The organism is Larkinella bovis (assembly GCF_042655385.1).
GTDB classification, from domain to species: domain Bacteria; phylum Bacteroidota; class Bacteroidia; order Cytophagales; family Spirosomataceae; genus Larkinella; species Larkinella bovis.
Map to the genome: position 1 here is coordinate 115,344 of NZ_JBHSMA010000011.1, position 56,829 is coordinate 172,172.

The 56,829-nt window shown below is 51.5% G+C and carries 42 protein-coding genes, 1 rRNA gene and 1 riboswitch (1 of these 44 cut by a window edge); of the genes, 24 read left to right on the forward strand and 19 right to left on the reverse strand.

Translation table 11 applies throughout. The features are described from left to right. The 5 genes from panB to ACFPMF_RS23345 form a co-directional block, all read right to left on the reverse strand. Window positions 1-377, reverse strand: the start of a protein-coding gene (panB, locus tag ACFPMF_RS23325) for a 3-methyl-2-oxobutanoate hydroxymethyltransferase (RefSeq protein ID WP_379849634.1). 442 nt of this gene lie to the left of the window's left edge; 377 of the gene's 819 nt are visible here — the first part of the coding sequence; the start codon lies at window positions 375-377; the stop codon falls past the left edge of the window. Between the two features lie 130 nt (window positions 378-507). Further along, entirely contained in the window at window positions 508-1,902 is a 1,395-nt protein-coding gene (locus tag ACFPMF_RS23330; protein WP_379849636.1) for a murein hydrolase activator EnvC family protein, read from the reverse strand. A 64-nt stretch (window positions 1,903-1,966) separates the two neighbouring features. Continuing rightward, window positions 1,967-2,821, reverse strand: a complete 855-nt coding sequence (gene lolB1, locus ACFPMF_RS23335) for a lipoprotein insertase outer membrane protein LolB1 (protein ID WP_379849638.1) — start codon at window positions 2,819-2,821, stop codon at window positions 1,967-1,969. Continuing rightward, window positions 2,814-4,562, reverse strand: coding sequence for a tetratricopeptide repeat protein (locus ACFPMF_RS23340; RefSeq protein WP_379849715.1), 1,749 nt, complete (start codon window positions 4,560-4,562; stop codon window positions 2,814-2,816). The genes lolB1 and ACFPMF_RS23340 overlap by 8 nt, the downstream gene beginning before the upstream one ends. Before the next feature lie 305 nt (window positions 4,563-4,867). Beyond that, complete coding sequence (locus tag ACFPMF_RS23345; protein WP_379849640.1) at window positions 4,868-5,512, reverse strand: RNA-binding domain-containing protein; 645 nt, start codon at window positions 5,510-5,512, stop codon at window positions 4,868-4,870. A 201-nt stretch (window positions 5,513-5,713) separates the two neighbouring features. Here ACFPMF_RS23345 and ACFPMF_RS23350 point away from each other — a divergent pair, with 201 nt between their 5' ends. Beyond that, window positions 5,714-6,160 (forward strand): sterol desaturase family protein, encoded by a 447-nt coding sequence (locus ACFPMF_RS23350; protein ID WP_379849642.1) that lies wholly within the window; start codon window positions 5,714-5,716, stop codon window positions 6,158-6,160. An 80-nt stretch (window positions 6,161-6,240) separates the two neighbouring features. Here the strand turns inward: ACFPMF_RS23350 and ACFPMF_RS23355 are convergent, their stop codons facing one another. Beyond that, window positions 6,241-6,462: a DUF2795 domain-containing protein gene (locus tag ACFPMF_RS23355; protein ID WP_009284883.1), complete on the reverse strand. Its 222-nt coding sequence runs from the start codon at window positions 6,460-6,462 to the stop codon at window positions 6,241-6,243. A gap of 195 nt (window positions 6,463-6,657) precedes the next feature. On the opposite strand from ACFPMF_RS23355, the gene ACFPMF_RS23360 reads away from it, so the two are divergent. Next, on the forward strand, window positions 6,658-7,389 hold the full coding sequence (locus tag ACFPMF_RS23360; protein WP_379849644.1) for a copper homeostasis protein CutC: 732 nt from the start codon (window positions 6,658-6,660) through the stop codon (window positions 7,387-7,389). A 79-nt stretch (window positions 7,390-7,468) separates the two neighbouring features. On the opposite strand, the gene ACFPMF_RS23365 is transcribed toward ACFPMF_RS23360, so the two are convergent. The 4 genes from ACFPMF_RS23365 to purU all read right to left on the reverse strand — a co-directional run bounded on the left by ACFPMF_RS23365 (window position 7,469) and on the right by purU (window position 14,101). Beyond that, complete coding sequence (locus ACFPMF_RS23365; protein WP_379849646.1) at window positions 7,469-9,133, reverse strand: sodium/sugar symporter; 1,665 nt, start codon at window positions 9,131-9,133, stop codon at window positions 7,469-7,471. Window positions 9,134-9,266: 133 nt separating this feature from the next. Next, entirely contained in the window at window positions 9,267-10,349 is a 1,083-nt protein-coding gene (locus ACFPMF_RS23370) for a DUF4421 domain-containing protein (protein ID WP_379849648.1), read from the reverse strand. Then, window positions 10,346-13,174: an AsmA family protein gene (locus ACFPMF_RS23375; RefSeq protein ID WP_379849650.1), complete on the reverse strand. Its 2,829-nt coding sequence runs from the start codon at window positions 13,172-13,174 to the stop codon at window positions 10,346-10,348. Before ACFPMF_RS23375 ends, ACFPMF_RS23370 begins: the two co-directional genes overlap by 4 nt. An 87-nt stretch (window positions 13,175-13,261) precedes the next feature. Then, window positions 13,262-14,101 carry a formyltetrahydrofolate deformylase gene (gene purU / locus ACFPMF_RS23380; protein WP_379849652.1) on the reverse strand — a complete coding sequence of 280 codons (840 nt, stop codon included), beginning with the start codon at window positions 14,099-14,101 and terminating at the stop codon, window positions 13,262-13,264. 103 nt (window positions 14,102-14,204) lie between these two features. On the opposite strand from purU, the gene ACFPMF_RS23385 reads away from it, so the two are divergent. Further along, entirely contained in the window at window positions 14,205-16,025 is a 1,821-nt protein-coding gene (locus tag ACFPMF_RS23385) for a glycosyltransferase (RefSeq protein WP_379849654.1), read from the forward strand. Between the two features lie 84 nt (window positions 16,026-16,109). On the opposite strand, the gene ACFPMF_RS23390 is transcribed toward ACFPMF_RS23385, so the two are convergent. Continuing rightward, window positions 16,110-17,480 (reverse strand): DUF349 domain-containing protein, encoded by a 1,371-nt coding sequence (locus ACFPMF_RS23390; RefSeq protein ID WP_379849656.1) that lies wholly within the window; start codon window positions 17,478-17,480, stop codon window positions 16,110-16,112. A 71-nt stretch (window positions 17,481-17,551) separates the two neighbouring features. On the opposite strand from ACFPMF_RS23390, the gene ettA reads away from it, so the two are divergent. Together ettA and ACFPMF_RS23400 are read left to right on the forward strand one after the other, a co-directional pair. Next, a complete protein-coding gene (ettA, locus tag ACFPMF_RS23395; RefSeq protein WP_379849658.1) occupies window positions 17,552-19,219 on the forward strand; it encodes an energy-dependent translational throttle protein EttA in 1,668 nt (555 codons plus the stop codon). A gap of 69 nt (window positions 19,220-19,288) precedes the next feature. Then, a complete protein-coding gene (locus ACFPMF_RS23400) occupies window positions 19,289-20,107 on the forward strand; it encodes an aminotransferase class IV (RefSeq protein WP_379849660.1) in 819 nt (272 codons plus the stop codon). 11 nt (window positions 20,108-20,118) lie between these two features. On the opposite strand, the gene ACFPMF_RS23405 is transcribed toward ACFPMF_RS23400, so the two are convergent. Continuing rightward, a complete protein-coding gene (locus ACFPMF_RS23405; RefSeq protein ID WP_379849662.1) occupies window positions 20,119-20,673 on the reverse strand; it encodes a KdsC family phosphatase in 555 nt (184 codons plus the stop codon). A 105-nt stretch (window positions 20,674-20,778) separates the two neighbouring features. Here ACFPMF_RS23405 and ACFPMF_RS23410 point away from each other — a divergent pair, with 105 nt between their 5' ends. Further along, a complete protein-coding gene (locus tag ACFPMF_RS23410) occupies window positions 20,779-21,990 on the forward strand; it encodes an AGE family epimerase/isomerase (RefSeq protein ID WP_379849664.1) in 1,212 nt (403 codons plus the stop codon). Between the two features lie 6 nt (window positions 21,991-21,996). Here ACFPMF_RS23410 and ACFPMF_RS23415 read toward each other — a convergent pair whose 3' ends face one another. The 3 genes from ACFPMF_RS23415 to lpdA all read right to left on the reverse strand — a co-directional run bounded on the left by ACFPMF_RS23415 (window position 21,997) and on the right by lpdA (window position 26,555). After that, window positions 21,997-22,791, reverse strand: coding sequence for a Rossmann-like and DUF2520 domain-containing protein (locus ACFPMF_RS23415; RefSeq protein ID WP_379849666.1), 795 nt, complete (start codon window positions 22,789-22,791; stop codon window positions 21,997-21,999). 470 nt (window positions 22,792-23,261) lie between these two features. Next, window positions 23,262-24,947, reverse strand: coding sequence for a hypothetical protein (locus ACFPMF_RS23420; protein ID WP_379849668.1), 1,686 nt, complete (start codon window positions 24,945-24,947; stop codon window positions 23,262-23,264). A 207-nt stretch (window positions 24,948-25,154) separates the two neighbouring features. After that, entirely contained in the window at window positions 25,155-26,555 is a 1,401-nt protein-coding gene (gene lpdA, locus ACFPMF_RS23425) for a dihydrolipoyl dehydrogenase (RefSeq protein WP_379849670.1), read from the reverse strand. A 182-nt stretch (window positions 26,556-26,737) separates the two neighbouring features. On the opposite strand from lpdA, the gene ACFPMF_RS23430 reads away from it, so the two are divergent. The 3 genes from ACFPMF_RS23430 to ACFPMF_RS23440 all read left to right on the forward strand — a co-directional run bounded on the left by ACFPMF_RS23430 (window position 26,738) and on the right by ACFPMF_RS23440 (window position 29,613). Beyond that, a complete protein-coding gene (locus ACFPMF_RS23430) occupies window positions 26,738-27,595 on the forward strand; it encodes an RpnC/YadD family protein (protein ID WP_379849672.1) in 858 nt (285 codons plus the stop codon). A gap of 122 nt (window positions 27,596-27,717) precedes the next feature. After that, window positions 27,718-28,795 (forward strand): peptide chain release factor 2 gene (gene prfB, locus ACFPMF_RS23435; RefSeq protein ID WP_379849674.1). Its coding sequence is split into 2 segments (ribosomal slippage): window positions 27,718-27,777 and window positions 27,779-28,795, totalling 1,077 coding nucleotides; the frame shifts between segments, so codons are not numbered across the junction. A 59-nt stretch (window positions 28,796-28,854) separates the two neighbouring features. Next, window positions 28,855-29,613 (forward strand): alpha/beta hydrolase, encoded by a 759-nt coding sequence (locus tag ACFPMF_RS23440; RefSeq protein WP_379849676.1) that lies wholly within the window; start codon window positions 28,855-28,857, stop codon window positions 29,611-29,613. Here the strand turns inward: ACFPMF_RS23440 and ACFPMF_RS23445 are convergent. Beyond that, entirely contained in the window at window positions 29,610-30,287 is a 678-nt protein-coding gene (locus ACFPMF_RS23445; RefSeq protein ID WP_379849678.1) for a TVP38/TMEM64 family protein, read from the reverse strand. The genes ACFPMF_RS23440 and ACFPMF_RS23445 overlap by 4 nt on opposite strands. 66 nt (window positions 30,288-30,353) lie before the next feature. Between ACFPMF_RS23445 and ACFPMF_RS23450 the strand changes: the two genes are divergently transcribed. Continuing rightward, entirely contained in the window at window positions 30,354-31,493 is a 1,140-nt protein-coding gene (locus ACFPMF_RS23450; RefSeq protein WP_379849680.1) for a cystathionine gamma-synthase, read from the forward strand. 87 nt (window positions 31,494-31,580) lie between these two features. On the opposite strand, the gene ACFPMF_RS23455 is transcribed toward ACFPMF_RS23450, so the two are convergent. Beyond that, a complete protein-coding gene (locus ACFPMF_RS23455; RefSeq protein WP_379849682.1) occupies window positions 31,581-33,977 on the reverse strand; it encodes a TonB-dependent receptor in 2,397 nt (798 codons plus the stop codon). A gap of 77 nt (window positions 33,978-34,054) precedes the next feature. Beyond that, window positions 34,055-34,152: riboswitch (TPP riboswitch) on the reverse strand. 155 nt (window positions 34,153-34,307) lie between these two features. On the opposite strand from ACFPMF_RS23455, the gene ACFPMF_RS23460 reads away from it, so the two are divergent. From ACFPMF_RS23460 to ACFPMF_RS23485, 6 genes are all read left to right on the forward strand, one after another. Beyond that, window positions 34,308-35,249 carry a ring-cleaving dioxygenase gene (locus ACFPMF_RS23460; protein WP_379849684.1) on the forward strand — a complete coding sequence of 314 codons (942 nt, stop codon included), beginning with the start codon at window positions 34,308-34,310 and terminating at the stop codon, window positions 35,247-35,249. Window positions 35,250-35,306: 57 nt separating this feature from the next. Continuing rightward, a complete protein-coding gene (locus ACFPMF_RS23465; protein WP_379849686.1) occupies window positions 35,307-35,972 on the forward strand; it encodes an alpha/beta hydrolase in 666 nt (221 codons plus the stop codon). A gap of 14 nt (window positions 35,973-35,986) precedes the next feature. After that, window positions 35,987-36,283, forward strand: a complete 297-nt coding sequence (locus tag ACFPMF_RS23470) for a muconolactone Delta-isomerase family protein (RefSeq protein ID WP_379849688.1) — start codon at window positions 35,987-35,989, stop codon at window positions 36,281-36,283. A 32-nt stretch (window positions 36,284-36,315) separates the two neighbouring features. Next, window positions 36,316-36,753, forward strand: coding sequence for a barstar family protein (locus tag ACFPMF_RS23475; RefSeq protein WP_379849690.1), 438 nt, complete (start codon window positions 36,316-36,318; stop codon window positions 36,751-36,753). A 93-nt stretch (window positions 36,754-36,846) separates the two neighbouring features. Beyond that, entirely contained in the window at window positions 36,847-40,200 is a 3,354-nt protein-coding gene (gene mfd, locus ACFPMF_RS23480) for a transcription-repair coupling factor (RefSeq protein WP_379849692.1), read from the forward strand. A gap of 90 nt (window positions 40,201-40,290) precedes the next feature. Beyond that, complete coding sequence (locus ACFPMF_RS23485) at window positions 40,291-41,556, forward strand: SUMF1/EgtB/PvdO family nonheme iron enzyme (protein WP_379849694.1); 1,266 nt, start codon at window positions 40,291-40,293, stop codon at window positions 41,554-41,556. Between the two features lie 37 nt (window positions 41,557-41,593). Here ACFPMF_RS23485 and ACFPMF_RS23490 read toward each other — a convergent pair whose 3' ends face one another. Next, entirely contained in the window at window positions 41,594-42,310 is a 717-nt protein-coding gene (locus ACFPMF_RS23490) for a ComF family protein (RefSeq protein ID WP_379849696.1), read from the reverse strand. A 134-nt stretch (window positions 42,311-42,444) separates the two neighbouring features. Here ACFPMF_RS23490 and ACFPMF_RS23495 point away from each other — a divergent pair, with 134 nt between their 5' ends. The 6 genes from ACFPMF_RS23495 to ACFPMF_RS23520 all read left to right on the forward strand — a co-directional run bounded on the left by ACFPMF_RS23495 (window position 42,445) and on the right by ACFPMF_RS23520 (window position 53,329). Beyond that, complete coding sequence (locus tag ACFPMF_RS23495; protein ID WP_379849698.1) at window positions 42,445-42,831, forward strand: hypothetical protein; 387 nt, start codon at window positions 42,445-42,447, stop codon at window positions 42,829-42,831. A gap of 108 nt (window positions 42,832-42,939) precedes the next feature. Further along, window positions 42,940-46,464, forward strand: coding sequence for a DUF4175 family protein (locus ACFPMF_RS23500; protein ID WP_379849700.1), 3,525 nt, complete (start codon window positions 42,940-42,942; stop codon window positions 46,462-46,464). A 181-nt stretch (window positions 46,465-46,645) separates the two neighbouring features. Next, complete coding sequence (gene mnmG / locus ACFPMF_RS23505) at window positions 46,646-48,508, forward strand: tRNA uridine-5-carboxymethylaminomethyl(34) synthesis enzyme MnmG (RefSeq protein ID WP_379849702.1); 1,863 nt, start codon at window positions 46,646-46,648, stop codon at window positions 48,506-48,508. Between the two features lie 62 nt (window positions 48,509-48,570). After that, window positions 48,571-49,401 carry a class I SAM-dependent methyltransferase gene (locus ACFPMF_RS23510; RefSeq protein ID WP_379849704.1) on the forward strand — a complete coding sequence of 277 codons (831 nt, stop codon included), beginning with the start codon at window positions 48,571-48,573 and terminating at the stop codon, window positions 49,399-49,401. Between the two features lie 57 nt (window positions 49,402-49,458). After that, window positions 49,459-51,066 carry an Ig-like domain-containing domain gene (locus ACFPMF_RS23515; protein WP_379849706.1) on the forward strand — a complete coding sequence of 536 codons (1,608 nt, stop codon included), beginning with the start codon at window positions 49,459-49,461 and terminating at the stop codon, window positions 51,064-51,066. A gap of 454 nt (window positions 51,067-51,520) precedes the next feature. Further along, on the forward strand, window positions 51,521-53,329 hold the full coding sequence (locus ACFPMF_RS23520; protein WP_379849708.1) for a tetratricopeptide repeat protein: 1,809 nt from the start codon (window positions 51,521-51,523) through the stop codon (window positions 53,327-53,329). Between the two features lie 34 nt (window positions 53,330-53,363). Here ACFPMF_RS23520 and thrC read toward each other — a convergent pair whose 3' ends face one another. Continuing rightward, window positions 53,364-54,668: a threonine synthase gene (thrC, locus tag ACFPMF_RS23525; protein ID WP_379849709.1), complete on the reverse strand. Its 1,305-nt coding sequence runs from the start codon at window positions 54,666-54,668 to the stop codon at window positions 53,364-53,366. Between the two features lie 158 nt (window positions 54,669-54,826). Here thrC and pruA point away from each other — a divergent pair, with 158 nt between their 5' ends. Together pruA and ACFPMF_RS23535 are read left to right on the forward strand one after the other, a co-directional pair. After that, window positions 54,827-56,458 carry an L-glutamate gamma-semialdehyde dehydrogenase gene (pruA, locus tag ACFPMF_RS23530; protein ID WP_379849711.1) on the forward strand — a complete coding sequence of 544 codons (1,632 nt, stop codon included), beginning with the start codon at window positions 54,827-54,829 and terminating at the stop codon, window positions 56,456-56,458. Between the two features lie 248 nt (window positions 56,459-56,706). Next, window positions 56,707-56,829, forward strand: a 16S ribosomal RNA gene (locus ACFPMF_RS23535); the annotation flags it as partial.

Here is a 56,829-nt window from a genome sequence, read left to right on the forward strand (position 1 = left end):
AGACCACCTTCCATTTTCACGGAATGAGCCCCCGATTCTTTCATGATCCGGATGGCCGACCGCAGCGCTTCCGACGAATTTCCCTGGTATGAGCCAAACGGCAGATCGACCACCACCAGGGCCCGTTTGACCGCCCGGACGACCGACGTGGCGTGGTAAATCATCTGATCCAGCGTAATGGGCAGGGTTGTTTCGTGGCCCGCCATGACGTTCGAAGCCGAATCACCCACCAGAATAACTTCTACACCAGCCGCATCGACCAGCCGGGCCAGTGAATAATCATAGGCGGTTAAGGCCGAAATTTTTTCCCCCTTGCTCTTCAGTTCCTGAATAACATGGGTCGTAATCCGTTTGATGTCGGGGTTATGAACAGACATTTGTTACGTAACTGTTTTGGGCAATTGTGAGCAGAATACACCGGCAATCTACTGCGAATTGTACGGAATAGAACCAAGATGGGCGCAAAATGATTCGGTAAACCGCCGATGGTCGGGGATTCGGTGGAAATTAACGGTCCAGAAGCCAGGATTCAGGGTTCAAACGGTTCGTGCTTTTCCAGACCTGAAACTGAACTTCGGCCACCCCATCTTTGTCGGTAGCCACGATACCGATGGGCTCCCGGGCTTTCAGGCGCTGCCCGACCTGCACCGACACACTCTTCAATTTAGCGTAAACCGTATAATAATCACCATGTTGCACTGCGACAATGTTGTGCATTCCGGTCACGTAAGTTGTATACTGCACCACGCCATCGTACACCGCCCGGACCACTTCGCCGGGACTGGTCTGAATATCAATTCCGGGATTATCCTGCATGACCCCTTTCAAAACCGGGTGCGGTTTTACCCCGTAATGATCCGAAATAAAACCACGGGCAACCGGCCAGGGCAGGCGGTTGCGGGAGGCCGCAAAGGAAGACGCCAGTGCGGCTTCTTCGTCATTCAATAAGGTATTCCGGCGCTCATCCGGTTTACGGGCTGCGCGTTCGGCCGCTTCGGGAGCAGTTTCGGTGGTTTTCGGTTCAGCGGTTTTGGCATCGGCCGTTTCGGCCTTGTTTCCTTCCGCTTCTTCCGCATTGGCTTTTTCGGCCTTGGCGGCCGCAGCCGCTGCGGCTCTTTCGCGCGCAATTCGCTCGCGTTCCGCCTTTTCACGGGCGATTCGGGCCAGCCGTTCGCGCTCCTGACGCTCCCGGATTTCCCGGCGAATCATTTCGGTGATGGCCGATTCCAGGCGATTGACGGCTTTCCGGCTTTCGGCCAGTTCGGTACGAAGATCCTGTTCTTTTTCGCTCAGTTCCTGCGCTACCCGGTTTTTCTCGTCCTTCAGCCCTTCCAGCCGCTTCGACTCGTTAACCTGCACAGCCAGCGTCCCCTGTTGCTGTTTCTTTTTGACCTCGACAGCCTGTTGTTTGGTCAGCATTTCCTGCCGCACTTTTTCCATCTGTCTTACCTGGCCTTTGCGGGCTTCGGAATATTGCTGGAGGTATTTATACCGCGCGACCAACTGATTGAAGCTTTCGGCCGAGAACAAAAACCCAAGCGGATTGACCTGCTGCCGGCGTTTATCGGCTGCGTAAATCATCTCACCGTATTCTTTTTTAAGCTTTTCGAGATCTTTCTGCAACTGACCGGAGGTCCGGCGCAATTCCTGAATTTCACTCGTCATCAACTTCACATCCTCGGTGAGGAGGTTAATTTGCTTGGACTGGGCGGCAATTTCCTGATTGAGCGCTTTCAACTGGCCTAACGTGGCCTGTTTCTGCGACGAGGTCTTTTTCAGGATGGTCCGGATCTGAGAGACTTTCTCGATATTTTGTTTTTTCTCTTTTTCCAATTGCTGCCGCGTCCGTTGCTGGGCCAAAGCGGTTTCGCCCGCCAGCCAGCAAACGGGTAGCAGTAGCATCAAAGCCTTCCAATGGGGCACCCAAACCGCGCTGTACTTCATAAACATCTTGCAATACCGGATTTTACAGTCTCCGCTGGAATCTCGCCGGAATCGTGAACGGAAAGCCCGGATTTTTTTCGGTAAGCTCTACTTTAGTGTGTCGAATTCGTAAAACGGTCTGGTACGGCTGGCCGTCGTTTTTGGATTTGTAATCGACCGTGACCAAGCTGGTGTACGGAAACAGGAAATTATTCAAAACCGTAAAGTCTTCGTAATCCAGCGTCAGCGAATTTTTGGTTGGCTGCTCCACCACCAGCAGTTTTTTCAACTTCCGGTTTTCCTCACCAATGTAGTTATCAACCAGCACTTTACCTTCGTGCTGCCGCAGAAGCAGGTAATCTTTCTCGTTCTTGACCCGTTGTGCGGGCTCCTGTGGCAACGGCAGGTTGCCAATCAGCAGTGACTGAATCAGGCCGAAATTCAGGTTAAAATTAAACCGCTGGCTGAGTGTCGGATAATCATAGACCGAATATTCACGGTGAATCCGGTCCATAATGACCACGGAATCTTTCGTAATCAGTGCCCGAGCCACTTCAACACCCACCCCCGAAACCGATAACCAGATCAGACTGTCTTTGTCGATCCGCAGATTGACATTGGCGTTGTTGATATCCTGCTCCTTACTCTTGAACGAAACTTTTGATTTCGCCGTCAGGTAGTCAAAATCGACCTGATCAACGGTGGAATTCGCGTCGATGGAAGGCAGTGCCGGGGGCGCAGTGGCCACACTGTCGGCAGGACTGGCGGGCTGGGGCTGGACGGAAACGGTATCTGCCGGGGGAGAGGGCGGAGCGTTGCGGAACATTTTCTGCCGACGACACCCTTCCGAGGTCATCAGCACGACGACACATACCAGTCCGATAAAGTATTTACTCATAAATTTTTCCGGTGGCTATTTTCTTATCCAACCGTTCGGTCGTTTCACCTTTTTGTTTTGCTTTTTTCCACTGTTCAATGGCCCTGTCGTGTTCGCCCAACTGGTACAACACATCGCCATAATGCTCAATGATCGTCCCACTCACGTTCTTATCGGCTTGCAACGCTTTTTCAAGGTACTGCCGGGCTTTTGCATAGTCTTTCATGACATACAGCACCCAGGCGTAGGTATCAAGGTACGTGGCATTGTTCTGGTTTTTTTCCACCAGTCGTTCCGACATTTGCAGGGCCAGCGGGAGTTTTTCTTTCCGGAGGGATAAAAAATAGCTGTAGTTATTCAGCACGTGGTCGTTATCCGGATCGGTTTTCAACACTTCTTCGTACGCTTCGTCCGACTTCTGGTGGTCGCCCATGCCATTGTATACATCGCCCAGCTGCGCCGTGACACTCTTCATCAGTTCGGCATTGGCCGACGAGAGCCGACGGCTTTCTTCGTAGGCCTCTACGGCTTCTTTGTAGCGTTTTTTGAAGTAATTGGCTGATCCGTTGAAAGCCCAGAGTACGCCCTGATTCGGAAACAGTTCCAGGGCCTGTTCCGAATGCACCAGCATGCTGTCCATCTGGTTTAATTCACCGTCGAGTTGCAGGATGGCGCCCCAGATCTCGTACGTTGCTTTATCCAGCCGGGCTGCTTTGACGTAATAATCGCGGGCTTCGGCTTTTTTCCCCTGCTGTACCAGCAAGTCGGCATAAATCGCCTGCGAGCGGGCGTCTTTGGGGTGAGCCGTCGCCAGTTCTTTCGCTAGCCGGACAGCATTCTGCTTCGCTTTCTCATCAGTGCCGACCATGCCGAGGTAGCTCGACAGAATCCGGGCTTTGATGTCGGCCTCCAGGTTTGGATTCGAAAAGACTTTATCCAGCTCCTGACTGCATTTTTCCAGATTGCCCTGTTTCCGGTACAGGTCGGCCAGCATGACGTGGGCCTGGGGCAAGTCCGTATTGACTTTTAACGCCCGCTGGAGCCAGTCAACGGCCTGGTCGTTGCGATCGTTGGCAATCAGCAATTCGGCACCTTCCAGCAGATAATCGGTTTCACCCGGTTCCGACGCCACCAGTTTTTCGGCCTCCTGAATCGCTTTTTCGACCTTGTTCTGCTTGAGGTAAATGCGCTGTTTCTGCCGGATAATTTCTTCGTTCATTCCGGTCGCCTTCTCCACGCGGTCGTACATGTCGAGGGCTTTGTCCGGTTTTTCGTCGAACAGGTAAATAGCTGCCAGTTCAACCCCGTATTCGATGTTTTCGGGGCTTTTTTTGATCAGTTCTTCGTACAGGTTTTCGGCATCGGCAAAGCGTTTCTGCTTGACAAACAATTCGGCCAGTTGCAGAACGTAATATTTATTTTCACCTTTATTGAGTTGAACGGCTTTTTGCGCGTAGGGGAGGGCTTCTTCAACTTTTCCCTGCTTCATCAGGGCCGTGGCCGTCGCATACTGAGCCGCCGGATTTTCGGGATGCAGTTGAATTACTTTCTGGAACTGGGCGATGGCTTTCGACGGTTCGTCCATCATCATGAACTTCATGCCTTCCGTAAACAAGGATTCTTCAACGCCCCGTCCGCCTTCTTTCGGTTTCTGTTCCTTGGTTTTGCGTTGTGCCTGAGCGGGTGCGAGCCAGCACACCATCAGGCAGCCGATACCGGCAACCAGCCATTTCCGCCAATTGGGTTTTACCAGATCGTGCATCTGCTCATTCGAGTTAAAATGAATCGAATCATTGTGATCAGCCGCTCGGGCTCTTTTGTTCAAACGCGTTTGGCACGGTCTCTATTGCAGCGATGGCTTACCGTTGATCACACTATACAAAGGTAGTGGAAAACATCGGATTAGCCATCCGATGACGACCCGTTGATCGGGGGAGAGATGGTCAGAGCTAAGAGCAGGGCTCTTTTGTACCGGGAAGTAAACACTGTTTCGCAACCCAACGCCGGTCCTGATGGATCAACCGGTAGCCGGGTGTGACGCGGTTTTGATTCGGAAGCAAAACGTTTTTAGCCCGGTCGGGTCGTGAAACGATCCCCCACTTCATCGGGATGTACCTGGAGAACGTTGGCCAGCACCAGCAACACCAGGGTCCGGGAAGCCATTCGGCGCGGAATCCGGGCAATAGTGGCGAACAAATCAACCGTAATGCTCTGGTTACGCGCCAGGTGTTGCATCAGGGCTTGTTCTTTCTCGCCGTACGTAAACCGAATGTTCCGGTCGGCGGTTTCACCCTTCAGAATCTCCCGCACCTCCTTACTGGCCTGCATGGCCTTGTCGTCAACCCGGATGTAAGCCCGGTGCAGGTCGTTGAGCGGATCATCGACGTAGTGCGGTTTTCGGTCGCTTTCCGGCACGGTGATCACCAGCACTTCCCGGTCGTTGGCCAGGGCCACGCGTTCCATGGTGTAATCAATGGCCGGTTTGCAATACCGTTCGATGGCGCGTTCCAGCAAATATTCGTCTTCGTCAATATGTTTCAGTCCCTGGATACTTTTGTCGTCACCGATGCCGATCAGCAGCTTCCCGCCTTCGGTGTTGGCAAATGCCACAATCTCGCGAATGATTCGCTCGGGGTGATTGGACTTTAATTTGAATTCGAGATGCGTTCCCTCACCCTGTCTGACCAGTTCCTTGAGCGCCCTGTAGTCCATCAGTCTATCGGCTGTATCTGTGTCAGGAAGGTTGTAAATCTTCCCTTGCTTTTAAATATAAACGTTTTTACCAATACGAACCAAAGGTTGTCTTAACTATTTTACCGACAAATCCGCTATTTTAGCCGGTGGTTCTCCCTCGTAACTATTTACGGTTATGGATCGTTTATCCTTTGGCTGTACTGACTTTATAACGAAAAAATGCTGGAAAACGTTGTCATCGCGCTCCTTACCCTGGTTGGTATGGAAGGCGTAGCCTGGTGGACACATAAATACATTATGCACGGTTTTATGTGGCGCTGGCACCATTCGCATCACAATCACCATGCCGGTTTTCTGGAACGCAACGACTGGTTCAGCGTGGTCTTTAGTCTGCTGGCAATCGGCATGGTGATGACGGGATTTGAAGTTCCGTCCCTCTGGTTTCTGGCACCAGTGGGAATTGGCGTGACGATATACGGTATTTTTTACTTTGTTTTCCACGATATTATCGTGCACCGGCGGTTCAAAATCCGGTTTACAGCCCGCCATCCGTACCTGAAACGAATCATCCGGGCGCACTATATTCACCACAAAGTTCACAAACGGGAAGGAGCCGAAGCGTTCGGTTTTCTATTCGCTCCGAAGAAATACCAGAAGACACCCTAATTGGCGCAGAAACACCAAAACCCATAAAGCACAACCCCATAGGCTGTATCTTTATGGGTTACTTAACCGGTGAAAAGGGGTTAATACTCGTCTTCGTTGAAGAAGAAGTCGTCCTTGGTTGGGTAATCAGGCCATATTTCCTCGATACTTTCGTAGGGCTGACCGTCGTCTTCCAACTCCTGCAGGTTTTCGACTACTTCTAACGGAGCGCCTGAGCGGATCGAGTAATCGATCAACTCATCTTTGGTTGCCGGCCAGGGGGCATCTTCCAAATAAGATGCCAGTTCGAGTGTCCAATACATAGGCGTTGCAGCTAATAAAAGGGTAACTGTTCGTCGTAAATTGTGCAAAAGTAAAAAAATATGAATATCCTATACATTTAGCCGAAAATTCTTTCGGAAACGTTTCGTAAGGCAGTTAGGCCAAATAACCGCCCCCGAATAAAAATGTTTGTATTCGTTCTGTAACTTCTTCTCATTACCCAAATTAGTTTACCAATGGAGATTGAAATTTGTGCTTTTTCGCTGGAATCCTGCCAGATTGCCCAGGCTAACGGAGCAACCCGCGTTGAATTATGCGGTGGGGCGGGGGAAGGCGGCACCACACCCAGCTATGGTCTGATCGAACTGGCGCGCCGGGAGCTAAGCATTGCTCTTTACGTGATGATCCGGCCCCGTGGGGGCGATTTTTTGTACAATACTACCGAATTGGCCGTTATGCGCCGGGATATCACCAACGCCCGGCTGGCGGGTGCCGATGGGGTGGTATTCGGTTTGTTGAATGCCGACGGAACGGTTGATGAAGACCAAACCGCCGAACTCGTGGCGCTGGCCCATCCGCTGCCCGTCACGTTTCACCGGGCGTTTGACCTCACCCGCGATCCGCAGGAAGCGCTGGAAGCCGTCATCCGGACGGGTGCGAAACGGATTCTGACGTCGGGTCAACAACCCAGCGCCGAAATCGGGATTCCGCTGCTGAAAAAACTGGTGGAACAGGCCGACGGCCGCATTGAAATCATGGCGGGTGCGGGCGTAACCGCTACCAATGCCGCCCAACTGGCCGCAACGGGCGTTCAGGCCCTTCATTTAACAGGGAAACAGGTGATGAACAGTGGGATGCAATACCGGAACCTCGATGTACCCATGGCATCGGTGGCCCTGGGCGAATACGAGTGGCTGAGTACCAGCCCCGCCGTGGTTCGGGCAGTGGTGGAGGCTGTATCAGCTTAAAAATTGTTACACAGGGTTAATCAGAGGAAAGCAGGGTTTATCGGGGATTTCTCTGATTAACCCTGTGTAACACCCCTTCTTACCAGAAGTACGCGTACAGGAAGGTAATCACCGCGACCACAACGATGGCGCCGAACGCAAAACCGGAAGAGGTTTTAAACATACTGGCATCGATCGCCAGCCCTTTGGTACTCGGTTTCTGCAGCCCCAGGATAATCATCACCGCCACGCAGATCAGGAAGACAAATCCCATCGTATCGAGGAACGGAATAGTGTAGACGCCCTCGGCACTTTTGACGGCAAAACCGGCGGGGGCCAGGAACTCCAGATTGACCAGATCCGGCAGCACATACTTGAAAAACAGCGATAGCAGAAACCCGCCCACGATGGCGAACAGCGCCCCGCTGGAGTTCGTTTTCTTCCAGAAAAAACCCATGATGAAGGCGGCAAAAACGCCCGGCGACACCAGGCCCGTCATTTCCTGAATGAACTGAAAACCGCCTTTTTTATCGATACCCATGAACGGCGAAATCAGGATCGCCATCAGCATGGATACCCAGATGGTCACCCGGCCCACCCGCACCAGTTTCTGTTCGCTGGCAGTGGGCGAGATGTATTTCTTGAAAATATCGAGCGTAAAAATCGTCGAGATCGAGTTGGCTTTCCCCGCCAGCGACGCCACCACGGCCGCCGTCAAAGCCGCGAACGATAGCCCTTTCAGCCCCGCAGGCAGCAGATTCAGCAAAACCGGGTAGGCGTGGTCTTTGTTGACTTCGCCCGAGGCATCCAGCATCTCCTGCTGAAACAGGCCGTTCTGGTAGAGCGTATAAGCCGCAATCCCGGGCAATACCACGATGATCGGCATCAGCAGTTTCAGGAAGGCCGCAAACAGAATTCCTTCGCGGGCGGTTTTCAGATCGGCCCCCAGCGCGCGTTGCGTAATATACTGATTACAACCCCAGTAGTTCAGGTTCACAATCCACATCCCGCCAATTAAAACCGTCAGGCCCGGCAGGGAAGCATAGTGTGGGTGGCCTTTCGGGAAAATCATGTGAAAGTGGTCCTCCGATTGGGTCAGCATCTGGTTGAACCCGTTCAGAATCCCGTCGGTACCATTTTCGGCCGAAACGAGGTTAATCGCCAGATACGTTGTGGCCAGACCACCCAGGATCAGGAAGAACACCTGAATCACATCCGTATAGCCAATCACTTTCATCCCGCCCAGCGTAATAATGACGGCAAAAACCGCCAGCCCGATCATGCAAAGCGTAAAGTTCAGCCCCGAAATGGTCGAAACCGCCAGCGCCCCCAGAAACAGGATGGAGGTCAGATTCACTAATACATACAGAAAAAGCCAGAAAATGGCCATGATCATCGCAACGGTATTATTGTAGCGCTGCGTCAGAAACTGCGGCATCGTGAAGATGCGGTTTTTGAGGTAAATCGGCATAAAAAAAACCGCCACCACGATCAGCGTCGCGGCCGCCATCCACTCGTAGGTCGCAATGGCCAGCCCCATCGCAAAACCGTCGCCGGAAGCGCCGATAAACTGTTCGGCCGAAATGTTGGAGGCAATCAGCGAAGCACCGATGGCCCACCAGGTCAGCGAGCCTTCGGCCAGAAAGAAATCGGTGGAGGAGGTTTCCTGAGTCTTTTTTCGTTGGTAAATCCAGTAGCCGTAGCCCGCTACGATGATGAAATAAATGAAGAAAACAACGTAGTCGATAACCTGTAATTTTTGCATGACAACGGCTTAAAGTAGGGGAAAAACACCTCTAGGATTATTTCGGCTCGAAAGATAACAATTTAGAGAACATCTGATTCCTCCAATCAACCCCGAAATGATTATTATTTGGGCCACCAGCCGGCCCCAGCGGTCAGATTTTAATCGTATCCGGAACCAGCTTCTGCAACTGTCGATTGGTCTTAAACCGCCGGGCGACGGTAAACCTGTAATTGCCGGTATGGATGACGTGCTGATAAAGGGGGCTTATCACCGACACGGACCCGTTCACCCAGCCGAGGGTAACGCACCACTGGTTGCTATTATAGCCCGCAACAGCCCGAAACAGCAAATCCGGGCGCACGTTGCTGTAAGCCAGCCGCCCCGTTCCGAAAGCTTCTTTGCTGAACGTGGCATTCAGGTTAGCCGTTAACGAACCGGTGGCAAACCAGTGTTTCCGGTACACGAACGTGTAGGCATAACCTCCGCCCGGTCCCCCTTTCAACAGCCGCATCCGTTGCACCTTCTCGGTCGGAAAGTCAGTCTGCAACCGTCCGGGCACCAGTGCGCTATCCCCCCGTACAATGCCGTAATAGAGCTGAAAACCGGCCAGCCACGTGCCCGCCGACCGTTTTTGCCATTCGTTCTGAATGAGCGACGCCCGGAACGAAAACCGCCGGGAATTAAACACCCGCCGGACCGACCCGCCCAGCAGGTAAACGCCCAGATCGGGCCGCACATAATACTGGCCCGGATCGGGAGCCGCCTGGCCCCGGGGCAATAAGTAGTAGCCTTTATAAAATTGCGCGAAGCCGTCGAGTACCCACTTCCGCAGGTAAACGTGGGTCTGGAGATCGATGTCCCTGGTTTTTCCGCGACCGTTGTCCCGATTCAGAAACGAAAGACCGTGCGCCAGATTCAGCGTGAGGGCTTTGAACGTCGCCCCAACGCCCAAATCCAGCGACGAATTGGGTCGAAACCGCAGCGAAGGCGCGGAAGCAACCGGCGTTGACAGCACGTAGGCCGTGTATTTCTGGGAGAGAAATACACGGCCCGTCAGCAGTCGCGGGAAGGTCTGCACATACGCACTATCAACCGGGTTCTTGATCCGGTTCTGGGCCCGGCTTTCCAAACCGGTCAACAACAAACTACTCAGAAAGAAGTGAAAAACCGGCCCGAAAAGCCCGGTCCTACAGGCACTGGCAAGCGAAAGCTGGGCCGTAAATGGGTGCATCATCGCACAAAGGTCGTATCGATTTTATGCCGGTTCAGCTCGGTCTGCCATTCATCCCGGAGCGATTGTTTATGCGTTTCGAAATCGCGCCGGCCAAATAGTTTCATGCGGTATTTTCCGAGGTCGCGGTGCAACAGCAAATGGTTTGTCAGGCCCTTGTTCATCCGGGTCGAATCCGCATCCTGAATCTGCCGGATACGCCGTTTGTTGTTGCCAAACAGCAAATCCGTTAAACTGATCTCGACCAGAAAAGCCGCTTTTTTATTGAGCGTATAATCGCCGTTCAGGTGAAGATACGAAAGATTGCTGGTCAGGTTCAGGTCGGGCATTAAAATCCGGTTCTGGTGCAGCAGAAACTGGGCGTCAACATCTTCGAAATAGATATGACCCGTCTTGGCCTTCGGCAAAAACCGCAAGGCCTGTTGAATCGGCTGGACATCTATCAGCTCCATAGCCCGGATCGAGGCTTTGGTGTAGGCGGTTATCTTGTCGACCTCCGGCAAAAAATCGTTGTTCAAATCCGTTCGCAGCGTCATCGAACAATCGACGGTCCCCCGAATATTCTCGCCTTTCAGCACATCGAGATTCATTTCCTCGGCCGCCCGAAAAAGCTGGTACAAATCCATGCGCTGCAACGTCACGTTGAGCGTCGTGGGAAAGCCTTTCGGATCGCCCAGCTTCATCAAACCGTGCGAACCCAACCGCCCGCCAAAGGCATTCATGGTCAGCCGTTCCAGTTGCGCAGTCTCGTCTTTGATGACGGTTTTCAGGCCGAAATCGTTGCCTTTCAGGGTTTGGTAGTCGAGCTTGCGGGCTTTTACTTCCAGGTCAAACCGGTAATCGCTCAACCCGGTTTTTCGTTTCGGCGAAACCGGTCGTCGGTAGGTTGCCTGCATGCTGTTCAGGCCGGCCAGCAAACTCACCAGCCGTTGCAGATCCAGCCGATCATACGCCAGCCGCAGGGCCGCATACGGTTCCTGAATACCGTCCGGATTCAGTTGAAAATGGCCCAAACCGGCAATCGAGCCGCCCAGCGTGGTTTTACAAAGCAATTGCGGAACCCGCACCAACTCGCCCTTTTTGTGGACCACAAACGACATATCACTCAGGTCTTCACGGGAGGGGAGCCGAATCCGGTCAATCCGGATAGTAGCCGAATATTCGGTACCGAAAAGCAGACCCGCCAAGAGGCTGTCCGTCGAACTGGGCACTTTTTTTGGAGCCGGTTTTGGGGACGTTGACACCGCCGGTTTCGAAAAATCCAGTTCCTGCCAGTGGGCCGCGAGCTGCGTCCGAACCGGATGGATTTCCTGGCTACCACCGAGCACATACCGTAGCAGATTGGTCACCTCGCCGTTGAGGTTAAACGAGCGACCGTCCAGTTTGCCCACCACTTCCTGAATCCGGAGCCTGTTGTTTTCGGGAAGAAACTGAATATCGGCCTTCAGAGCCGTACACCGACCCGCCGACTTCGGAAACAGCAAACAGCCATCCCGAATCTGCAACTGGCCGCTCCAGTACGGTTCTTCGGGTGCGGGCTGCGCCACGTTGGCGTATAGCAACGGACTCCGAACGGCCAGATCAATCGCGGCCGTTCCCCGGTACAGCGAATCGCCGGGCCAGTTCATCAACTGCGCCAGCTGGAGCAGCGATAGCTTCCCCTGGATGGTGGCATCGGCAACGGGCGAAACAAAGTTGGTCAGCGTGCCGCGCAACACCAGCGTATCCTCGCCCGACTGTACCCGGAATTGCTGCAACGTCAGCCGGGCGGTTTCGCGGGAATGCGCGGCTCCGTTGTTCCAGTTACCCTTCACCTGCACGGTCTGAAAAACCACCGGCGTTTTCGGCCAGCGGTAGTTTTGGGCCTGAAGCTGAAAATGGATGTCGTTATGCGCCCGAACCATCGCCCCGGTCCGGCCCCGCATCCGAAACCGGAAGGCGACGTTCCCTTTTAAGGCCGTATCGCCCGCATACCGTTTAAGCGAGTCGGGTAACAAGGCCTTCAGAAAGTCGTGCGCCGGTTGCACGCCACTCAGCCCGAGGTTCAAAAACGAGCCTTCGGCCAGCTTCTGGTGCGTTCCCACCAGCTGAACCGGGGCGCCGTTTACCCGCAGTTGCGTCTGGCTGAAGGTCCCGGTTTTGGTGGTCGGATTGTAGGCATACTGGACGGTCGCCGAAAAAGGCTGGCCCCGAAACAACGTCAGTTTCCGGTTCCGGATAAAGTCAATGGAACCGTTGAGCCGGCCCTGCAACTGAAGGGTAGGATGGTTGAGGTGGCCCGTCAAATCGGCCTGGCGGATGGTCAGGGCAAATGCATTCTTTTTATAGGCATTTTCAATTACCACCGTCGCGTCTTCGATCCGGATTTCCGGAATCGTTACCGAATGCATATGTGTCGTATCCGAACGGCTTTCGGATTTCCAGGCAAAACCGGTTTTGTGCCCGGTCGAATCCACCCATTGGTGGTACCGAACGCCTTTCAGAAAAATCTCCCGGACGGTTCGAATTTCCCGAAAAAAATCAGTGGTTCCGATGACCAGATGCGCCTGGTTGATCCCGACAATTTCCAGCGGTTTTGCGCCCTGATGGTCGTGGATGGAAATATTGTCAAGCTGGATGGAGAGGTGCGGAAAATGGCGGAGTAACGAAAAATTCACGTCAAAATCGGCCAGGCGTTGCTCCGAGTGGCTGGCAAATTCGTCCCGAATGGCCTGAATCACCTTTTCTTTATAAACCGTCGCCAGGAAGAGCGGAATCAGAAAGATCACCAGGACCAGAACTCCTGCTGCCGCTACGCCAATTTTTATCCAGTGAGCAAACCTCGCCATCGCTTTTACAAACCAATCGATACCTATTCGAAACCGGCCCGAAGGCCCATTTTAGTAAAACCTCCGGCGAGGGCACACTGTTCGACTTTATAGAATAATGGTCCGGTTCTGATGGATAAAAACACGGTCGTTGAACACTAATTTCAGCGCCTGCGACAGTACAATTTTCTCGACATCCTTGCCTTCCGTGGCCATGTCGGCCGCCGTATGACGGTGGTCTACCTCCTTGATATTCTGGGCAATAATCGGACCTTCGTCCAGATCGTTGTTCACAAAATGCGCGGTCGCCCCGATGATTTTTACGCCCCGGTCGTAGGCCTGGCGGTAGGGGCTGGCCCCCATAAAGGCGGGTAGAAAGGAGTGGTGAATATTAACAATCCGGTTCGGAAAATGACTGACAAAGCCGGGCGTCAGAACCCGCATGTATTTGGCCAGCACAATGTATTCCGGGTCGTAAATTGACAGCGTTCGCAGAATAGCGTCTTCGTGTTCTTCGCGGGTTCGGTGTTCGTGCGTGACATAATGAAAAGGAATACCGAACTTGCTCACCAGCGGCTGCAGCGTGTTGTAGTTGCTGACCACCGCCAGAATATCGGCATCGAGTTCATTAAACGCGTACCGAATCAGCAGTTCTGCTAAACAATGGTGTTCCTTGGTAACAAAAACAATAATATTTTTCTTTTTTTTAGGATTAATACGGAGATTGATCCCCGCCGGTAACGTCTGTTGTAATTTATCAGACAAAACGCCCGAATCGTAGTTACCTTCGAACTCCGTACGCATGAAGAACTGGCGGTCGGGGCTGACGTATTCGTCGTTGCGAATGATATTCAGATTGTGGTGCGCCAATACGCCGGTGACGCGGTGAATAAGCCCGGTGCTGTCGGGGCCGTCCATTAATAGAATATGGCGGGTCTCGGTGGACATGAACGATTTGATAATTTGAAAGTTACCGTAAAAGTAGTAAAATCACCGCGCGAATCGCCTTATTCCGCCTGAATAAGGCCGATTAGCCACCCCTAACAATTGTATGGCATTGGAATCGTCGCTCTCTGCATCTAAGCGAAAATTGCTCATTGAAGTCGCCTGGGAAGTGTGTAACCAGGTGGGCGGTATTTATACGGTTATCCGGTCGAAGGTACCGGCGATGGTCGAAAAATGGGATACTGATTATATTCTGCTCGGGCCTTATTTTCCGCAACGGGCCGCCGTTGAATTTGAACCCATTCCGTACGACGATGGCACCGAAATCAGCCGCGTGGTTCAGAACATGCGTTCGCGGGGTCTGGACGTTCAATACGGCCATTGGCTCATTACCGGGAAGCCCCGGGTAGTTCTGTTTGGTATTCAAAGCCTCGGGCCCGCGATTGAACAGGTGAAATACGGGCTTTGGGAACGGCACCGAATCTCGACACTCGGGGTTGAGGAACTGGTCAATCAGGTGGTCGGTCTGGGCGAGCTGGTCCGTATTTTCCTGACCGAACTGGCCGCCGAAAGTGCGCAACAGGTCGATATTACGGTTCATTTTCACGAATGGATGGCCAGCAGCGGATTACCCGACCTGCGCCGGGATAACGTCAAAATTGCGACGGTTTTTACGACCCACGCAACCATGCTCGGCCGCTATCTGGCGCAGAACGAATCCGGTTTTTACGGCAAGCTTCCTTTTTTCGACTGGCAACGCGAGGCCAAACATTACAACATCGAAGCGCAGGCCATGATTGAGCGCCTGGCCGCCCAGCAGTCGCACGTGTTCACTACCGTCAGCGATGTTACCGCCCGTGAGTGTGAGGTTTTTCTGGGGCGCGTCCCCGACCTGATTCTTCCAAATGGCTTGAATATCATGCGGTTTACGGCCGTTCACGAATTTCAGAACCTGCACGTCAAGTACAAGGAACGGATTCACGAGTTCATAATGGGTCACTTCTTCCAGAGTTATTCGTTCGATCTGGAAAAAACGCTGTATTTCTTCACCTCGGGCCGGTTTGAGTTCAGCAACAAAGGCTACGACCTGACGCTTGAAGCCCTCGCCCGGCTGAACTGGAAGATGCGGGAAGCCAATATGGACATGACGGTGGTGATGTTCATGATTACCAAACAACCGTTCCGTTCCATTAACCCCGACGTTCTGCACAGCCGCGCCGTTCTGGACGAAATCCAGGAAACCTGTAAAGCCATTGAGAATCAATTGGGTGACCGGTTATTTTTGAATGCGGCTGCGGGGGAAGACATCAATCTGCCGGATTTGAACCAGTTTGTGGATGAATACTGGCGGCTCCGGCTCCGGCGAACCATTCAAAGCTTTAAGACCAATAATTTACCCCCTTTCGTCACCCACGACCTGGTTCAGGAAGACGATATGGTGCGGGTTATCCGGCAGGTTCAACTGGTCAACAATTCGTACGACCGCGTCAAAGTGGTCTATCACCCGGATTTTATTGCTTCGACCAATCCCCTGTTTGGTCTGGATTACGGGCAGTTTGTGCGGGGGTGTCACCTCGGCGTTTTCCCGAGTTACTACGAACCCTGGGGCTATACGCCCCTGGAATGCGTGGTGCGCGGTATTCCGACCGTCACCAGCGACCTGTCCGGTTTTGGCGATTTCATCATGCAGATCATGCGGGATTACGAAAACCGGGGCATTTACGTTGTCAACCGAAAAACGCAGACCTTCAACGAAGCCGCCGACCAGCTGGCGAACATTCTGTTCCGGTTTGTCCGGCTGTCGCAGCGCGACCGGATTACGCAACGAAACCGGGTCGAAAACATCGCGGAAGTCTTTGACTGGACCAACCTGCGGTCTTACTACGATACCGCCCACGATCTGGCCCTGAAGCGCCGGAAACCGTGATTATAGACAAAAGAGAAAAGACCAAAGACGAAAGAAACCGCTTGGAAATCTTTGTCTTTGGTCTTTTCTCTTACTTCTATCTTCTCAGTACTGACTCAGTTCTTTGTTGAACTCCAGCAGAATCTGTTCTTTCATGGCGATTTTACGCTTCTGGGTGTTGACCTTGCTCATCATCATCTTATCCGCTTCCTCGTTGCCCGGGCGTCCCATCGTGTTCATGCTGCTCATGGCCATTGCCAGATCGCTTTTCTCGCGACGAACCAGATACTCCAGTTCGCGAACTTTCGTCCGCAACTGCTCGGAGCGGCTTTTCAATTCAAATGCCGGGTATTTGCGGGTAATGACGCGTTCCAGGTAATTGAGTTCGAAAATTTTATCGCAAGCGGAGCGGAATCGTTCCGAAACCGTTTTGTCGACCAGTTTGAACGGAATCTTGATTTCCTTCCATTGGTTCAGCAGCATTTTGGCCCGATCAGCAGCCGCTGGAATATCCGATTGTTTCGCCAGTTTTTCGGCTTCGTCGGCCATTTTCATTTGCTGCTCCACCCGCGGGTCGATCCGAACTTTCGGCTGAATACCCCGCGCCAGGTTGTAGCGATCGAAAACGGTTTTGGTCGCCCGGCGGTATTTTTTCAGAATTTTGCCCGATTTCTTGATCGGAACTTCACCCACTTCTTTCCACTCGTTGTTCAGGTTCCGGATCAGGTGATAGGCCTCCGTCAGCACTTTCATGTACCGTTCTTCGGCGATATTGGCCCGTTCGAGGGCTTCCCCTTCCAGGTTGTCGCGTTTGAACGGTCGGCTCCGGTCGGCTTCGTAAATGGTCCGAACGGCCCGTTCGGCCTGCGCAATGAGGTGATCGTAACGATCCATGCGCTCCTGAATAACCTTGTTCTGCTCGTTGAAAAATTCGCGCCGACGCTGGAAAAAACCGTCCAGCGTTTCGCTGAAGCGGGTCTCAATCGTTTCGTCCAGTTCTTTATCAACCGGCCCGGTTTTGATCCATTTCAGCTTGATTTCCTGAAGTTTCTCGGCGGTTTCTTTCCATTCGGTGCTGTCGGCCACGGCTTCGGCTTCGGCCAGCAGCGCGTGCTTGATTTCGAGATTTTTAAGTTGATTGGTCCGAATCAGTTCGACCAGCACTTCTTCCAGTTCGTCGAGCCGGTTCAGCAGCGGGATAAAGTTGCCGATGGCATCGAAACTAAGCAGTTTTTTTCGCAGTTGAACGAGTTTTGTCAGGTACGACCCTTTGTTCTGAGCCTCCTGAACTTCTTGCTCCAGCTGATTTACCTTGTTTTCGGCAATTGTAAACCGATTTTTGAAATAATCGAGCGCTTCCTGTTCTGTGCGTTTCACTTCACCGATTTGCCGGTCCGGATAGCTGAGGTAGCTCGACAAAAATACCTTTCCGTCTTTGACGTAACCGTATTCGTCTACCAATTGAGCTTGTTCCATTATTTTACTCTTTAAAGCTGAGCTATGGGTTTAATTGTTGATATTTGCCACCTACAAAAGTAACCAGAACAATGAGTCAGGAAACGATTATATTCTCAATGGCGGGTGTCAGTAAAATTATTCCGCCAAACCGACAAATCCTAAAGAATATCTACCTTTCCTTTTTTTACGGTGCAAAAATCGGCGTTTTAGGCTTGAATGGCTCCGGGAAATCGACCCTCCTGCGCATCATTGCGGGGCTGGATAAGAATTTTCAGGGCGAGGTGGTGTTCTCACCGGGCTATTCCGTGGGCATGCTGGAGCAGGAACCGCAGCTCGATCCAAACAAAACCGTCAAGGAAGTCGTGGAAGAAGGGGTGCAGGAAACGGTGGATCTTTTGAAAGAATTTGACCAGATCAACGAAGCATTCGGCGACCCGGATGCCGATTTCGATAAACTAATTGCCAGACAAGGGGAGGTGCAGGAAAAGCTGGACCATCTCAACGCCTGGGAACTGGATAACCGGCTCGAAAAAGCCATGGACGCCCTCCGTTGCCCGCCTTCGGACGCGCTAATTTCAACCCTGTCGGGCGGGGAAAAACGCCGGGTGGCCCTCTGCCGCCTGCTGCTGCAACAGCCTGACGTTCTGCTCCTTGACGAACCAACCAACCACCTCGATGCTGAATCGGTTCTGTGGCTGGAAGAACATTTGCGCCAGTATGCCGGAACGGTTATCGCCGTGACCCACGACCGCTATTTCCTGGACAATGTAGCGGGCTGGATTCTGGAACTGGACCGGGGCGAAGGCATTCCCTGGAAAGGCAATTATTCGTCGTGGCTCGACCAGAAACAAACTCGTCTGGCCAAAGAAGAAAAGCAGGAATCGAAGCGCCAAAAGACCTTGCAACGCGAGCTGGAATGGGTTCGGATGGCCCCCAAAGCACGGCAGGCCAAGTCGAAAGCCCGGTTGGGAGCGTACGAGAAATTGCTGAACGAAGACAATCGCCAGAAAGAAGACAAGCTGGAAATTTTCATTCCGGCGGGGCCGCGTCTGGGTGCCAAAGTGATCGAAGCCCACGGGGTTTCCAAGGCATTTGGCGATCGGCTGCTGTTTGAAGATCTGAATTTCCAGCTACCCCAGGGCGGTATTGTCGGAATTATCGGACCGAACGGGGCCGGTAAAACGACCTTGTTCAAACTCATCACGGGTAAAGAAGAACCCCAGGCCGGGACGTTTGAAGTCGGCGAAACCGTCAAATGGGCGTATGTCGATCAGGAACATGACGGCCTGGACCCGAACAAGACGGTTTTCCAAACCATTTCGGAAGGCAACGAATGGATCATGCTGGGCGGCAAGCAGGCCAACGCCCGCGCCTACGTCAGCCGGTTTAACTTCACAGGTTCCGACCAGGAGAAAAAAATCGCCAACCTGTCGGGCGGGGAGCGCAACCGCGTTCACCTGGCCATGATGCTGAAGGAAGGCGCCAATTTACTGCTGCTCGACGAACCAACCAACGACCTGGATATCAACACCCTGCGGGCACTCGAAGAAGGTCTGGAAAATTTCGCCGGTTGCGCCGTCGTGATCTCCCACGACCGCTGGTTTCTCGACCGCGTAGCCACGCACATTCTGGCGTTTGAAGGCGATTCGCAGGTCTACTGGTTCGAAGGCAACTTCTCCGAATACGAAGAAAACCGCCGGAAACGACTCGGCACCGATGCCACCCCGAAGCGGATTAAATATAAGAAACTCGTTTAGCGGCTGCGGTTTAAGGGTTGACGTTGGTGACGGCCTTAAACCGCAACCCTTAAACCTCAAACGATAGCTATGTACGGTTATTTCAACGGCTCCATTCTCCCCGTCGAACAGATCGCTTTCGGCGTGACGGACCTTGGACTGCTACGCGGTTTTGGGCTTTTCGATTATTTCCGGACCTACAATGGCCGTCCTTTTCAGTGGGACTGGTATTGGGAGCGATTCGCCAATTCAGCCGCCAAAATGCACCTGCGCCTGCCCATTCAAAAGGATGAAGCCTACCGGGTGGTGATGGAACTGGTCGATAAAAGCCGCTTGCCAAATGTGGCTATACGCTTCGTGATGACGGGTGGCTACAGTCCCGACAGCATCAGCGTGGTGAATCCGAACCTGCTGATGATGGCGGAAGAACTACACCCCAGTTCGCCCAGCCAGTACGAAGAGGGCATCAAGGTGATTCTGGATGAATATGTTCGGGAAATGGCCGAGGTCAAAAGTACGGATTACAGACGGGTGATTCTGCTGGCGCAGGCCATCCGGTCGGCGCGGGCGTCGGATGTGTTGTACCACAAAAACGGCGAAATCAGCGAACTGAGCCGGAGTAACTTCTTCCTTTTCAAAGGCGATCGGCTGATTACGCCCAACCGCCACATTCTGCACGGCATTACGCGCCGGACGGTGATGCACCTGGCGCAGAACGATTTTCAGGTGGAAGAACGGCCGGTTTTAGTGTCCGATCTCTACGATGCCGACGAGGCCTTTACAACCAGCTCGACGAAAAAAGTGTTGCCCATCGTTCAGATTGGCGACCTGACCATAGGCGACGGAAAACCGGGCGAGCGAAGCCGGTTTTTACTGGACGAGTTTAATGAATTGATCGAAAACTGGTAACTGCGAAGCCACTACCGCTCGTTATGCAGTTTAAACGGCTCAGGATCGGTCATCCAGGACAGCCATTTGTTTTGCGCTTTCATCACCTGCTCGATCACATCCCGAACGGCCCCACGGCCGCCCGGTAGGGGAGAGATATAATCGCAAACCGCCTTGATTTCGTCGGCCGCATCGGCGGGGCAACTACTGAGCAGGGCAGGGCGGGAGAGGACCTGCAAATCCGGAATGTCATCGCCCATGTACAACACCTCCGCTTCGTTGATCCGGTCGCGATTCAGGTAACCGAGGTACGCGTAGATTTTCTGGTCGACCGGGCCGCCCATGAAGATGTCTTTGATTTTCAGGAACTCCAGCCGCTTCCGAACACCCGCCTGATTGCCGGCCGACAAAACCGCCACCCGATAACCGGCATGAACCGCCCGCTCGATGGCGTAGCCGTCGCGGATGTTGAAGGTGCGAAATTGCTCGCCCGATTCCAGCGCATTAACGCTCCCGTCAGTCATCACGCCATCGACATCGAAAATAAAGGTGTTGATTTGTCGGAATCGATCCTGTAAAGCCGTCATAGGTCCGTGGTTGAATCACGAAAATACGCGTTCAATCGGTTTAATTTCTATTTGCTTCAATTTTCTTATAGTTTGCCGGTTCGCCGATGAATACCGAGGATTTCAATGGATTTTAGTAAGCTGGCTGCCCACTATCAGGAGAGCCTTTTCCGAACCATCATTCCTTTCTGGACTAAACACAGCCGCGACACGCTCTGCGGAGGCTATTTCAATGCCCTGACCGACCTGGGTGATGTCTTCGATACCGACAAAGTTATCCAGCTTCAGGCGCAGCAAATCTGGGCGTTTTCTTTTCTGTATAACCGGGTCGATGCCATCCCGGCCTGGCTCGAACTCGCCCAATACGGGGCCGGGTTTCTGCAAAAAACCAGTCGGCCCGAAGGTCGTTGGCTAGGCGTTGTCGATCGGCGCGGAAAGCCCGTAGCACCCGCCGAAACCATCGGGCCGGACTGTGCCGCGGCTATGGCTTTTGCCCAGCTGCACCAGGCCACCCAGGAACCTGCCCTGGCGGAAATAGCCCGGCAAACCATACTGAATGTGATCAACCACCGCCAGCAGCAACGCGAAGCATGGGAAAATCAGTTGGGCGGTTTTCGGCAGCTCAAACACCTTCGCGAACCCATGAGCCTGTTGAAAGCCCTGCTCGAAACCCGTCCATTGCTGGAACCGGAGTTTTACAAACAGGCCTACGAAGCGGTTCTGAGCGAAATCCAGAACGAGTTTTTCGACAAACGCATTGCGGTTTTGCGCGAAATGGTGCTGCCCGGTGGTTACTTCTGCGATAGCCCATCCGGTCGGCGGTTACACGGCGGCTACGGTTTTGAAACCGCAAATTACCTGCTCGAAGCCGCTGAACTAACCGGCAATCGACGGTTGGCCCAGCAGGCCGTTCAGATGGCATTACACCTGGCCGAAATCAGCTGGGATGAGCCTTCAGGTGGTTTTTTCCAGTACGCTGATTTGAAAGAGCGGCCCAGTATGTACAGCGAGTGGGACCGGAAACTCTGGTGGGTTCATGCCGAAGCGCTGGCCATTTTTTCGCGGGGCTACGTTCATACCCGCCAGAACGACTGTCTGAAGTGGTTTCGAAAAGCCCATGACTACACCTGGCAGCATTTCCCGGATAACGTCAACAAAGAATGGTTTGGCGTGCTCGACCGCAAAGGACAACCCGTTTCAACCATCAAAGCCAGTCCGGAAAAAGGGTGTTATCACCTGATTAAAGGCTTATATGAAACCTGGCAGGCACTGGAAACATGCGCTGCCATTTCGTCCAAAACCGGTTCCCAACTCCGCCTGGGTCGCCCGGCGCATTGACCCGAGTCAGCCCCGTCGTTGAATGCCATCGGACAGCATCTGGTACAGTTGCAACAGCTCCGGCTTGTCTGATAAATAATTCAGGTGCAGGCTCAGCGTGTTCAGATCGCCACGGCGGGCCGGGCCGGTTTGCACCAGGGCCGGGTGCTTCGCGTCGAGCGCTTTCTGGAACGTTTCTTCAATCAACGGACGCAATAAATCGAAGTCCAGCTTTTCGGAATCCGTCAGATCTTTGGCAAGACCGAGCAGGTAATTGGTAAAATTACAAGCGAAAACCGCAGCAATGTGCAGCACCTTCCGCTCGTGCGAATTCACCAGATAAACGATCTGGCTCATTTGCTGCGCCAGCGTCACCAACTGCGCTTCGGTTTCGGGATCGCTGGCTTCAATGCAGAGCGGAATAATGTCAAAACTGAGCGGTTTGGTGCTTTTGCTGAACGTTTGCAAGGGGTAAAAAACGCCCGTCCGCACCGGCACATCGCTGTAAATGTCCATCAGTCGGCGTAGCACCTCAAGTGATTTGCTTCCCGATGTATGCACCAGGATGGCGTTTTCGGGTAACACCAACTGAGCCGCCACTTCTTCCAGGGCATCGTCGGGAAGGGCCAGCACGAAGAGTTCGGCCTCGCTTTCGGCAAAATTCAGATCGGTGCTCAACCGGGCTTCGTACAGCATCGAAACGAGTTGCCGGGCCGTTGACGCATTCCGGCTATAAATTTCGCCGATGACGTGCCCGGCGTTTTCGAACGCCATTGCCAGGTGCCAGGCCAGATTTCCGGCGCCAATAAAGGATATTTTCATGCGATAAAGATATTTTCTGAACGCAAACAAAAAACGAATCCGGCAGTTTTTTCGGCGTTAATCGACTGGAAGAGGGAAATGGAAGAATTGATCCTGGCGGTCTATGACATGCCCGACCCGGGTATACTGCCTGAATGAAGGGCCAAAAGCAAATTGCTTGCACATCTAACAGTGTTAGTTTTCCGGCCATTGCCGTAAATAGAAGGCCATATCAAAACCGGGTTTTCCGGCGAAACGATTTGTTTATCCGTACCATCTGCCCCCGGCTTTTCCTTTTAGAAGTTGTTCATGGTAGGTTGGTAAAAACAATTTAACACTGTTAGATGCACAAACACCAAATAATACTAGCTCACAAACCAATGAATATCAGAAACTTATCGTAAGCACTAGGACATGGCTGTCATTTTGCAACAAAAAACCCGCAGTACTCTTTCTAGCGCTGCGGGTTCCAACCATTAACCTAACTAAACTTAATTCGAGACACAGTTGCGAATCAACTGCTTGAAGGCTTCGGCCACGTAACGGCCTTTTTCAATATCCCCCAATTGAATTTTTACCGTGTGGACATAATCGGAAGGCTTCCCGTCTTTATGCGTTTTCACCAGTTTTTCTTTACCCTTGGTCACCAGACTGACGTAGACATTCTTGCCATCGACATCGAAGTTGGTCGCATCGGCGTTCAGGTCTTTCAAGGCCAGGTCATATACGAGTTCCGATGTTTTCTTGCCGCCCTGCGTCACCGTCAGTTTCAGGTCGCAGGTACCGTTATCGGTAGCCAACGCGTACGTTGTTGGTTCTTTTTCGCCCAGATCTTTCGGCAACTGTTCCTTGATCCAGTCCAGCCGGGCCTGCTGGCTGCCGGTCGGCACCGGGCTTTTCCGGGAGAGGGCGCACAACTGAACGGCTTTCTCCACGGCTTGTGACATATACCGGACATTCTCCAGGTTGTCGGCTGCCAGCTCCAGGGTAGATACATAACTCTGACGAACGCCGTTCTTGGTATACCCGATGAACCGGCGGTTGTCGCGGGTTTTCAGCTCGATGGTATACAATTCTTTATCGACACCCAGTTTGGCCCCTTTCTCGGCCAGATCGGCCAGATTAAACTCGTAGACCTCTTCGGTATTGTTCTTGTTGTATGTTTCGCGCCGGGTATACGTACAGATGCAATCCGGTTTTAGCGCCTGCTCGATGGTGCGGTCGTTGGTTTTGGCGGACGTTACGCTTGATTCCAGGTATTTCTGGGCAACCGGCATAGTGGCAAAAACCGGTTTGCGCGACTCCAATTGTTTGACGGCCAGCGGAATCAGCTTGCGCCAGGCTCCGGCGATATCCCGAATCTTGTCGGCATCCCCGCTGATGACTTCGAATGTATGAACGACATTGTCCAGTTTGCCATCTTTCGCATAGCCCATCAGCTTCTGTTTCTGCTGCGTGACCAGCGACAACTCCAGCCGCTTGCCTTTTGTTTCAATTTGCAGCCCCTCCAGCGCCAGATCGCCGAGGTTGAACGAAAACGTTTCGGAAGAGGCCGACCCTTTCGCGCCCACTTCGCTCCGGCGGAAAACCGCCCGCAACGGATTGTCATAGTCGAACGTCAGGGCTTGTTCGTATTTGTCGGAGCCGATCGCTTCGTTCCCGATATTGGTTTTCAGCCACTGCCGCAACTCGTCGAGCGTGTCCGGTGTCCGGGTGGGTTTGTACGACTTTTCAGCCGCCTGAATCACTTTTTTCAGCGATTCGACCAGGGCTTTGGCAATATCCGGATTATCGGCATAGAGCTTCACCCGATCCGTCAGGTTTTTCAGTTCGCCGTTTTCGCTGTAGCGGACAAATTTGCGGTGCTGTTTGGTATCGGCCATGACCGCAATGACGTCGCGTTCTACTTTATACGTCACCGTCGAAATGTCCAGATCCGACAGGTTCAGAAAGTAGGTGCTTTCGTCGCCTTTGCCTTTATCGCTGGTTTTTGTGACGGAAAACGTAGCCCGGTAATTCGGCTGGGAAGCTTCTATTTTCTGAATAAACTGGGCATTGCCGGTTTTGACGGGTTGCAGTTGCGTCGAGACACCAGCCAGCGGGCCGGTCATCAGGTCTTGGGCATTGGCCGCTACGGAGCACGTAACCGCCAACCAGATCAGTACTGGTTTTTTCATGGTCGTTTAGTCGTATTTGTTGTTACTGCGCCGGTTTTAAAAACCGTACGACAAAAGTAAACGACCCGACGCCGGAGAAAAGCAGACTTGTCAGCAAACGGAATTTCGGCCTTATCAACTGCGCATTTTGCCGCCTGAATCGTAAAAGTAAAAACCCCGCAACTTCCGCTGCGGGGTTTCCGTAAAACCAAACGCTATTGCCTTGACTTAGAGGTGAATTGCTTCGCCGTAAGCCGCTTCCGTGGCATCTTTGATCGATTCCGAAATGGTCGGGTGGGGGTGAACCGCTTTCAGGATTTCGTGACCGGTGGTTTCCAGACGACGGGCAGCGACTACTTCGGCGACAATTTCTGTCACATTGTAGCCGATGAAGTGAGCGCCTAACCACTCGCCGTATTTTTTGTCGAAAATCACTTTCACAAAGCCTTCCGGTGCACCGGCGGCTTTGGCTTTGCCCGAAGCCGACAGCGGGAATTTACCCACCAGAATATCGTACCCGGCTTCCTTGGCGGCCGCTTCGGTGTAGCCCACCGAGGCAATTTCCGGTGTGCAGTACGTACACCCCGGAATGTTGTTGTAGTTCATCGGTTCGACATGGTCCAGACCGGCGATTTTTTCCACGCAAATGATGGCTTCGGCGGAAGCAACGTGCGCCAGAGCCTGCCCTTTCGTACAGTCGCCGATGGCATAATAGCCTTCAACGTTTGTCCGGTAATAGTCGTCCGTCGCGATTTTCCCGCGCTCGGTTTTGATGCCGGTTTCTTCCAGACCAATGTTTTCAATGTTGGCGACAACCCCAGCCGCCGACAGCACGGTTTCAACTTCAAACGTCTTCTCGCCATCCGGCGTTTTAACGTATACTTTGCTGAGTTTGCCACTCGTATCGACCTTCGTTACTTCCGAGCTGGTGTAAATGTCGATACCCATTTTCTTGTAATTCTTGGCCAGTTCTTTCGAGATTTCCTCGTCTTCGACCGGTACGATCCGCGGCAGAAACTCGACGATGGTCACTTTCGTCCCCATCGACGCATACACGTACGCAAACTCAACGCCAATGGCCCCGGAACCAATCACCAGCATCGATTCGGGCTGTTTTTCCAGGGACATCGCCTTGCGGTATTCGATCACTTTCTGGCCATCGATGGGTACGGCGGGCAGCGCGCGGGCCCGGCCACCGGTGGCAATGATGATGTGTTTGGCTTCGTATTCGGTGGTTTTTCCGTCTTTATCGGTAATGTCGATTTTCTTACCCGGTTTTACTTTACCATTGCCGAGTAACACGTCGATTTTATTCTTCCGCATCAGGAAGGAAATCCCCTTGCTCATGGAGTCGGCCACACCCCGGCTGCGTTTAATCACCGCCGGAAAATCCGGTTTCGATTCGCCGTTGATGGTAATACCGTAATTTTCAGCGTGTTTAATGTATTCAAAAACCTGCGCACTCTTCAATAAAGCTTTGGTAGGAATACAACCCCAGTTCAGGCAGATTCCACCCAGACTTTCGCGTTCGACAACGGCGGTTTTAAAACCCAGTTGCGACGCACGAATAGCAGCGACGTAGCCACCGGGGCCGCTGCCGAGAACAATTACATCATATTGTGATGCCATAGTTGAGGAATATTAATGAATAGTAGTATTGACCTAACTCTATCAGGGGAACGCAAAGTTAGTTTGAAAAGTTGATTTACCTACTTCATTCCGACCGGCTTGTCCATCCTGCCATTTTTCCGGGAATTACTTTCCGGGCCGGTTTTCGTCTAAGGGAGAAACACCACTGCCGTTTCGCTTGTATGCCGCAGGATTACGATAAGATCTTTCGGGAAAACCTGGCCGAAATCATTCTGCCGCTGGTGCGCAAAACCGTGGGGCTCAATCCGCAGCACCTTGAAAATCTGCCGGAGAAACTGCAGCGAACCGTCGAACGGATTCCGGATTTTTTAAAGAAAGTGGTTGATCCCGGCCGTGAATCGTATATTCTGCACATCGAGATTCAGACCGCCGATGCATCCGATATGGTCTACCGGATGCTGGAATATGCCGCCATGCTGCTGCGAAAGCACAAACTGTTGGTCCGGCAGTACGTTTTTTACATTGGGGAGGGACGGGCTAAAATGCCCGTTTTATTAGAAACCGGTCTGTTAACATACGGATACACCCTCGTTAATCTGAGCGACATTCCGTACCGGCAGTTTATGGATTCGGATAAACCGGAAGAGCTGATTTTGACGGTTTTAGCCAACCTCGAACAGGAAAAACCGCGTGAGGTCATAAATTATATTTTGCAGAAACTACGTCATAGGGCCCCCGACCATTTCCAGTTGGGCAAATTTATTCGGCAATTGGAAATCTTGTCACAACTCCGTAATTTTCAATCAATCGTTTCAGAAGAAGCAGAAACCATGGCACACGGATTCGACATCACCATCGACCGGCTATACATCAAAGGCCGTGAGGAAGGGATTAAGGAAGGGCTGAAAGAAGGCGTTCGGGAAGGGATGGAAAATGGCGTTAAGATTGGTAACGAGCAAGGGCAACGAACGCTTATTCTTTCCGTACTTCGTAAAAAAACCTTATCCCCCGAGCAAATTGCCGAATTATTGGATGTTCCCGTCAAGCTGGTGCTTGACGTACAACAAAAAGGCGTATAGCCGGTTTTAATAACGATGGGAAAGCGGATGAATGCATCCGCTTTTTTGTTGCATTCGGATAGCCGTTCGTAAAACCGTATCTTTGCGGACTCATTTTTACATAAAACATTGTTTCACGCATTATGACGACCGACCAATTAAAGGACGTGAGGGCCAGAGTAGAGGCCCTGAGGGGGTATCTTTGACTACGATAGCAAGAAAGAACAACTCGCTGATTTAGAAGACCGTACCAGCCAACCCGAATTCTGGCAGGACGCCGAAGGTGCCGAGAAAACCATGAAGCAGGTCCGTATGCTGAAAGGCTGGACCACGGGGTATGAACACGTTGAGTCGCTGCTGGGTGATCTCGAAACCCTGTTTGAATTCTACGAAGCCGGCGACGTTTCGGAGGAGGAGATCGACGCTGAGGGCGAAAAAGTAAAAGCCGCCCTGGACGACCTGGAGCTGAAAAAAATGCTCAGCAATGAGGAAGACCAGCTCAGTGCCATCCTGGAAATCAACTCCGGCGCGGGCGGCACCGAAAGCCAGGACTGGGCCGATATGCTGTACCGCATGTACCTGATGTGGTCCGAAAAACACGGCTATAAAGTGAAGCAGGTCGATTACCAGCCCGGCGACGGTGCGGGCATCAAGTCGGCCACGCTGGAAGTAGACGGACCGCTGGCCTACGGTTTTCTGAAATCGGAAAACGGTGTCCACCGGCTCGTGCGGGTGTCACCTTTCGATGCCAACGCCCGGCGGCACACCTCGTTTGCTTCGGTTTACGCGTATCCGCTCATCGACGACTCCATTGAAATTGAAGTCAATCCCGCCGACATCGACTGGGATACCTTCCGTTCGGGCGGGGCCGGTGGCCAGAACGTCAACAAGGTGGAAACCGCCGTCCGGCTGCGCCACAAACCGTCGGGCCTGATCATCGAGTGTCAGCAGGAGCGGAGCCAGTTGCAGAACAAGGAAGTGGCCATGCGGCTGTTGAAATCGAAACTTTACCAGATTGAAGTCGAAAAGCGCAACGCAGCCCGGGCCGAAGTAGAGGCCAGCAAGAAGAAAATCGAGTGGGGTTCGCAAATCCGGAGCTACGTCCTCGACGATCGCCGGGTGAAAGACCACCGCACGGGCTTCCAGACCTCCAATACCGACGCGGTTTTGAACGGTGATCTGGATGGCTTTATCAAATCATACCTGCTGATGCAGGATTAACAATCCGTCCCCGGCCGCCTGACAGTTGCCGGGGACCTTCGTTTATTGTATGTTTGGCCATGCTTCCGGTTTTTAAGCTGTCAAACGGCCCCCTTCCTTTACTGGCCTTTCACGGTATTGGCCAGACTCACCGGGTTTTTGAACCACTGGCGCAGGCCCTGGAAGGGCGGTATTCGGTTTATGCCTTTGATTTGTTTTTTCACGGAGAGCAGCCCGTGCAGGGCGTCGGTGATGTGCTTACCAAAGAAGCCTACCGCGCACTTATTCATGCGTTTCTCCAACAACACCAGATTGAGCGGTTTGCTGTCCTCGGTTTCAGCATGGGCGGGCGGTTTGCTTTGGCCACGGCCGAACTTTTCCACGCACGCATCGACGAGTTGGTGCTGATTGCCCCCGACGGAATCACGATCAGTCCGTGGTATCGACTGGCTACCGGGACGGGTGTAGGCCGGATCTTATTCCGTTATTTTCTTAACCATGTCCCGCTGCTGCACCGGTTTGGGCAGTTTTTTATTTCCATCGGTCTGATCAACCGCAGTGTCTTACGGTTTGCCGAAAACATGCTGGCGACTGCTGAACAGCGGAAAATGGTCTACAACTCCTGGATTTATTTCCGGAAACTTCGCTTCGAACCTCGGTACCTGGCTACCCTGTTTAATCAAAAGCCGATCCGCATTCGTTTTTTTACCGGTTACTTTGATCAGGTGGTTCCCACGTCTTTTCTGACGCCCCTGATCAATTCCCTTCCGACCTACGAACTAACGGTTTTGAAAACCGGCCATCACCGGCTGATCGAAAAAGTGGCCAAACGCCTTTAGCGGTTTAAGGCCCGATTTAACACCACATACAAGCCCACAACGGACGCCAGCAGCAGAACCCCGATTGAAATCTGTGTCCAGTTTCCCGCGTTCGGATTTTCAATTAACGTCTGGATTTCCTTCGCCTGCTGGGCCGTCCAAACTGCAATGAACGTCCGGGGAATCATACCCAGAAAACCGCCTAATAGAATATTTCGCAGCCGTGCCCCGGACAAGGCAAAGACCAGATTGGTCACCGCAAAGGGCAAAACCGGCGACAGTTTGGTAAAGAAAATTACTTTCAGCTCCTGTTCCCGAATCTGCTCCAGAACCTTTTTGGCCTTCTGGTTTTCTTCGATAAAGCGAACAAACCGGTCCTGATCGACCCAATTAATCATCCGGTTTACCAACAGAATGCAAATCATGTTCAGCGCGAAAAGTGGCAAAAGGGAATTCCAGCCCAGAAAATAACCGAAGATCAGGGCCAGAAAAGTCGGTGGCGTCAGGGCAAAAGCGGATGTGAGGCAACAGGCAGCCGTCAAACCCAGCCATTCCCAGGCATTAAATTGGGCAATCACCGGTTCGTACGAAACCGTCAGATACGTGAGCACCGAACTGAATAAGACCGGCACAACCGACAAAATCAATCCTATCAGCGCCGGGCCCGATAATACTTTTAACTGTACTTTTTTCACGCGACAAACTTACGGGATTTCCAGGCAATGACTGGCACCATTTGTAAAACCGTGTTACATTCGGGTATGAAATTCGCAACCAAAGCCATCCACGCCGGTGTCGAACCGGATCCCACCACGGGGGCCATTATGACGCCCATCTACCAGACTTCGACCTACGTCCAGGAGTCGCCGGGCAAACACAAGGGCTACGAGTACGCCCGCACCCAAAACCCGACCCGAACGGCCCTGCAAAATAACCTGGCCGCGCTCGAAAACGGCAAACACGGTATTTGCTACGCATCCGGGCTGGCCGCGACCGATGCCATCCTGAAGCTGTTCAAACCGGGCGACGAGATTATCGCCAGCAACGATCTGTACGGCGGTACGTACCGGATTATGGTGCGGGTTTTTCAGGAATACGGCATCAAATTCAACTTCATCGGGCTGGAAAATCCGTCGGCACTGGAAGGGGCCATGACGCCCGCGACGAAGATGGTCTGGATCGAAACGCCCACGAATCCGCTGCTGCGCATCGTTGACATCAAAGCGATTGCGGCCATTACGAAAGCCAAAAATACGCTGCTGGTGGTCGATAATACGTTTGCGTCGCCGTATCTGCAAAACCCGCTGGATCTGGGTGCCGACCTTGTGATGCATTCCGTGACGAAATACCTCGGTGGCCACTCCGATACGGTCATGGGCGCCATTGTGCTCAATGACGACGAAATCACGAAGCGGCTCGAATTTATCCAGAATGCCTGCGGGGCCGTTCCGGGGCCGCAGGATTGTTTTCTGGTGTTGCGCGGGATCAAAACGCTGCACATCCGGATGCAGCGGCATTGCGAAAACGCCCTAAAAATTGCGCAGTATTTACGCCAGCACCCGAAAGTCAGCCAGGTAAATTATCCGGGGCTGGAAGATCACCCGCAGCACGAACTGGCGAAGCGGCAAATGCGCGGTTTTGGCGGTATGGTGTCCTTTGAACTGCACGGTGACTCGCTGCCGGAAGCCGTGCGCGTGATGGAAAGTTTCAAAGTGTTTTCGCTGGGCGAATCGCTGGGCGGTGTCGAGTCGCTCTGTACGCACCCGGCTTCGATGACCCACGCCAGCATTCCGAAAGAAGAGCGCGAAAAGAACGGCCTGAAAGACACCCTGATCCGCCTGAGCGTCGGGATTGAAGACGCCGACGATCTGATGGCTGATCTGGCGCAGGCGATTGGCTAACGTACCCCCGGACTTTAGTCCGTGTGATTTTCAGCATTTCCAGAGCGATAAGTCACTTGAATCACACGGACTAAAGTCCGGGGGTACTTAAAACCGGATTCTCACCCCCGCCAGAAAATTCCGGCCGGCCTGCGGATAGTAGAAGTTTTCCGTAACGGTTTTTCCCTCCGCAATGTAGCTGTAGGTGTAACCGTTTGACTCGTAGAGTTCGCCCAAAACGTTGTTAAGCAGCAATGAAAACGCGATTTCGTTCATGCCTTTGGGCTTCACCGTATAAATAAACCGCAGATCGTTGACGAAATACGCGTCCAGCTTACGGTTTTCGCTGGAGGTGTTGTCCATGTACTGCTTCCCGACATATTTCGACAGCAAGCCTAGTTCCAGCCCTTTCACCGGGGTATAGAGCAATTGCGAGCCAACAATCGTGTTCGGAGCAAACGCAATGTCGGTGTTGGTATAGCGATTCACATGCTGCTCTCCGGTATCATAATCATCCAGGAACTCCGTAAAAGCTTTTACTTTATTCTGACTGAAGGTTGCATTGACGTTCCAGCGCAGGTTTTTGGCCAGGACGGTTCCGGCTTCCAGTTCAATGCCGGCGCGGTAACTATTCGGTACGTTTACCCGGTTTTGCGCCCCCACATCGTTGATCTGACCGGTCAATACCAGCTCGTTTTTATACTTCATGTAATACAGGTTGGCCGAAAAAGCCATTCGCTGGGATTGCAGCTTGTAACCCGCTTCCCAATCGTTCAGCCGTTCGGCTTTCGGACGGCTGGCGGGCGTCGATTGGGTGTAATCGTTGCGGTTGGGTTCGCGGTGTCCCACACCGAATGAGGCATACACGCTGCTGCGGTCATTGAGCGCATAGGTAATGCCGGCTTTGGGATTGAAAAAGCTCAGGTTATCGTCCTGTTGCACATTGCGGAGCTGGTTGTCAAAGCCCAGAAACGAATACCCAACGGTCCGAACCTGCAAATCAACGAAGGCATTGAGTTTGGAGCTAAACTGGTAATAGGCCTTTCCGTAGAGGTTAAAATCGGTTTTGGTAGCGTCGTTGTTGTAATACCGGTGCCGGATGTCGCTGGTGCTGGCAAACCGGGCCCAGATGACCTCTCCAAAATGCTTGCCGGTATACTGATTCCAGCCCCCGCCGATGTTGGCCGTCAGTTTGCCGAAACTGTTGTAATCCAGCGAAAAAACCGCCCCGTAGAAGTCATTATCCAGCCAGCGCCGGCGAATCAGATCCGTGCGGCTGATGGTCGAATCGCCGATCACGACGTTCGGCAAACCGTAATCCGACAGGCGGTTATTGGCCCGGAACTGTTCGTAATAGCCTCGGCCTTTGGTGTAGTGCAACGACGCATTCAGACGCCAGTTTTTGCTCAACTCATGCGAACTAATCAACTGGTAATGATCCTGTTGATAATTATCGACCTCATTTTCGTAGGTGTAGGCATTGTAGGTCCGGTTAGTTTTCAGCAGGCTTTCCGGCACCCCATCCCAGGCCTGGTACGTTTTTTCCATACCCGAGAACACATTGAGCCGCACAAAGCTTTTCTTACCGTACCAGCCGCCCGACAGGTAAAACGATTTCAGGTTCGACGATGCCCGGTCGATATACCCGTCCGACACGATTCTGGACAGTCGCGCATCGACCACAAAGTGATTACTCAGCAAACCGGAACCGGCTTTTACGGTGGTTTTCAGCGTATTGAACGAGCCCCCAGACACATCCACCTCGCCGTACGGATTGCGTTCCAGACTGTTGGTTTGTACGTTAACCGAAGCACCGAAGGCCCCCGCGCCGTTGGTCGAGGTGCCCACGCCCCGCTGAATCTGAATACTGCTGACCGATGAGGCAATATCCGGCATATTGACCCAGAACGTACCCTGCGATTCGGCGTCATTGTACGGAATTCCGTTGACGGTTACATTAACCCGCGTCGCATCCGAACCGCGAATCCGAAAACCGGTATAGCCGACGCCCGCACCCGCGTCGGAGGTGGTCACCAGCGACGGCGTAAAATTCAGCAGCAGCGGAATATCCTGCCCCAGATTCTGCTTCGTCAGCTCTTTGCCGGAAACGTTCGTGTAGGCAATCGCCGACTTCTGGTTGGCGCGCGTGGCACTGACCACTACCTCATCGACAACGACGACCGTTTTGGTCAGCGAAACCGTAATCTGAGCATCCTGATTCAATTCAACGGTTTTTAAAACTGGCTCATAACCCAGCAGAGAGATGCGTAATTGGGTGGTGCCCGGTTTCAAATTCGTCAGACGGAATGCGCCGTTGGCATCCGCAAATGTGCCTTTATACGTGCTTTCGACTGTAACCGCTGCACCGGGTAACACCCCGCCGTCGGCATCGTTGATGGTTCCGGAAATGGAAAATTGCGCCCAGGCGGGCAGACTGGCGAGCAAAAAAACCGCCGAGAGTAAGCTTAGGTTGACGAAATACAGCCTAACCGTCACATTTTTCATGGTATACGAAATGTTCACGACAGGCAAGGGGCCGACCTATCTACTGGATGTATGTGGTAAAATGAAACTTAACGAACTTAGGTTCGTCGGTACGTTCCCTTCGCCGGCATTACCCGGTGCAGGTTCAATGGGTATAATCTCAGCCCGTTGTATTAAGGCACCCCTTATGTAAGATTAAGCGATGCAAAGGTAAGCGTGGAAATGGTACAAAAAAGCATTTTGCCGAAATATTGAACGACAATGAACTGTATCTGAAATTTAAATGTATATACATTAAATGTCGATACAATTAAATAAATTTGTCATATTACTTTTAAAACTCCCGCAATCATGGAAACGCTCGTCAATGGATTACACCACGTTACGGCTCTGGCCGGCGATGCCCAGGGTAATGTTGATTTTTACACGCACATTCTGGGATTACGGCTGGTCAAAAAAACCATCAACTTCGATGCGCCGGATGTTTACCACCTGTACTACGGGGACGAAACCGGGTCGCCGGGGAGTATCCTGACGTTTTTTCCGTACGGTAAAAGCTTTCCCCGGGGCCGGAAGGGTGGGGGGCAACTGACCTATACGGCGTTTTCGGTTCCGACGGCTTCGCTGAGTTTCTGGATCAATCGGCTGCATGAATTCAATATTGCCTTTACAGGTCCTTACCAACGCTTTAACGAAACCTACCTGCGGTTTGAGGATTTCGACGGCATGGGCATCGAACTGGTGGCGCACGACAACGACTCCCGGCCCGGCTGGTCGAACGGTTTTATTCCCCTCGAACACGCCGTCAAAGGTTTCCATACCGTCACGTTAAACGAGTTCAACGTGGATGATACGGTTACCTTATTAACCGAATCGCTGGGACATACTCTCGTCGCCGAAGAGGCCGGTTTGTTCCGGTTTCAGGCCGGGAAAGGCGGTTCCGGGAATTACGTGGATGTGAAACATTCACCCACCGATGTTCGGGCGCAGCAGGGCAACGGTTCGGTGCACCACGTTGCTTTCTCAACCGATAGCGACGAATCACAGATCGTGCTGCAACAACAACTGCTGGAAGCCGGTTATCACGTGACACCCGTTCAGGATCGGAATTATTTCCACAGCATTTATTTCCGCGAACCGGGCGGTATTTTGTTCGAAGTAGCGACCAACCCGCCGGGATTTGCCGTCGATGAACCCGTTGCGGACTTGGGGAAAACGCTTAAATTGCCCGAGTGGTACGAACCCCGTCGTGCAAAAATTGAAGCGGCATTACCGAAAATTGAAGTGAAATAACGGACAGGGGCAGAAGGTACGATGAATACCTTTTGCCCTTACTTTATCCTAAACACGATGATACACGATCCTAATAACTTCCTTACCGCCGGAAAACCGCTGGAAAAAGCCGCAAAAGTGATGGTTATGGTACACGGGCGGGGGGCCTCCGCGCGGGATATTCTGTCGTTGTCAGAATATATTACCGATGATAACTTTGCGTTTATCGCCCCGCAGGCCCATCAGGGCACCTGGTATCCGTATTCGTTCCTGAGCCCCATCGAACAGAACGAGCCCCATCTGTCGTCGGCCCTGCAGGTGCTGAGCAGTCTGCGCGCCCGGCTGCAGTCGGACTATAACTTCAAAACACCCCAGATTTTCTGGCTCGGTTTTTCGCAGGGTGCCTGTCTGGCGCTGGAATTTGTGGCCCGCAATGCGATGCCATACGGCGGGGTTTTCGGGCTGAGTGGCGGTTTGATCGGCCCGCCGGGAACGCCCCGGCTGTACGACGGCGAACTGGAAGAAACACCGGCTTTTCTGGGGTGCAGCGACATCGATCCGCACATTCCGAAAGACCGCGTCATCGAGTCGGAAGGCGTGTTCCGGGCTATGGGTGCCCAGGTGAAAATGAAATTATATCCAAATTTTCCGCATTCAGTCAACGAAGATGAGTTAAAGATTGTTAACCAGTTAATTGCCGGTTCGCCGACCTCCGGCGCACCCATTCGTGAGTTGTACACTTAAAACTACCACGTCCGATGAGTCAGTTTATGGTAGAAATCAATCTTCCGGCCGAAATGACCGAGGAGTTTACGGTAAAAATTCCGCACCAGCGTTTGAAAGTCAATGAATTGATGGAAAACGGCAAGCTGTTGACGTATGCCTTGTCCTTCGACCGCCAGAAACTATGGTGCGTCGTCAAGGCCCAGACGGAATTTGAAGCAATGGAAATCATCTCGGAATTTCCGTTGATCAACTTTATGGACCCGACCATTACGGAACTGATGTTCAATAATATCGTTTCATTACGAATGCCCTTGTTTTCACTGAATTGACTACTTTTGCCGGGTCATTTTTCCCGTTTCGCATGGCCAATTTTAAATTCGTTCAATCGGATTCAGACCTGAAACCGTACGCCGATTTTCGGCTGGCACGGATCGACGGTCAGCACGCTAAAACCCTGAAATCATTCTACGAGCAACTCGCCCGTGAGCTGCGGTTTCCGGCCGAGTTTGAATTCGGCCTGGAGTCGCTCGACGACGCCCTGAACGATCTGGATTGGCTGGTTGAGGATAAAATTGCGGTTTATATTACCGATACCGACGCTTTTTTGTCGCAGGAAAAAAGTGACGTCAAAAAAATTGATTTGCTGAACATTCTGGATGCCGCTGCCGAAGACTGGAAATGGGTTGATGAGGAAGAAGAGGGGGTTGCGGTCCGGCAGCTGGTGTTTCTGTTTCAGCCCAGCGATTCGTTGGTGACTCTCTTTGAAAAAGAGGATTTTGCCTACGACCGCACCGTTTAAGTTTGCAACAAAAACCGTCTATCCACGGTTAATTGGGTGCTTTTGCCGCATGGAGATTTTCGTCCCTGCGGCTTTTGGTATTTTATATTTTCTATGAAAGTAGCCGATTTTATTACGCTTTATACCGAAGATAGTTTCATCAAAATCATTGGTGAACAATTCCGCCAGCCACATTCCAACGAACCGGCCCGCATTCAATTGAAAGGCATTACGGGCAGCCTCGATGCCGTGCTGGCTGCGTCTGTTTACCGCCTGCATCCCTCCACGTTTTTATTTGTTTTGAGCGATCGGGAAGAGGCTTCTTATTTCTATAACGATTTGCAGAATCTGCTGGGCGAAGACGTCTTGTTTTTTCCGATGTCGTATAAAAAACCGTATCAGTACGAAGAGGTGGAAAACGCCAACGTTCTGATGCGGGCCGAAGTGCTGAATAAACTGAATGCTGAGGCCAACAAAAACGTCGTTGTTGTAACCTATCCGGAAGCGTTATCGGAAAAAGTGATTAACAAACGATCGTTGCGGGCCAACACCTGGTCCGTCAAAACCGGTGATAAACTGGATGCCAATTTCATCAACGAACTGCTCAATAGTTACGACTTCGAAAAAACCGACTTTGTGTACGAAGCCGGCCAGTTTTCGATCCGTGGGGGGATTATCGACGTATTTTCCTTTGCCAGCGAGTTTCCGTACCGGATCGAACTGTTCGGCGATGAGATTGAAACCATCCGGCTTTTCAACCCCGAAAGCCAGCTGTCCACTGATCGGGTCGATCACATCAGCATCATTCCCAACATCGAAAATAAGCTGATTCACGAGACGCGTGAACCGTTTCTGGAATTCTTCCCGAATACGGCCACGCTCTGGTTTAAAGACGTGGAACTGACGCTCGAAATCATCGACAAGAATTTCGAGAAAGCCGAGCAAAGTCTGGCCAGCCTGGTCGGCGGCAAAGGTGGCATTCAGGTGGTTTCGGACCCGAACGTGCTGTTCGAAACCCGCCGGGGTTTGCTGAACCAGATCAAAACGTTTCGGACGGTGGAATTTGGCCGCCGGTTTTATTTCAAAACGGAAGAAAAGATTACGTATTCGTCCAAGGCGCAGCCGTCGTTTAACAAAGATTTCAAGCGGCTGGTCGACAATCTGGCGGACAACCAGTCGAAAGGCTACACCAACCTCATTGCGGCCGAGTCGTACAAGCAGCAGGAGCGGCTGAAAACCATTTTCGAAGAACTCGATCCGTTTCTCAAATTCCAGTCGCTCAGTATTTCGCTGAAAGAAGGTTTCGTGGACGAGCAGACGAAAGTGGTTTGCTACACCGACCACCAGATTTTTGATCGCTACTACAAATACCGGGTCCGGGATAAATTCTCGAAATCGAAAGCGCTGACCTTGCGGGAACTTAAAACGCTTCAGCCGGGCGATTACGTAACGCACGTTGATCACGGCATCGGGCGGTTTGCGGGCCTGGAGAAAGTGGATGTCGGCGGTCGCGAGCAGGAAGCCATTCGGTTGATTTACCGCGACAACGACATTCTGCTGGTCAGTATTCATAGTTTGCACAAAATTGCGAAATACACCGGCAAGGAGGGAACTCCGCCCGTGATGAGCAAACTCGGTTCGCAGGAGTGGGAGTTGAAAAAATCGCGGGTCAAGAAGCAGGTCAAGGACATTGCCAAGGAGCTGATTTCGCTCTACGCCAAACGGCGGCAGGCCCCCGGTTTTGCCTTTTCGCACGATAGTTTTTTGCAGGCCGAACTCGAATCGTCCTTCATTTACGAGGATACACCGGATCAGGCCAAAGCCACGTCCGATGTCAAAGCTGACATGGAACAGGCTCACCCGATGGACCGGCTGGTGTGTGGTGATGTTGGTTTCGGCAAAACTGAGGTGGCCATTCGGGCGGCATTCAAAGCGGTAACGGACAACAAACAGGTGGCGGTTTTGGTACCAACCACTATTCTGGCCATGCAGCACCACAACACGTTCCGGGAGCGGCTGGCCGATTTTCCGGTTAAAATTGAATACATCAACCGGTTTCGGACGGCTACCCAGATCAAGGAAACCCTGAAACGAGTTGCTTCCGGCGAAACCGGTATTCTGATCGGTACGCACCGGATTGTCAATAAAGATATCAAATTCAAAGACTTAGGGTTACTGGTCATTGATGAAGAGCAGAAGTTTGGCGTCAAAACGAAAGATCGACTGAAAGAAATGCGGGTGGACGTGGATGTGTTGACGCTGACGGCGACGCCCATTCCGCGCACGCTGCATTTCTCGCTCATGGGCGCCCGTGACCTTTCGGTAATTGCAACACCACCACCGAACCGCCAGCCCGTGACGACCGAAATCCATACGTTCAGTGAAACCGTCATTCGGGATGCGGTCAGTTACGAAGTCCGGCGCGGTGGTCAGGTCTTTTTTGTTCACAATCGGGTCAGCGACATCGAGTCGATTGCCAACCTGATCATGCGGTTGGTGCCCGACGCCCGGGTTTCCGTAGCTCACGGCCAGATGGACGGTGACCGGCTGGAACGCGTCATGACCAAATTCATCGAAGGTGATTACGACGTGCTGGTTTCCACGAATATTATTGAATCCGGTTTGGACATTCCGAACGCCAATACGATTATCATCAACCAGGCGCACATGTTCGGGTTGTCGGACCTGCACCAGATGCGCGGTCGGGTCGGGCGGTCCAACAAAAAGGCGTTCTGTTACCTGATGACGCCTGCGGTTTCGGTGATTACATCCGACGCCCGCAAGCGGTTACAAACACTCGAAGATTTTTCCGAACTGGGTGAAGGCTTCAAGATTGCGATGCGCGACCTCGACATCCGGGGCGCCGGAAACCTGCTGGGTGCCGAGCAAAGCGGTTTTATCAATGATCTCGGTTTTGAAATGTACCACAAAATTCTGGATGAAGCCGTTCAGGAATTGAAAGAAACCGAGTTTAAGAACCTCTTCATGCCGAATGAGGACAGCCTGAAAACGCTGCTGCCCGATACGCTGATCGAGACGGATTTGCAGGTGTTGATTCCCGAAAAATACGTAGCCAATATCTCCGAGCGTTTGTCGTTGTATAACCAGCTGGATAACATTCAGAACCAGACGGAACTGTCGAATTTCGAGCGCTCGATGACCGACCGGTTTGGGCCGATGCCGGAAGAAGTCGGAAATCTCATCAAACTGGTGATGGTTCGCTGGAAGGCCGAGCGTTTGCAGTTCGAAAAATTGACGCTGAAGAATAATATCATGAAGGGAACCTTCGTTTCTTCTGGGAATGACGTTTTCTTCAATTCCGGGCAGTTTGGCAAAGTAATTGATTACGTCAAGAAAAATTCGGCAACCTGCTCATTAAAAGACTATAAAGGAAAGCTAATTTTTACGCAAAGAGACGTAAATACAGTCGATCAGATGGACGATGTGTTGAGTCAGATGGTGGAATGATAACCGGGAATTGTACTTCCGGTTGTTTGTAATCGTGAAAGTTTGCCTGACATACTGTAATTTTGAACTTCTATTAGGTACCAAATCGCAATGAATCGAAACCAACCATTACGTTCGATGGTCTACCTGCTGGCATTTGCCGCGGTATTAGGCGCGTGTAAGTCCAAGCACCCGACCAGCGTGAAACCGGGTAAGCAAAGTACGGCCACCGGGATTAACTATAACAAAGAGAATGGATTTCAGGTAGCGAAATACAGGGGTCAGACGGCAGGTCCGAACCTGGTGTTTATCGAAGGCGGGCGGTTTACAATGGGGGCGCTGGAAGAAGATGTCATGAACTCGCGCGATAACCGCGAGCGGACCGTCAGTATCCAGTCGTTCTACATGGATGAAACCGAGATCGCCAACATTCACTACCTTGAATACCTTGACGCGATTCAGCGCGATTCGTCGGAAGAAATTTACACCCGCGCCTTGCCCGACACGAACGTTTGGAAAAACCCGCTGTCGTATAACGATCCGTATGTAACGCAATACCTGCGCTTCCCCGGTTTCCGGTATTACCCGGTCGTTGGGGTGTCGTGGGAACAGGCTGTGGATTACTCTACCTGGCGGACGGATGCCGTGAACGCCAACCTGGCCCAGAAAGGCAGCTCAACAGGTAAGAAAAAAGGGTTCTCACTGAAACGGAAGAAGAAAGAAGAAGCGCCGGTTGCCGAAGCCGAGCAGCCCGTAGCGAAAAACTCGCAGACGACTGCATCCATGGAAAGCGGCAATGTGCTGCCGAACTACCGTCTGCCGTCGGAAGCCGAGTGGGAATACGCAGCGAAGGCCATGATCGGTACGCAATACATCGACGAGAATCAGTCCAATCAGCGGATCTATCCCTGGGATGGTTCGTCGGTCCGGAACGCCAAGAAAGGCCGCAAACAAGGCCAGATGCTGGCCAACTTCAAACGTGGTCGCGGTGACTATGCCGGTATCGCCGGAAAATCGAATGATGCCGCCATCATCACGGCCGAGATTTACACCTATCCGCCAAACGATTTCGGGCTCTATAACATGGCCGGTAACGTGAACGAATGGGTGTATGACGTGTACCGTCCGCTGTCGTACCAGGATATGAACGACCTGAACCCACTGCGCCGGGATGGATATCAGGATGAAGCGAAAAACTACGACACCAAAAACGGCAACTCGATTATTGACGATAAACTGCGGGTCTACAAAGGCGGTTCGTGGGCGGATGTATCCTACTGGCTGGCGCCCGGTACGCGCCGGTTTATGGCTCAGGATTCAGCCACGGCTACCATTGGTTTCCGGTGCGCTATGATTGCCGGTGGACGGAATAAGTAATCCCTGACATTCCGGACCCTGCCAGGCGGCCACTCGATTATCGGGTGGCCGCCATTGTTATAATCCCGACTGATTGACTGTTAGCGGCCACTAAGGAGGCCGTACAGGCCTCCAGGGTAGCTCCGGTAGTCAGAACGTCGTCCACCAGCAAGATGCGCTTATTCGCGACAAAATCGGGGTTCTTCACGCGAAAAACCGTGTTGACGTTTTCCCAGCGACTCAAGCGGTTTTTCCCGGTCTGGCTTAGCGTGTAGTGTGTGCGCATCAATGCCTGATCGCTCCACGGAATTTCCAGGGCTTCGGACAGTCCCATGGCAAACCAGTCGCTCTGGTTGTACCCACGCTGTCGCAATTTGGCCGGGTGCAGCGGTACGCCCACAATCAGGTCAATCTGTTCGTGGAGGTCGTATTCGGTTTTGAGCTGATGACCGTACCAACGCCCCAGGACATGCCCCAGTTCTTTGTGGCCCCGGTATTTCAACGCGTGAATCACCCGCTGGGTTTTGCCTTTCCTGGTAAAATAGAGATACGCAAACACAAATTCTACCAGCACTTTGCCGGCAAACCGGTTTTGCCCTGCCACCAGTGCTTCACCCCGGTGCTGGCCCGTTTCCGGTAACGCGAGCCGGCAGGCCGTGCAAATGAATTCTTCCTGTTGCTGGAGGGTATTCCGGCAAAGGAGACACGGTTGGGGATAAAACAGATTGAGCAGGTCTTCAAACCCGCTTTTGATAAGTTTTCCAATGATTTTCACGAACTTAGTTAAGCGTAACGGTTTTCATGCAACAACGCCGATCGGCGCGTCCTCTTTTGTACTGCTACATGTGACGGACACGGGCGTAAAAAGTCATAAAACCGGGACCAAAAACACCCATAATTTTTATAAAAATGATTACGCAGGAAATTGAACAGGAGTGGGAGCAGGTGCTGGATTATCTGGAACAAACCGTCGGCAAACGCCCGGCAGATTTAAATAGTGTTTTATTTCTGATTGGGGTGCAGGAACTCGGCCGGGGAACGCAGGTTTTCACGAAGGAGCAAAAGCAGGACCTGATGCACATTGCCATCTGCAAGATTCTGAGTTTGTCCGGTTATTATGAACTGGTCGGCACCGATCAGGACGGCTGGCCCCACTGGAAACTGGTGCAGAAAGTCCCCCATATCGACTTGTTGACGCAGGAAAACTTTCTAAAACTCCACGTCATTAAATACTTTGGCGAATACCTCGACCTGCCCGAAAATAACCCGGCTGGTCCAGCGGATAAAATTGTCTAACGATCTTTGTCGTTATGACGAGGAAGTTAATTATCAATTGATTATATTCATTTTCCGTTAGGAATCCTCAGACTACCCGAGCAGTATTAACCCTTTACGAATACACCGATGCAGATGCAAGAATCGATTCAAACGCTGCTGCTGCGTATTGAAGAATACCGAAAGAAATTTTACATCAACCAGATCGCCAAAGGGGCTATTTTCTTCATTGCCTTTTCGTTGTCGATCTATCTGCTGATGAACACGGCGGAGTTTTTTGGCCGGTTCAGCTCACCGGTGCGGGGGGCACTGTTTTTCGGGTCGCTGGCGGTCATGCTGCTGGCGTTATACTACTGGATCGTCAATCCGCTGGTGCATTTATACGGAATCGGCAAGTCGCTAACAAACGAAGAAGCCGCCCAGCAGATTGGCCGGTTTTTTCCGGAAGTAGGGGATAAGCTGCTCAACACCCTGCAATTACGCGCCCTCAACCGGCAGGAAAGTGATTTGCTGGAAGCCAGCATTAACCAGCGGTCGAAGCAACTGCTGTTTGTGCGGTTTGCCGATGCGATTCAGATCAATCAAAACCGCCGGTTTGTCAAATACGCGATTATTCCGGCTTTTATCATTGGCGGTTTGCTGCTGCTTTATCCGGCCTTCCTGACGAATTCTTCGAAGCGGATTATTAGCTATGATGAAGAATTTGCCGAAGAAGCGCCTTTTCAGTTTCAGTTACAAAACAAAGATCTAAAGGCCTTCCGGAATGAAGACTACACCCTTGAGCTGCAACTGAAGGGAAATGCGTTACCGCAGGATGTGTATCTGGTTTCGAACCAGACCCGGTTTAAGCTGAACAACGATGGCAACGGTCATTTCACCTATACCTTCGATAATGTGCAGCGCGACATTCCCTTCCGGTTTGAAGCGGTGGGATTCACGTCCCCGAACTTCAAACTGATCGTTCTGGACCGCCCCGGTTTGTTATCGTTTGATGTTAGTCTGGTTTATCCATCGTACCTGAACAAGCCTTCGGAACAGCTTTCCAACGTCGGCAACCTCCTGGTGCCGGAAGGAACCCAGGTTACCTGGCGGTTTTCGGCGGCTAATACCGACTCGGTTTTGATTCGGTTTGCCGGAGAACCACGAGGGCTGGTAGCCGATAAACAGTCATCGGAAGAGTTCGAATTTTCGCGAATGGTGAAGAAGTCCTCGATGTATTCGATCTCGCTGAAGAATAAAGTAGCTTCCAGCCGGGATAATATTCAGTACACGCTCAACGTCGTGAACGATAAATTCCCGCAGGTTTCGCTCGAAAATTTCAAGGATACAACTTTCTACAACTACGTCATGCTGGGCGGAACCATCACCGACGACTACGGTTTTTCGAACCTGAAGGTGATGTATAAAGTGATTCGGGCCGGGCAGGAGGCTCCGGAAAAATTCCTGACCCGCGCGATTCCGTTCAACCGCTCGACCTCGACCCAGAACTTTTATTACCAGTGGGGTCTCGACAGTTTGACTATGCAACCGGGCGATCGGCTGGAATATTTTGTTCAGGTATGGGATAATGATGTGATCAATGGGTATAAAACCGCCCGTTCGAGCTTCGCACAATTTGCCGTTCCGGACCAGCGGAAGCTCGCCGAAGAGGCCGAACGTTCGTCTGAAAAGACCGAGAACCAGATCAGTAAGACTCTATCGAAAGCTCAGCAGCTTAAAAAAGATCTGAATTCGCTCGAAAACCGCCTTCAGACGAAGAAAAACCTTGATTTTCAGGACAAAAAGCAGGCTGAAGATTTGCTGAAGAAGCGCGAAGAATTGCTGCAGGAATTGAAAGAATTACAGGAACAAAACAAAACCAACAACGAACGCCAGCAACGGTTTAACAATCAGAACCCGGAATTACTCCAGAAATTTGAGCAATTGCAGAAACTGATGAACGAGCTGATGGACCCCGAAACCCAGAAGCTTTATGAAGAATTAAAGAAGCTGCTCGAGCAAAAGCAGGATGACAAAATGATTGACATGCTCGACCGGCTGAAGAATAAAGAGAAAAATCTGGAGAAAGAACTAGAACGGGCCCTCGAACTTTTCAAGCAGCTTCAGATGGAACAGAAGATGGAAAATGCCATCAAAGACCTCGACAAGCAGGCCGAAAAGCAGGAAAAATTAGCCAGCGAAACCGAGAAAAAAGAAGATAAGCTGGCGAAGGACGAGAAATCTCAATCCAAAAAAGAGGATCCACAGGCGAAAAAAGATAGCGCCCAATCGAAAAAAGAGGATCAGCAGGCGAAGAAAGAGGACAGTGCCCAGTCTAAAAAAGACGATCAATCGGCGAAAAAAGATGAAAGCACCGACGCCAAGAAAAACCAGGAGGATGCTTCCAAAAAGGAAAATGCCGAATTGAGTAAGAAGCAGGAGGAGCTGAGCAAGGAGTTTGAGAAGACCAAGGAAGACCTGAAAGACATCGAAAAGATGGCTCAGGAAATGAAAAATCCGCAGGAGCAGGACATGCATCAGGACCTTCAGAACGAAATCAGCAACGATCAGAAGGAAAGTCAGCAGCAACTGGATCAGCAGCAGAACAGCAAAGCTTCGCAGGCCCAGAAGAAAGCCGCGAAGCAAATGAAGCAGCTCAGTGAGCAATTGCAGCAGCAAATGCAATCCTCCGAAATGGAAGAATCACAGGAAAATATGGATGATTTACGCGATATCCTGGAAAATCTGATTCAGCTTTCGTTCGATCAGGAACGGGTGATGAAGGATTTCAAGGCGGTTTCGCTGCAGGACCCGCGGTTCGTGAAGCTGGCGCAGGATCAGCTTAAACTACAGGATGATGCTAAAATCATTGAAGATAGTTTGTACGCGCTGGCCAACCGGGTCCTGCAGATTCAATCGTTTGTGACGCGGGAGTTGAATAGTATGAAGGGTTATATGGACGAAAGTGTCAAATACATTCGCGAACGTCGATTGAATGTCGCAACATCGAAACAGCAATTCGCGATGACCTCTATCAACAACCTGGCCCTGATGCTCAGTGATGTCTTCAAACAAATGCAGGAGCAGATGAGCCAGATGTCGGCGTCCAAACCTGGGAAAGGCAAGAAAAAGGGCAAAGGCAAGAGCATGGCAATGGGCGAAATGCAGAAGCAATTGAATGAACGTATGCAGCAACTCATGAAACAGGGCCAGAATCAGGGGCAGGGGGGGAAGAATGGCCGGGGTATGTCGGAAGAACTTTCCCGTCTGGCCGCGGAACAAGCCATGATGCGAAAAATGCTGAAAGAACTTCAGGATGCGCAAAAAGGTACCGAATTAGGAAAAAAGCTGAATGGTGAATTGAACGACATTATGAATAAAATGGATGAGACCGAAACCGATCTTGTCAACAAACGCGTCAATCAGAACACCCTGAAACGGCAGCAGGACGTTCTGGTGCGCCTGCTGGAATCCGAAAAAGCCATCAAGGAACAGGAGGAAGATATGCAACGCAAAGCCGAATCGGCAAAACCGGTGATGCGTAAACCGCCCCCGCAATACGAACAACTGGTGAAAGACAAGCAAAAACAAGTTGAATTGTTGCGCTCTGTTCCACCCGATTTCTCACCCTTTTACAAACGGGAAGTCGATTCGTATCTCAAAAAGTTAAAGTAAGTTAAGGGGCTTCGGCCCCTTTCTTTTTTGAATCTTTTCCGCGTAAAACGCGTTGATTTTAACAATCCTCACTTTTACGCGGATTTAATTTTTTATTTTTGTCTTCACGTTTTTTCTTCCATTGCTATGAAATGTTTCCACGTGGAACATTTTTTCAAACTTTTGTAAAATCTCAGAAAATATGTTCGATAAGTATGATGTCATTGTGGTCGGAGCGGGCCATGCCGGTTGCGAAGCAGCTACCGCAGCCGCCACGATGGGCTCGTCGGTTTTGCTGATTACCATGAACATGCAAACCATTGCCCAAATGTCGTGCAACCCTGCCATGGGTGGTGTGGCCAAAGGGCAAATCGTACGGGAAATTGATGCACTCGGCGGACAATCAGGAATTATCAGTGATAAATCCATGATTCAATTTCGTATGCTGAACCGTTCAAAAGGACCGGCCATGTGGAGTCCGCGTTGCCAGAGTGACCGCATGTTGTTCGCGGGTGAATGGCGTAAAACACTGGAAGAAACGCCTAACCTGGATTTCTGGCAGGATATGGTCACGGAAATTATCGTGAAAGATAAAAAAGTGGCGGGCGTGAAAACCAGCATGGGAATGGAAATTATGGCCGATTCGGTGGTGCTTACGAACGGAACATTTCTGAATGGCAAGATCTATATTGGTGAAAAAACCTTCGGGGGAGGGCGGACCGCCGAACGCTCGGCAACTGGTCTGACCGAACAACTGATCCGATTGGGCTTCGAAGCCGGCCGGATGAAAACCGGGACACCGCCCCGCGTTGATGGCCGGAGCCTCAACTATCAGTTGATGGAAGAGCAGCCCGGCGATGAGGAACCCGGCAAATTCTCCTACCTCGACACCCCTACATTAACCAAACAACGGCACTGCTGGATTACGTATACCAATCCCGAGGTTCACGAAATTCTGAAAACCGGCTTCGAGCGGTCGCCCATGTTTACGGGTCGCATCAAGGGGCTGGGCCCCCGGTATTGCCCGTCGGTGGAAGATAAAATCAACCGGTTTGCGGATAAGGACCGACACCAGATTTTTGTGGAACCCGAAGGCTGGGACACCGTGGAAGTATACGTAAACGGTTTTTCTACCTCCCTGCCGGAGGATGTCCAGATCAACGCTCTTCGAAAAATACCAGGCTTCGAAAATGCTAAGATGTTCCGGCCGGGTTATGCCGTGGAATATGACTATTTTCCGCCTACGCAGCTCAAGCAAACGCTGGAAACTCAGCTGATTGACGGGCTCTTTTTTGCGGGGCAGATCAATGGAACAACCGGTTATGAGGAGGCTGCCTGCCAGGGATTGATGGCCGGGATTAACGCCCACAACAAGGCGAAAGAATTGGACGAATTCACGCTGAAACGCTCCGAAGCCTACATCGGTGTTTTGATCGATGACCTTATCACGAAAGGCACGGAGGAGCCCTACCGGATGTTTACCTCCCGCGCCGAATACCGCACCATTCTGCGGCAGGACAATGCGGATTTACGGCTGACCGAAAAAGGGTACAAAATCGGCCTGGCGTCTAAAGAACGGTATGACTTGATGCAGACCAAACAGGCCAATGTTACAGCTATTCTGGACGAGATGAAGCAGATGCGGGTGCAGCCCGAAGCGATTAACGGCTTGCTCGACTCGCTCGGCAGCGCCCAGATCCGGGAAAAAACGTCGCCGTATTCGCTCCTGAGACGGCCGGAAATTAACCGGAAAGAACTCCATCTGCTGGGGGACACGGTGGCGGATTACCTCCGCACGTTCAATCAGGAAACCGTGGAAGAAGCGGTTATTTCGGTGAAGTATGAGAGCTACGTGGAGAAGGAGCGGCTCATGGTAGAGCGAACCGAGAAACTGGAAAGTTTGATCATCCGTCCTGATTTTGATTACGATCGGTTATCCGCATTATCGTTTGAAGGCCGCGAAAAACTGAAACGAATCCGCCCCCAAACCATTGGCCAGGCTTCGCGCATCAGCGGGGTGAGTGCCTCCGATATTTCTATTTTGATGGTTTATTTAGGACGGTAAACATGACGGTTGAGCACCTTATTGAATGCCCGGTTTGCGGAAGTCAGTCTTTCGTGAACTGGATGACTTGCAAAGATTACCTGGTTTCGGAGACGGATTTCATTATTCAGAACTGCGGAAAATGCGGTCTCAAGGCGACCAATCCCCGGCCCGTCGAAGGGGAAATCGGACGGTTTTACCAATCGGATGATTATATTTCGCACAGTGATACCCGCAAAGGAATCATCAGTCAACTCTACCATACCGTGCGTACGATAACCGTACGACAAAAGGTAAAACTGATTACCGATTTATCTCCGCAGAAAGGGCAACTGCTCGATATCGGCTGCGGATCCGGTTATTTTCTTTCGGCGAGTCAGCAGGCGGGCTGGAAAATTATGGGTACGGAACCCGATACAAACACCCGCCGGCAAGCCGCAGAACGGACGTATATTCAACTTAAACGATCGATTTTTGAGTTGGACGACACCCGAAAATTTGATGTGATTACCTTATGGCACGTGCTGGAACATATTCACGAATTACAGGAAACCCTGGACTGGATTCGGGCGCACACCCTTTCGAAAGGGCATGTGGTGATTGCCGTTCCGAATTATCACTCCTGGGATGCGAAGCATTATAAGCAGTTCTGGGCGGCTTATGATGTCCCCCGGCACCTGTATCATTTTTCTCCGGGCACGATGCGCACCTTGCTGAGCCGGTACGGTTTTGAAATTGTCCGGCAAAAGCCGATGCTGTTTGATGCCTTTTACGTCAACATGCTGAGCACCAAAAACCGGGATGGAAAACCGGCTTACCTTGAAAGTTTTTGGAATGGAATTCGTTCTAACTGGGCAGCTTATCAGAATGGCGGAAATTATTCCAGTTTGATCTACGTCGCACAGGCCCGATAATAACCAGATTTTCACGCCCTGAATAGCCGACCTATTCAGGGTTTTTTATGCCAAAACATGAAACAAGCACTTTTCCTGTTCGCAATTATTGCCGTTATTCTGAACTCCTGCTCGCAGTATGTAGCGCCCGTCGGTGGTAAAAAAGACACCCTGGCACCCGTTCTGATAAAGAGTATTCCCCTCAATAAACAGAAAAATTTCAAGGACAAAACCGTTGAGCTTTTCTTTAATGAATACATCCGGGTTGAAAATCCGAACCAGAAAATTCTGATCACGCCCGAACCGGAAGGACCCTTCAAAGCCCGGATCCGCCCGACAAGCTTGCGGCTGGTTTTCGAAAAACCCTTCAAGGATAGTACAACTTATACGTTCAATTTCACCGACGCGGTTAAAGATATCACGGAAAACAATCCGGCGCTGAACCTGAAATTAGTGTTCAGTACCGGCGACACCATCGATTCACTGCGGGTAGGAGGGAAGGTCACGGATATCCAGACCGGGCAGCCGGTGCAAAATACACTGGTCGGTCTTTACCTGCCGAGTGATACGCTAACCCCGACGAAAATTAAACCGTATTTTTTTACACGTACCGATACCGCAGGAGTTTTCCTGCTCGAAAATGTAAAAGACGGACGTTACAGAATATTCGCATTTGATGATAAAAACCTGAACCTGATCTTAAATCCCGGACCGGAAAAGGCAGCTTTTCGGACCGATGAACTCGATCTGAAAGCCAACAATGATACGCTCAATTTTCAACTTTTCTCTTTTTACAATACTCCTCCGCGCTCGGTGAGAACCCAGCAAATGGTCAGTACGTATACGTACGTATTTGATCGGGGAATTGAAAATTATACGGTTCGTTTCGAGAATCCGGCGGACAGTCTGCCGTCGTATTTCCGAACCCCAACGGAGCTGACCTTCTTCAATTCCAGGGCAACCACCGATACGGTTCGGGTGCAGATTGCGGTGACGGATTCCCTGGAAAACAAAGCGGAACTCACCCAGAAATTCAAGTTCCGAACACCGACGCGCCGTGAAACGGCGGAGCCGGTTACGTTCAGGGCGACGCCCGCTGATAATGGAGACATCGACCGAAAGATGGAAGTAGTGCTGGAGTTTTCAAAACCGATGAAACAGATGCTGGTGGACTCGGTGCGGTTATTGACCGATAGCACCAATCAGGTTGCGCTCAGCCCGCAGGACTATCGGTGGGAAAATAACCAGACCCGTTTTATTCTAACCAAAACCACAACCGCCCGCAACACCATCATTCTGCGGTTAGGCAGGGGCGCGTTCATCAGCGCCCTCAATGACTCGACGGCCCGCGCCGAACTAAATTATACGATCCGCGATCCGGAGAAGTACGGCGTCTTAACCGGAAAGGTAAATACCACCGCCAAGCAGTTTATCGTGGAACTGCTGGACGAAAATTTTAAGCTCGTCGATAAACAACTAAACAACTTGAACTATCGCTTCGTTACTATTAAACCGGGTCGATACCGGCTCCGAGTCATCGTCGATGAAAACGGAAATGGGCGGTGGGATAGTGGTAATGTAACCGAAAACCGCCAGCCGGAACCGATCTACTTCTTCACCCGTAACAAAGGAATCATCCCCATCAAGGCAAACTTCGAGGTCAGCGCGGATATTGACGTATTCTGAAAAGGTCAATGTGAAATTAAAAAAACACAAATTTTCGGTGGAAAAGTAAGTGGAAAACTACCACCTCGGTGTGAATAAAATGTGAAGAGGGACAAAAGCGGCTGTGGATAATAAAAATCACATTGTGGAAAAGTGCGCTGCAGGATGTGGATAGTGTATAACCGCTCGATTCTCCACAAATTATTCCCGCGTTCATTAACACGTGGAAATGTTTATACTGTATCTTGTGGAAATGTGCCTAAGCACGGGCACTTTTCCAGAGACGAAATGTGGACAATTGAAATATCGTTTGATAATCAATCAGTTGCGTGTTGATAACTTTTCCGACAATGTGGATAACCGGTTTTCGTTATTCACATTTTTACGAAGTGATTGTGAATAACGGACTTGTCCACATATCCACAGCCACCAACCCTTTAAATCCTTTTATTATTTAATTAATAAAAAAAGAAAAATGAAGAAGATAGCCGGTGTACTGATGGTACTGTTTGTCGTTGGCTTGTCAACTGGATTTGCGCAGGAAGGACAGGACTTAGCCGATGAGTATTTTAAAAAGGGCGAGTTCGATAAAGCCTATACGATCTATCAAAAGTTGATGAAAACCGGTGTCAGCAAACAGGTCGTAAGTCGGTACATCGAGAGTGCGATCAAATTGAACAAAAGCAGCGATGCCGAAAAGGTGATGCGTCGGATGGTAAAATCGGAAGACAAGAACCCGTATATGTTACTCCAGGCCGGCATCCTGGAAGAAAGCCGCAATGATTCTGCTAAAGCGGAGGTTTATTTTAACAAGGCTATGTCGGTGGCTGGCGGAAGTATAAATGGCTTGCCCGAACTGGCTCAGGACTTCGCGGAACGAAATAAACAGGATTGGGCCATTAAGGCCCTGAAAAAAGGCCGGGAACAAAGCCGGGAGCCACTGGCCTATGCCGGCGAGCTGGCCCGGCTTTATGGTGCAGTAGGAAAGAAGGAAGACATGGTCAATGAATTGTTGCACTGGGGCTTAATCCCGGGTAATCGCGATAATGTACAGGCCATTTTGCAGGACAATCTGAAGGATAACGACCAGAAGATGCTGGAAACCGTCCTGTACAAGAAAGTCCAGGAAAGTCCGAACGAGATGTTTTACACCGAAATGCTCGTCTGGTACCTGACGCAGAAGAAAGAGTTCTATAAAGCCTTCATTCAGGAACGGGCCCTCGACAAACGCTTAAAATTGACCGGTGTGCGTGTTTATGATCTGGGTGCGGTTGCACTCCAGAACAAGGATTATAAGAACGCAGCGGCCATGTTTGAGTACGTTGCGAAGGAATATCCGCAGGGGCAGCTCTACGCCTTTGCGCGTCGGCTGGTGATCAAGGCGCGGGAGGAGCAGGTGAAGAACACCTATCCCGTCGATAATCTGGAAATCCGGAAGCTGATTGCCGACTACCAGAAGATGTTTCAGGAGCTGGGCAAAAACAACCGCACGCTCGAAGCCCTGCGGAGTACGGCGAATCTATACGCGTTTTACCTCGATGAGAAAGATACCGCACTGGCCATTTTGCAACTGGCCACCGAAATCAGCAAAAACGAGAAAACGTTTATCGACCGCTGCAAGCTGGATATGGGGGATATCTACCTGTTGAAAGGCGAACCCTGGGAAGCTACCCTGCTCTATTCGCAGGTCGAAAAGTCGCAGAAAGAAGAACTGCTGGGGTATGAGGCCAAACTCCGAAACGCTCGGCTGCATTATTTCAAAGGCGATTTCGAACTGTCGAAAGAAGTGCTGGACATTCTGAAGCAGGCGACCAGCCGCGAGATTGCCAACGATGCCGGGGCGCTCAGCCTGCTCATCATGGATAATACCGGCATGGATGGGGATAGTAACGAAACCGCCATGAAGCAGTTCGCTTCCATTGAGCTGATGTTGTTCCAGAACAAAGTCGATTCAGCCGCGCTGGCGCTCTCCGAAATGTATGCCACCTACAAGGATCATAGCCTGGCTGACAACATTTTATGGTTACGCGCCAACACCCTCATCAAGCAAAATAAGGTCGAGGAAGCCTTGAAGGACCTGGAGCAGATCACGGCCAATTACGGCGAAGACGTTCTGGGCGATGATGCGCTTTTCCTGACGGCGAAGACGTACGAGGAAAATAAGAAGGATAAAACCAAAGCGATGGAACTCTACAACCAGCTTTTGCAGAAATATCCGGGAAGCATTTTCGGCGCCGAGGCCCGAAAGCGGTTCCGGGCGCTGCGAGGAGATGTGATCAACTAACGAAAAAACCCGCCGGGCAGCGGGTTTTTTCGTTTCAGGCGGTTTGCAGCAGAAACTCCTTGAATTCCGCAAAATCCGCTTTCATTTTGTGACTCTGTTTGGGCCGGTTCATCAATTCTTCCAGGGCCGCCGGAATTTCGACCGGAGTGTGGATAACCGACTCCACCAGCTCTTTGAATTTCGCCGGGTGCGCGGTGGCCAGCGTGATTCCACAGGTATCCGGGGCCGATTGTTGATAACTTGTTAATCCCAGATAACCGACCGCCGTGTGCGGACACATGACATAACCAAATTGTTGATAAACCGCATCCATGGCCTGTTTGGTCTGCTCATCATTGAAATAATAGCCCGACAAAATCTGTTTCAATTGCTCGAAATTGTCATCAAACAGGTGGGTGAGCCGCACAAAATTACTGGGAGCACCCACATCCATCGCGTTTGAAATCGTTTCGACCGACGGTTTTGGGGCATAAACACCGGTTTCCAGATACGTCGGAACGACGTGGTTCAGATTCGTAGAAGCTACAAACTGGTGCACCGGTAAGCCCATTTTATAAGCCAGAGTGCCGGCGCTCAAATTACCAAAATTGCCGCTCGGCGTTGAAAAAACGACCGGTTTGCCCAGGTGCTTCACCTGACCGTAGGCCCGGACGTAATAAAAACTCTGCGGAATCAGCCGGAAAATATTGATCGAGTTGGCGGATGCCAGGCTAAACTGCTGGTTTAACTCCGCATCGATAAAGGCGGTTTTTACCAGGGCCTGACAATCGTCGAACGATCCATCCACTTCAATCGCTGTAATATTCTGGCCCAACGTTGTCAGTTGCTTTTCCTGCAATTCACTGACGCGGCCACTCGGATACAGAATCGTTACTTTAATCCCGGGTACGCCCAGAAAACCCATGGCGACGGCTCCACCCGTATCGCCGGAAGTGGCTACCAGGATATGGACTTCCCGGTTTGATTGTTCCAGGAAATAGCCCATCATCGCGGCCATATAACGCGCGCCAACGTCCTTGAACGCCAGGGAAGGCCCGTGGAACAATTCCAGCACGTGCGTTTTTCCGTTGTCCAGCGCCACCACCGGCGTATCGAACGGAAAAGCGTGATGGACGAGTTCTTCCAGTTTTTGGGAAGGAATCGTGTCTTTGAAGAGCGCCGAACTGATCTGGAAACCAATGTCGGCCAGGTTGCCGCTGGAAATGGAATTAAAAAAATCCGCTCCCAAAAAAGGAATGGTTTCCGGCATGTAAAGACCCCGATCGGCCGGCAGACTTCGGAGCAAGGCTTCTTCCATCGAAACCCGACCGGAAGGATTATTGGTACTGTAAAACTTCATGGCAAAAGGCTAAAAATTGCCGCAAGTTACGAAACCCCAAAACGTTAAGCGAACAAATAGTACGACAAAAGGTAAAAACTAGGTTATAAGGTAGAGGGAACCTAAATCGGTTACTTTCAATTATCTAACTTTGCAGGCTTCAAAAAATCAACAAACAAATGTCAGTAGGCTTTTTTCAGGTTCCGATTCCACACAATGAGCCGGTTAAAGAGTATCGCCCCGGTTCCGACGAGCGCGCTAAATTAAAAGCCGCCCTCGCCGACGCTTCCGCCAAACCCATTGATATTCCGATGCATATCGGTGGCGAAGAGGTCCGAACCGACGTACAGAAAGAAGTAATTGCTCCGCATAACCGGCACCAGATTCTGGGCTATTACCACGAAGGCGATCAGACGCACGTTGAACAGGCAATTACCGCGGCTCTGAATGCGAAAGAAGAGTGGGCTAATCTGTCATGGGAAAACCGGGCCAGCATTTTTCTGAAAGCCGCCGAGTTACTGGCGGGCCCCTATCGCTACAAAATTAATGCGGCCACCATGCTGGGCCAGTCGAAGAACGCTTACCAGGCGGAAATCGATTCGGCTTGTGAACTGATTGATTTTCTACGGTTTAACGTGCATTACGCAACGGAAATCTATAACCAGCAACCCCGGTCTTCGGCAGGTGTCTGGAACCGGCAGGAATACCGCCCGCTGGAAGGTTTCGTTTTCGCGCTGACTCCGTTCAATTTTACGGCCATTGCCGGAAACCTGCCAACCGCCCCCGCCATGATGGGAAATACCGTTGTCTGGAAACCGGCCATGCAGCAGGTTTATGCGGCACACGTTATCATGGAAGTATTGAAAGAAGCCGGTTTGCCCGATGGCGTTATCAACCTGATTTATGTCGACGGTCCGCTGGCAGGCGAGGTCATTTTCAAACATCCGGATTTTGCGGGTATCCACTTTACGGGTAGCACCGGGGTATTTCAGCAAATCTGGAAAACGATCGGGGAGAATATTCACCTCTATAAATCGTATCCGAGAATTGTGGGCGAAACCGGCGGAAAAGATTTTGTCCTGGTTCACGATTCGGCCGACCCGAAGGCCGTGGCGACGGGGCTGGTTCGCGGTGCTTTTGAATACCAGGGCCAGAAATGTTCGGCCGCATCCCGGGCCTACCTTCCATCGACGCGCTGGGAGGAAGTTAAGGAATATATCCTGGCGGATCTGAAAGCGATTAAAATGGGTAGCGTCGAAGATTTCAGCAACTTCGTCAATGCGGTGATTGATGAGAAAGCCTTTGACAAAATCAGCCGGTACATCACGAACGCGAAAAACGACCCGAGGGTGGAAGTCGTTGCCGGGGGCAACTTTGACAAAACCGACGGTTTCTTTGTCGAGCCAACGGTCCTCTTGGCGGCCGATCCATTATATGTAACGATGTGTGAAGAGATCTTTGGCCCGGTTTTGACGGTTTACCTGTATCATCCGGACAATTTCGAACAAACCATCGAGTTGGTCGACCAGACCTCACCGTATGCTTTGACAGGGGCGGTTTTTGCAAAAGACCGCTACGCCATCGAGCTTGTTACGAAAAAGCTGTCGAATGCAGCCGGTAATTTTTATATCAACGACAAGCCGACGGGGGCCGTTGTTGGTCAGCAACCCTTTGGGGGCGCCCGGGCTTCCGGCACGAACGACAAAGCGGGCTCAGCCTTGAATTTATACCGGTGGGTATCGGCGCGGACGATTAAGGAAACATTTGTCTCCCCAACGGACTTCCGCTATCCTTTTTTAGGCGAAGAATAGCGGTTTGACTGGTAAATCCAAAGATTTATTTGCACTCAGAAAAGAAAATGAAGTTAATCCAAGTTTTTTCAGAAAATGACTTGCGCTGAGTAAAACAAACCGCTACCTTTGCAGTCCCAATTAGATAAAACGGTTGAACGAGCACACGTTCAGCCACCGTTTTCCGAACGAGGAAGACACGTTCTTTGACAATTTGACCAGATAAGTAAGAAGATTAGTACCTGCGTATAGTACAATACAAATCATTTACAATGGAGAGTTTGATCCTGGCTCAGGATGAACGCTAGCGGCAGGCCTAATACATGCAAGTCGAACGGATGTCCTTCGGGGCATTAGTGGCGTACGGGTGCGTAACGCGTAAGCAACCTACC

What these genes read in the sequence shown, in the direction of transcription:
- ACFPMF_RS23470 (WP_379849688.1), top strand. Translation starts at nt 35,987, where the DNA reads ATGAGTCAGTTTATGGTAGAAATCAATCTTCCGGCCGAAATGACCGAG.
- ACFPMF_RS23450 (WP_379849680.1), top strand. Translation starts at nt 30,354, where the DNA reads ATGAAATTCGCAACCAAAGCCATCCACGCCGGTGTCGAACCGGATCCC.
- thrC (WP_379849709.1), bottom strand. Translation starts at nt 54,668, where the DNA reads ATGAAGTTTTACAGTACCAATAATCCTTCCGGTCGGGTTTCGATGGAA.
- ACFPMF_RS23440 (WP_379849676.1), top strand. Translation starts at nt 28,855, where the DNA reads ATGCTTCCGGTTTTTAAGCTGTCAAACGGCCCCCTTCCTTTACTGGCC.
- ACFPMF_RS23340 (WP_379849715.1), bottom strand. Translation starts at nt 4,562, where the DNA reads ATGCACGATCTGGTAAAACCCAATTGGCGGAAATGGCTGGTTGCCGGT.
- ACFPMF_RS23520 (WP_379849708.1), top strand. Translation starts at nt 51,521, where the DNA reads ATGAAGAAGATAGCCGGTGTACTGATGGTACTGTTTGTCGTTGGCTTG.
- ACFPMF_RS23400 (WP_379849660.1), top strand. Translation starts at nt 19,289, where the DNA reads ATGTACGGTTATTTCAACGGCTCCATTCTCCCCGTCGAACAGATCGCT.
- mfd (WP_379849692.1), top strand. Translation starts at nt 36,847, where the DNA reads ATGAAAGTAGCCGATTTTATTACGCTTTATACCGAAGATAGTTTCATC.
- ACFPMF_RS23515 (WP_379849706.1), top strand. Translation starts at nt 49,459, where the DNA reads ATGAAACAAGCACTTTTCCTGTTCGCAATTATTGCCGTTATTCTGAAC.
- ACFPMF_RS23390 (WP_379849656.1), bottom strand. Translation starts at nt 17,480, where the DNA reads ATGGAACAAGCTCAATTGGTAGACGAATACGGTTACGTCAAAGACGGA.
- pruA (WP_379849711.1), top strand. Translation starts at nt 54,827, where the DNA reads ATGTCAGTAGGCTTTTTTCAGGTTCCGATTCCACACAATGAGCCGGTT.
- lolB1 (WP_379849638.1), bottom strand. Translation starts at nt 2,821, where the DNA reads ATGAGTAAATACTTTATCGGACTGGTATGTGTCGTCGTGCTGATGACC.
- ACFPMF_RS23460 (WP_379849684.1), top strand. Translation starts at nt 34,308, where the DNA reads ATGGAAACGCTCGTCAATGGATTACACCACGTTACGGCTCTGGCCGGC.
- ACFPMF_RS23495 (WP_379849698.1), top strand. Translation starts at nt 42,445, where the DNA reads ATGATTACGCAGGAAATTGAACAGGAGTGGGAGCAGGTGCTGGATTAT.
- ACFPMF_RS23365 (WP_379849646.1), bottom strand. Translation starts at nt 9,133, where the DNA reads ATGCAAAAATTACAGGTTATCGACTACGTTGTTTTCTTCATTTATTTC.
- ACFPMF_RS23345 (WP_379849640.1), bottom strand. Translation starts at nt 5,512, where the DNA reads ATGGACTACAGGGCGCTCAAGGAACTGGTCAGACAGGGTGAGGGAACG.
- ACFPMF_RS23420 (WP_379849668.1), bottom strand. Translation starts at nt 24,947, where the DNA reads ATGAAAAAACCAGTACTGATCTGGTTGGCGGTTACGTGCTCCGTAGCG.
- purU (WP_379849652.1), bottom strand. Translation starts at nt 14,101, where the DNA reads ATGTCCACCGAGACCCGCCATATTCTATTAATGGACGGCCCCGACAGC.
- ACFPMF_RS23355 (WP_009284883.1), bottom strand. Translation starts at nt 6,462, where the DNA reads ATGTATTGGACACTCGAACTGGCATCTTATTTGGAAGATGCCCCCTGG.
- ACFPMF_RS23500 (WP_379849700.1), top strand. Translation starts at nt 42,940, where the DNA reads ATGCAGATGCAAGAATCGATTCAAACGCTGCTGCTGCGTATTGAAGAA.
- ACFPMF_RS23360 (WP_379849644.1), top strand. Translation starts at nt 6,658, where the DNA reads ATGGAGATTGAAATTTGTGCTTTTTCGCTGGAATCCTGCCAGATTGCC.
- ACFPMF_RS23455 (WP_379849682.1), bottom strand. Translation starts at nt 33,977, where the DNA reads ATGAAAAATGTGACGGTTAGGCTGTATTTCGTCAACCTAAGCTTACTC.
- ACFPMF_RS23510 (WP_379849704.1), top strand. Translation starts at nt 48,571, where the DNA reads ATGACTTGCAAAGATTACCTGGTTTCGGAGACGGATTTCATTATTCAG.
- ACFPMF_RS23415 (WP_379849666.1), bottom strand. Translation starts at nt 22,791, where the DNA reads ATGAAAATATCCTTTATTGGCGCCGGAAATCTGGCCTGGCACCTGGCA.
- ACFPMF_RS23370 (WP_379849648.1), bottom strand. Translation starts at nt 10,349, where the DNA reads ATGATGCACCCATTTACGGCCCAGCTTTCGCTTGCCAGTGCCTGTAGG.
- ACFPMF_RS23410 (WP_379849664.1), top strand. Translation starts at nt 20,779, where the DNA reads ATGGATTTTAGTAAGCTGGCTGCCCACTATCAGGAGAGCCTTTTCCGA.
- ACFPMF_RS23475 (WP_379849690.1), top strand. Translation starts at nt 36,316, where the DNA reads ATGGCCAATTTTAAATTCGTTCAATCGGATTCAGACCTGAAACCGTAC.
- ettA (WP_379849658.1), top strand. Translation starts at nt 17,552, where the DNA reads ATGAGTCAGGAAACGATTATATTCTCAATGGCGGGTGTCAGTAAAATT.
- lpdA (WP_379849670.1), bottom strand. Translation starts at nt 26,555, where the DNA reads ATGGCATCACAATATGATGTAATTGTTCTCGGCAGCGGCCCCGGTGGC.
- ACFPMF_RS23330 (WP_379849636.1), bottom strand. Translation starts at nt 1,902, where the DNA reads ATGCTACTGCTACCCGTTTGCTGGCTGGCGGGCGAAACCGCTTTGGCC.
- ACFPMF_RS23430 (WP_379849672.1), top strand. Translation starts at nt 26,738, where the DNA reads ATGCCGCAGGATTACGATAAGATCTTTCGGGAAAACCTGGCCGAAATC.
- ACFPMF_RS23385 (WP_379849654.1), top strand. Translation starts at nt 14,205, where the DNA reads ATGGCATTGGAATCGTCGCTCTCTGCATCTAAGCGAAAATTGCTCATT.
- ACFPMF_RS23485 (WP_379849694.1), top strand. Translation starts at nt 40,291, where the DNA reads ATGAATCGAAACCAACCATTACGTTCGATGGTCTACCTGCTGGCATTT.
- ACFPMF_RS23375 (WP_379849650.1), bottom strand. Translation starts at nt 13,174, where the DNA reads ATGGCGAGGTTTGCTCACTGGATAAAAATTGGCGTAGCGGCAGCAGGA.
- ACFPMF_RS23465 (WP_379849686.1), top strand. Translation starts at nt 35,307, where the DNA reads ATGATACACGATCCTAATAACTTCCTTACCGCCGGAAAACCGCTGGAA.
- ACFPMF_RS23350 (WP_379849642.1), top strand. Translation starts at nt 5,714, where the DNA reads ATGCTGGAAAACGTTGTCATCGCGCTCCTTACCCTGGTTGGTATGGAA.
- mnmG (WP_379849702.1), top strand. Translation starts at nt 46,646, where the DNA reads ATGTTCGATAAGTATGATGTCATTGTGGTCGGAGCGGGCCATGCCGGT.
- ACFPMF_RS23405 (WP_379849662.1), bottom strand. Translation starts at nt 20,673, where the DNA reads ATGACGGCTTTACAGGATCGATTCCGACAAATCAACACCTTTATTTTC.